Genomic DNA, 42815 nt, shown 5'->3' with positions numbered 1-42815 from the left:
ACACCTCAGGAGTTTGGAGAGCTATTAATTCAATCCAAAACAGCAACATACATATTGGCTTTTATATATCTAAAGTAACGCTTCTCAAAAAACAATAATCTGACAATAAAAAATCTCTATAAACTATTGCAATCACAGTTTAAATATGATATAAACAATTAATAACTAGTAATTTTCAATAGAAAATTAACAAAAAAAGCCCTCAAAAGATAGCTTTTTTTGTTAAAATTAACAAATCGATTACAAGATAGACTGCCTAACCCTCACCAACTTCTCCAACAAACCTTCCAGCAAATCTAACTTTAACATATTAGCAGCGTCAGATTTTGCATTTGATAAATCGGGGTGAGTTTCAATAAACAAACCATCCGCACCAACAGCAATGGCAGCTTTCGCTATGGTTTCTATTAAGGCAGGTTTACCGCCAGTTACACCAGAAGCTTGGTTAGGCTGTTGTAATGAATGGGTACAATCCATAATTACTGGAACGTTGAAAGCTCTCATTTCTGGTATTCCTCTAAAATCAACTATCAAATCTTGGTATCCAAACGTGTTTCCTCTATCTGTTAATAAAACATTTGGGTTGCCGTTTTCAGTAATTTTATCAACTGCATATTTCATTGAGCCAGCAGAAAGAAACTGACCTTTTTTAACATTTACCACTTTGCCGGTTTTAGCGGCTGCCATTAATAAATCTGTTTGCCGACAAAGAAACGCCGGTATTTGTAAAACATCAACATAAGCTGCTGCCATTGCAGCCTCTTGGCTTTCGTGAATATCTGTCACTGTTGGAATACCAAACTCCTTACCTATCTTTTCCAAAATTTTTAAAGCTTTTTCATCTCCAATTCCTGTAAAAGAATCTAATCGAGAGCGATTTGCTTTACGGTACGAACCTTTAAAGATGTAAGGAATATTAAGCTTATCTGTAATTTTTACAATTTTTTCTGCAATTCTAAATGCTATTTCTTCGCCTTCTATGGCGCATGGACCAGCCATTAAAAAGAAATTATTTGAATCGGTATTTTTTAATTTTGGAATGTTCAACATTTTAATGAGTGAAGTTTTGAATTTTTAATGTTCAAATTAATTTTGAGGGATAGAATGAGTGAAGGATAGATTTTACTAAGCCTTCACTATTAAATATTATTTAAATTTTGAATTACTATTTCGTTTATCAATCAGCTTTAAGATTAGAATATTAAATAGGTCTTTTTACTTATGACTTTTTACTTAAAACTAATTCCCTAATTCAGACATAAACTTAATCCTCATTAATTGAATTTCCTCTCGGTTATAATCATCTGTACCTAATTCTTCTAAAGCTTTATCAATAGAATCCACATCGGCGGTTCTGAAATAATCAAAAACTTCGTCTTGACGGTCATCATCAATTACTTCATCAATAAAATAATTAAGGTTCAATTTTGTTCCAGAACCAACAATAGATTCTACTTCTTTTAAAATATCTTCGTAAGAGATTCCTTTAGATGCAGCAATATCTTCTAATGATATTTGACGGTCAATATTTTGAATGATTGACACTTTTAAAGCCGATTTATTTGCAGTTGTTTTTACCACAAAATCTATTGGCCTATCAATATCGTTTTCTTCTACATATTTCTTAATTACTTCTATAAAGGCAGCGCCAAATTTAGCTGCTTTACCATTTCCAACACCAGAAATGTTTTTCAGCTCTTCCATAGAAATTGGGTAATGTGTACACATTTCATCCAAAGAGGGGTCTTGAAAAACTACAAACGGAGGAAGATTTTTCTGTTTAGCAAGTTTCTTCCTTAAGTCTTTAAGAATTTTTAAAAGTTCTGCATCAACTGCGCCTCCACCTTGTTGATGGTTATCATCATTATCTTCTCTTATAGCTTCCATTTCTCGGTTCATAATAAAACGAAGCGCATAAGGACTTTCAATAAAAGCTTCTCCTGATTTTGATAGCCTTAATAAGCCAAAATTATCAACATCTTTTATGATAAAATTATCTAACAAGGCTTGTCTTAAAACAGATTTCCAAAGTAATATACCTTCTTCTTTGCCTTTACCAAAATATTTTGTTTGGTGGTGTTTGTATGATTGTATCTGAGCAGTTTCTAAACCCAACAGCACATTAATAATATAATGATCGTCAAATTTTTCACCAAACTCTTTAATCATATTTAAAACAACTGCTAAGGGTTCTTCGGCATTAAAATGTTCTTTTTTCGCTCGGCAATTATCGCAATTATTATTACAGCCTACTTCATTAAAGTTTTCTCCAAAATAATGTAATATTTGTTTTCTTCTACAAACTGCGGATTCTGAATAATCAATAACTTCTTTAAGTATTTGTGTGCCTATTTCTCTTTCAGAAACTGGCTTGTCTTTCATAAATTTAGCTAGCTTGTCAACATCTTTTTCAGAGTAAAAAGCTATGCAAATTCCTTCTCCACTATCACGACCAGCTCTACCAGTTTCTTGGTAATAGCCTTCCATACTTTTTGGAATATCGTGATGTATCACATAACGCACATCGGGTTTATCTATACCCATACCAAATGCAATAGTTGCTACAATCACATCAACATCTTCCATCAAAAACTTATCTTGCGTATCGGCTCTAACTTTTGGATCTAAACCGGCATGATAAGGCAATGACTTTATACCGTTAATTTCCAGAGCATTACTTACCTCTTCAACCTTTTTTCGGCTTAAGCAATAAATAATACCAGATTTGCCCATGTGGCTTTTGATGTATTTAACAATCTCTTTTATAACATCGTTTTTAGGGCGTACATCATAAAATAAATTAGGACGGTTAAAAGAAGATTTAAACAAATTCGCATTTGTCATCTGTAAATTCTTCTGAATATCATACTGAACTTTGGGAGTAGCAGTAGCTGTTAAAGCAATCAATGAAATATCATCACCAATGTTATTAATAACCTGACGTATTTTACGATATTCCGGTCTAAAATCATGTCCCCACTCAGAAATACAATGAGCTTCATCAATAGCTACAAAAGATATTTTCAATAGCTTTAAGAAATCAATGTTATCTTGCTTAGTTAAAGATTCTGGTGCAACGTAAAGCAATTTAGTTTCTCCAGCTAAAACATCTTGTTTAACCTTTGCAATTTCTGTTTTATTTAAAGATGAATTCAGAAAATGAGCAATACTATCTCTACCACCAAAAGCTCTTAACTGATCTACTTGGTTTTTCATTAAAGCAATTAACGGAGAAATCACTAAAGCGGTTCCCTCACTCATTAAAGCTGGCAATTGGTAACAAATAGATTTACCTCCACCTGTTGGCATTATAACAAACGTGTCGTTTTTTTCTAAAATACTATTAATAATGGCCTCTTGGTCACCTTTAAAGTTGTTAAAGCCGAAAAACGTTTGTAAGTTGTCTATTAAAGATTTTTTAATCTGCATTTTTATTGTCATAAAAAACAGCTCATGCTGATTTTAGACTTGAAAATAACATATTTTTGTGATATAACTATATTTAATTATAAAATTTACAAATTTGAAGTCATCTCAAGAAATTTTAGAGATTGCAAACCGCACCATTTCCTTAGAAGCAGAAGCCATCAAACAGCTTCAATTACAGCTATCTAAGGACTTTGCTTTACTTGTTAAAGAAATCATTAATCTTAAAGGAAGGCTTATTATAACAGGTGTTGGTAAAAGTGCAATTATTGCTCAAAAATTAGTTGCTACTTTTAATTCTACAGGTACGCCTTCTGTTTTTATGCATGCAGCAGATGCTGTACATGGCGATTTAGGAATAATACAAAAAGATGATTTGGTATTGTGCCTTTCAAAAAGTGGAAATACTGCCGAAATAAAAGTTTTGATTCCTTTGCTGAAACAAGGTGATAATCTTTTAGCCTGTATTGTTGGTGAAAAGGAATCGTATTTGGCAAAACAGTCTGATTTTGTTTTAGATGCTACTGTTGCCATTGAAGCTTGTCCAAACAATTTAGCACCCACTACTAGTACTACAGCACAATTGGTTTTAGGTGATGCCTTAGCCGTTTGTTTATTAGAGTGCAGAGCGTTTTCTAAAGAAGATTTTGCAAAATACCATCCTGGAGGAGCTTTAGGTAAAAAGCTTTATTTAAAGGTTTCTGATTTATGTTCTCTTAATGAAAAACCAGAAATTTCAATTGATGCTTCAATTAAAGATGCCATACTAGAAATTACTAAAAAAAGATTAGGCGTTGTAGCTATAGTAGAAAATAATGAACTTAGAGGCGTAATAACAGATGGCGACTTAAGAAGAATGATGGAGAAATACGAGTCATTTGAAAAGCTTAAAGCTGTTGATATAATGAATCACAACCCTAAAACCATTGATTTTAATGAAATGGCAATTCATGCGCTAAATCAAATGAAGCAGTTTAATATCACAAGTTTAATAGTAACAAAACAAAACAATTACGAAGGAGTAGTACATTTACACGATTTACTTAAAGAAGGAATTATATAATTAACAACCTCATGAATAAAAACAATTATGCCTTAATAATGGCAGGTGGTATTGGAAGCAGATTTTGGCCTGTAAGCAGAACCACATATCCTAAACAGTTTTTAGACGTTTTAGGAACAGGAAAAAGTTTGATTCAAAACACTTTTGAACGTTTTAAAAAGATTTTACCAGTTGAAAACATATATATTTTAACAAACGAAAATTATTTTGACCTCGTAAAAGAACAATTACCAGAATTAACTGATAACCAAATTATTGGCGAACCTATTATGCGTAATACCGCACCTTGTATTGCTTATGGTTGCTATAAAATTAATCAGATTGATAAAGATGCTCAAATTGTGGTTGCCCCATCAGATCATTTAATTTTAGAAACAGAAAACTTTATAAATTCAATTAACCAAGCCTTACTTGCTAGTAAAGCTCATAATTGTTTAATTACTTTAGGAATAAAACCTTCTAGACCAGATACCGGCTATGGCTACATACAATATGCTAACGAAACCATTGAAGAAAATTTACACAAAGTAAAAACTTTTACAGAAAAACCAAATTTAGAAATTGCCGAAACATTTTTAGCGAGTGGTGATTTCTTATGGAACTCTGGAATTTTTATTTGGAGCGTTGGTGCTATTATTGAAGCATTAGACAATCATTTGCCTGATATGAGTGAAATATTTAGAGACGGTAAAAATCAATATAATAGCCCTGCTGAAAAAGATTTTATACAGTCTGCTTTTCAACGTTGCCCAAGTATTTCTATTGATTATGGTATAATGGAGAAAGCTGATAACGTTTTTGTAATGCCTTCTGAATTTGGGTGGTCAGATTTAGGTACTTGGACTTCTGTTTATGAATTAGCTGATAAAGATTATGTTGGCAATGCGGTCATCAATTCAGAAAAAGTGATGATGTATAATTCATCGAATTGCATGGTAAACGTACCTTCTGATAAATTGGTGATTTTGCAAGATTTACATGATTTTATAATTGTAGAATCTAATAATACTTTGATGATTTGCCCACGTGATAAAGAGCAACATGTTAAGCAGGTTGTTGCAGATGTTAAACAAAAATTTGGGAATAGGTATATTTAGATTATGCTTAAAGCTGAATGCTTAAAGCTGATATACAAAATATAATTTCCTGTTTGAAGATTAATTAAATGCTTTAGCTTTTTAAAAGCTAAGGCTTTTTTTATGATTTATTTGGTAAATGTTTTTCTCCCGCAGATTTCGCTGATTTACGCAGATATTTTTATATTTTTTATGTACACAGCTCAGTGTTCTTTGCGTCCTCTGTGATAAAATCATCATCAATGAAAATAAAAACACAATGAATTTACATTAGCTGTTTGTTTTTTTATAACCACAGAGAACACAGAGGTAACGGAGATAGATGGCTATCTAAAAATATAATTTATAAAATTTACAAAAGAAATCTCCTATCTCTAAACTAAACTTCTAAAAGAATTTTTGTAGTAAATTCCACATCTTTGCAAAACATGGCAAAAAATGGCAAAGCTTCTTTAGGTTTTATATTCATCACTTTATTAATTGATGTAACTGGTTTAGGAATCATCATTCCGGTTTTACCTACTTTAATTTCCGAATTAATTAACGGTAACTTAAGTGACGCTGCTAGTTACGGTGGCTGGCTTACTTTTGCTTATGCCTTTATGCAATTTATCTGTGCCCCTATTTTAGGTAATTTAAGTGATAAATTTGGAAGAAGACCAGTTTTACTTTTCTCTCTATTTGGATTTGGTATAGATTATCTTTTTTTGGCCTTTGCACCTACAATATGGTGGTTGTTTGTTGGGCGAATTATAGCAGGTGTTACAGGTGCGAGTTTCACCACTGCATCAGCCTATATTGCAGACATTAGCACTCCAGAAAAGAGAGCTCAAAACTTTGGTTTAATTGGTGCTGCCTTTGGTGTAGGTTTTATTTTAGGACCAGTAATGGGCGGCTTATTAGGCCAATTTGGTTCTCGAATTCCGTTTTTTGCAGCCGCAGGTTTAAGTCTTTTAAACACACTTTATGGTTATTTTGTATTGCCAGAATCTTTACCTTTAGAAAAAAGACGGCCTTTTGTTTTAAAAAGAGCCAATCCTTTTGGTTCTTTAATGCAATTAAAAAAGTACCCCGCTGTATCTGGTTTAATAATCACCTTAATATTAATGTATACAGCTAATAATGGCTTGCAAAGTACGTGGGCGTATTATGGGATGGAAAAATTTAGTTGGAATGAGGCTTGGGTAGGCTATTCGTTAGGATTTATAGGTTTAATGATTGGTGTTGTACAAGTTGTAATAATACGCTGGGCAATCCCTAAATTTGGACAAGAAAAGAGTTTATACATTGGTTTATCTTTTTATAGTTTAGGTTTATTGCTTTTTGCTTTTGCACCTAACGGTTTATTAATGTTTGTTTTTATAGTTCCTTATTCTTTAGGCGGTATTGCCGGTCCAGCTTTACAAAGTATCATAAGTGGTTATGCACCATCAAATGAGCAAGGAGAATTACAAGGAGCATTAACAAGTTTAATGAGCGCCACAACTATTTTTGCACCACCACTAATGACTATGTTATTTGCTTACTTTACCAGTCAAAATGCACCGTTTCAGTTTCCTGGAGCCCCGTTTTTATTAAGCTCAATATTGATTTTAATTAGTGTGTTTTTAGCACAAAGAAGTTTAAAAGCCCATTCGTCTGTTAATTAAATAGATTAATGTAAAATACTATCTTTGCAGCAATGAGCATGAGTACCCATCATCAGTTTCAGAAATTTTTATTAGGGTTAATAGATTCTTTTTATCCATTATTTAGAAAATTGATCCCTTTGCAGACCTATAGATATGCTGCTTGTGGTGGTGGAAATGCAGTTTTAAACTTTTTGATATTTGCAGTTACAGAGAACTTTGTTGTAAAAAAACAAGTGGTTCATATATTCCCAAATATTGCCATAAGCTCTCACATATTTTCTTTTTTATTAGCTTTTAGTATTACATTTCCTATTGGTTTTTATCTGAATACTTTTGTGGTTTTTGATGGTTCTTACTTACAAAAAAGAGTGCAATTATTCAGGTATTTTTTAATTGTAGGTGTTTGCATCTTTTTAAACTACATTTTTATGAAGTTATTTGTAGATGGTTTAGATTGGTATCCAACGCCATCTTACATTTTTACATTTGTGTTGGTTACTTTGTTTAGTTACTTTTCTCAAAGAAATTTCTCGTTTAAAAAGAAACTCTAACCTCTTCTAAAAGGTTTTAACAATTCTTCTAATCCATTAATTTTAATTTCGTAAATAGTTGCTAATTGCTGGCCTAATTTACCCGGAGGCCAACCTTTGGATGCAAACCATTCTAAGTAAGAAACTGGTAAATCGCACAATAGCCTATCCTTATATTTACCAAAAGGCATTCTAACCTTCACTAAATCCAATAATATTTGAGTATCCATTTATAATTTTATAATAAAAATTGCATAAAGCAAAATGCCGAAGGCTAATAGCTTTTAATCTTTTTTCAAGATGAAAAATTCACTAATTCAAATCTTCACCAAAAGTTAATAAATTACCATCGGGGTCTAAAAGTGAAAATTCTTTTTGTTTCCAAGGTTTATTTTGTAAAGCACCATTTGGATGAATTGGAATATCATTAGCTAACAAAAAATCATAAAAAACTTCAATATCCTTAACTCTAATATAAACTTGCCCATAATTTTCTAAAGGAATAAGGTCTTTAAATTCAAAGAAATGAATTTCAATCTCATCTTTAGTAATCATCAAATAACCTTCATAATCACCAATAACCACAAAACCTAGTTTTTTATAATAGGTAATTATGCTGTTTTTGTTACGCATTGGTAGTTTAGGGCAAACATATTTCAGCATATTTTTCTTTTTGATAAAATTAAGCTTTTGAAATATAGTATTTTACAAATCACTCCAAAAGCTTTCCACAATCTATCGTTCAAACATAATTTTCCCTATATTGAAACTTCAAAAAAATTAGAGCTTTCTAAGCCTGAAATACAGTAATAAAATCAATTTAGCTAATGCAAACTTATAATGATGTACACCAGCAATTTGCTTCTTTCTTTAAAAGCGAAAACTTAAAGCCATTTGCTTATTTAGTTTCAAAAAAATTAAGTGAAGGGCATATTTGTTTGATTTTAGATGCTATTGATTTTGAAAATGAAGAAATTCCGCCTTATTATAAACCTTTAAAGGTTGCTATCAAATATTTAGCAGATGATGGTTTTGTAAGCTCTTCGATAGAAATTAAGAAGCCATTTATTTTATATCAAAACAGGCTTTACTTACAACGCTACTTTCATTACGAAACTCAAATTTTGGAACGTATTAAAGCTTTCACTCATTCAGAAAAAACAGAAGAAGAACAGCGGATTTTATCACTAACAAAACAAAAAGAATTTATAAGTACACTATTTGAAAGTAGATCAGGAATTGTAAACTGGCAATTGGCAGCAGCAGTTAATAGTTATATTAATAATTTCAGCATTATTACTGGTGGCCCTGGCACAGGCAAAACAACTACCGTTGCTAAAATATTAGCTATACTTTTTACACAAAACCCTAACTTAAAGGTAGGTTTAGCAGCCCCAACAGGTAAAGCCGCAGCAAGAATGGCGGAGTCTTTAAAAAACATTTCGTTTGAACTTGATGAAAATATTAAATCTAAATTTCAAGAAATACAACCCAGTACTTTACATCGTTTATTAGGTTACATTCCCGATTCGCCATATTTCAAACACAATCAACAAAACCCATTATTGTTTGATATTTTAATTGTTGATGAATCATCAATGATTGATGTGGCGCTTTTTGCCAAACTTTTAAATGCTGTTGGACAAAACACTAAACTCATTTTATTGGGAGATAAAGACCAGTTGGCATCTGTTGAAGCAGGAAGTTTATTCGGAGATTTATGTATGGCTCAATCACAATTAAACGTTTTTAGCAGCAAACGTTTATCCTTAATTAATTCTTTCATTAATGAGGAAAGCTCCAAAATTCCATCTAATGAGTTAAAAGAAAGCGAACATCCGCTATTTCAACACATTGTAGAATTGCAACATAGCCATAGGTTTAATAGCGAAGAAGGTATTGGTAAATTTAGTACCGCAATTATCAATAATAACATTAATGAAATTCAACTATTTATTGACCAGCAAGTTGATCATAGAATTTTGATAGATACTGAATATAATGAGGTGATTTTTAAAAACTCGGTAAGTAATTACCAGCATTATATTTTAGAACCGGATGTTAAATTGGCCTTAAAAAAACTGAACCAAATTAGAGTTTTATGTGCCATTAGAGAAGGAGAACAAGGTTTATATAACAGTAACAGACGAGTTGAACAGTTTTTATCAGAAAAAGGTTTAATAAAATTAGATAAAGAGTTTTATGAAAATCGACCAATAATGATGACCAGCAACAATTACGATTTAGGTTTATTTAACGGTGATATTGGTTTAATTAGGTATGACGAAAACGGGGTACTGAAAGCTTATTTTGAAAATACAGAAGGAGAAATAAAGCCATTTTTGCCAGGATTATTATCAAAAGTTGAAACAGTTTTTGCAATGACTATTCATAAAAGTCAAGGTTCTGAATTTGACGAAGTACTTATTTTATTGCCCCAAACAGAAGGAATTAATATTTTAACCCGAGAGCTGTTATACACAGGAATTACCAGAGCAAAAAACAAAGTGATTTTGCAAGGTAGCAATGCTGCAATTTTAGAAGCTGCAAACGCACAAGTACAAAGAGCTTCGGGTATTAGTAACCGTTTTTTAAATTCAAATTTAGTTTAGAAATGGCTTTACAATTAAAGGTTTCAAATTCTTTAAATATTTTGGCAAAATATTTTTGCGAAGACTTAAAATCACAAAAAATATCGGTTTTTCAGCCTTATTATTTGGTGACCCAAACCGACGGGATGAATAATTGGCTAAAAATGCAACTGGCAGACAATTTAGGTATTGCCGCCAATTATCGCTTTTTAAAACCTAATGATTTAATTAACCAAATTTATGCGGTTTTAGGTGGAGATTTCATGCAGCCATTATCGGCAGAAAATCAAAGCTGGTTACTGTTTAAAATTTTGGCTGAAAAAGATTTTATAAAACGCTTTAAACATATTGCTGATTACTATACAGAAGATAATCCGGATAAGGATTTAAAAAGAATGGCACTGGCCGAAAAAATTGCCGATTTGTTTGATCAATACCAAATTTACCGACCAGAAATGATTAGGGATTGGAATACGTCAACGCTTCAGGATTTGCAAAAAGACGATTGGCAAATGTATTTATGGATAAAGGCAAAAGAAATATCGGGAGATAAAATGCCTGATAAAACTTTTGTAGGTAATTATATTATTGATGAATTAAAAAATCCAGTATCGCAAAAAAGACTACAAAACAATATGCCTGCTGTATTTTTGTTTGGCTTATCGGTGACTACCGATTTTCACATGCAAATTTTTCATGAAGTAGGTAAAGTAATAGACATTTCTTATTACTTATTAAACCCTGCTCCAGGTTTATATTGGTTTGAAGATTTAAGCGAAAAACAAGCTTTTAGGCTACAAAGAAAGGGATTGTTAGACCATAGCGACAGCAATTTAGGAAACAACTTATTAACCAGTTGGGGAAAAGTAATTCAGCATACTTTTGCCATGCTTTTTAAAAGCGATGAACTGATCAATAATTATGAAGAAGTTGCTATAAGAGAGCCCAAAACTGATACGCTTTTGCATCAAATTCAAAGTGATATTTTCTATAATTTAAGTGATGCCGAGCGAGAAAACATCAGTATTGAAAATATAAAAGATGGCTCGCTAAGCATCCATTCATCTTACACACCTGCCCGTGAGGTTGAGGCTTTGTATAATTTCTTAGTTGGGCTTGTTGATCAAAAAAAAGAAGCGCTTTCTCCCAGAGATATTGTGGTAATGGTGAGCGATATTGACAGTTATGCACCATACATTAAAGCCGTTTTCAGAAACGCACCTTACCAGTTTTATTTTAGCATTGCCGATGAAAGTTATAGCTCTAACGACACTATTGCGGCAGCTTTAATTGCTTTAATGGAAATGAATAGCCAAAACTTTAAAGCCGAAGATGTTTTACAGCTTTTAGATTTTGGTTACATCAGAAAAAGGTTTGGCATTACAGATATTGCTTTAATTAGAAAAGTAGTTGACACGGCAAATATTAGGTTTGGGATTGATGGCGAAATAGCAGACGACAGTGTTTATGTGAGCTGGAATTATGGCTTAGAGAAAATTATTTACGGCATTTGCATGAGTGGCGATGAAGAGTATTTTACAGATGAACATAGCCTTTATCCGGTTGATATGGTGGAAGGAACTGCTGCACAAGAGCTGATAAAATTTGCTCATTTTGTACAAGTTTTAATTGCTTCAATTACATATAGAGATAGAAACCGAAACATTAGCGATTGGGTTAAATACGTAGAAAAACTATTGATTGATTTGGTTTTTGATCCCGGAGAAAATGCCGATGAAGATTATGCGGTTTTATTAAAACAACTGGAGAAATACAACGCTATTAATGCCTTATTAACTGATGATTTAAGCTACCAATTGTTTAGCCATAGTTTCCTAAATTCGGTACAAAGTAGTGTACGCACAGGCTCTTTTGCTGGCGGCGGTATTACTTTTTGCTCATTAATTCCTATGCGAAGCATCCCTTTTAAAGTGGTGGCTTTGTTAGGTTTACATTTCGATAAATTTCCGAGGAAAGAAAATCAGGTTAATTTTAATTTGATGAATAAAAATCCCCGAAAGGGCGATAGAAATGTAAAAGAGAACGATAAACACTTGTTTTTAGAAACACTTTTATCTGCTCAGGATTATTTATACATCAGTTATATTGGGCAAAGTGCAAAAGACAATAGCAGCATCCCTCCTTCTGCCTTGGTTGATGAATTGATTGATTACCTGCAAACAAAATATACAGTTAATGATGAGCTTGCTAAAGAAATTATTGTTAAACATGCTTTACATAGTTTTAGTTTAAAAAACCAGCAAAGTGGCAAAATCAATTATTTAGCTGTTAAGGATAGTGCAAAGCACCGTTTTTTCTTAACCCAACAAAAAGAAGTATTAACTTTTAACCAAATAGCTGTTAAAGATTTTATCAACTTTTTCAAAAACCCTTTTAAAGCTTATTTTAATAAAGTACTCCGCATTTATTACAATAACGACGATACTTTGTTAACCGATACCGAACTTTTTGACATTAACCATTTACAAAGTTGGAGATTAAAGCAAAATTTACTGCATTTAAAACCAACAAAACAAGTTTTATTGAAAGATAGATTGCTAAAAACTGGCGGTTTACCTTTAAAAAATATGGCTAACGTAGTTTTTGAGCAAACCGAAGAAGTAGTAGCCAATATTAGATATTTGTATGATGGCTGTATTGAAAATGAAGAAGAAAAAACGTTAGCTATTGATTTAGATATTGACGAATCGAGAGTAAAGTTTAGCGGTAAAATTGATGGCATTTATGGAAACAAAATGGTAGCCATCGCTTGGTCAAAATCTGAAACTAAATATTTATTAGAGGCCTATTTAAAATATCTTTTGTTGCAAGCAAACGGCTATACTTTAGAGCTACATTACATTAGCGCACACAAAGAATTAATTTACAAAGCTGTCAACATCAATCAGGCGGAAGCCAAAACCAAATTAGTAGAACTGATAGAATTGTATATTAAAGGGCATGAAGAAATTATGGTTTTTTATCCAGATTTAAAGATTAATCCTGCCGATATTGAAAAGTTAAACTACTATAAATTTAAAAAAGCAGTTGATGATAAGCTAAACAATTACAACTTCCCCACTAACGATTTTTATGCTTTAAGTAAATACAAAGACGGTTTTTTTGATGAGGAATATATCAAAGACGATCCTGAGCCTATTGTTTTAAAAAAATACAAAGAAAATTTCGACAAATTAATTAGTCCATTAGCACAAATTTTTCCTAATTATTTTCAATAAAATGGCTAAAAAAATACCACAACCTTTTGTAGCTACCACAGTTAATTTAAGCGGTAGTAACTTAATTGAAGCCAGTGCCGGCACCGGAAAAACCTACTCTATTGCAATTTTGGTTTTGCGTTTATTGTTAGAACAAGGTTTGCACATTAAAGAAATTTTAATGGTTACGTTTACCAAAGCCGCTGTTGCCGAGCTGGAAGAACGTATCCGCTTATTTGTGCGATTAGCTTATAAAGTTGCTCAAGGCGAAGAAATTAAAGACGCCACAATTACCAATTTAGTAAATAAAGAAATTATTAAAAATCCTGAAGAAGTAAAAAGACTTTTAAAAGAGGCAGTTTTATTTTTAGATGAAACATCGGTTTTAACCATACATAGTTTTTGCCAACAAACTTTAAACGAATTTGCTTTTGAAACTCAGCAACTTTTTGGGGTAGATTTAATGCAAGACAGTGCTACTATTTTAGAAGATGAAACCAATAAATTTTGGCGAAAATACATCACAGGTATTCCTACCGATTTTTTAAGTTTACTTATTGATTTTGGTTTTAGAAAAGAAGGCGTAAAAAAAACGGTAAATAACCATTTAGCTGGCAAAAGGTATTTTGCTTACCAAACAGGCAAAAACTACAATTTAAGTTTATCAGATTTTGACTTAGCTAAAGCTGAAATAACACTTTGTCAAGAAAAACTAACAACAGAAACTACTGCTTTAAAGCAATATATAATAGCAAATAATGTAAATATTACAGCTGCTTGCGAAGGCAATACAACCGCCCGTAAAAACATTTTACCTATTGTAAATGACGTTGATTTATTTTTAGAAACTATTATTGATAAAAGAAAAAGTGCTTACATCAATAATTTATTTGATGATATTTTAACCAGGTACGATGCACTTGAAGAAATCAAAAATGAACTGGCAGAAATTATAGCTGTTATTGTGCGCAAACTAAATTGCCACGCTATACAAGAAATTAGCGAAGGTGTTAATTACTACAAAAATCGCTACAATCAAATTACTTATGATGATTTGATTAGCAACTTGCACCATGCTTTGGTAAACAGAAATAGTGCTGTTTTAAAGACCTGCTTGCAGCAAAAATATAAAGCTGTATTTGTTGATGAGTTTCAGGATACGGACCGTTTACAATACGAAATTTTTGAAGCTGCATTTTCAGAAAACACCACTCTGTTTTACATTGGCGACCCTAAACAATCTATTTATGCTTGGCGTAAGGCCGATATTTTCACTTATTTTAAGGCAAAAGAAGCGGTAAATAATCTTTACGGAATGAATCAGAATTTCAGATCTTCCGAAAGGTTAATTGAAGCTATGAATGTGTTTTTTAAACCTAAAGAGGACTTTGAAACTTTCCATTTTGCACAAGCTGAAAATAGTATTGATTATATCTCGGTAGAATCGCCAACAAGCAACAATAAAGGAAATATAATTTATAAGCAAAACCTAATACCACCAATTCAAATTATAGAATGCACTAAAAAAGATTTTATTCAGGATAGTTTAAGTGCACAAATTATAGAATTACTAAACAATAAAGACTACCAAATATACGCTGATGGTGCTTACAGAAATATACTACCTAAAGACATAGGCATACTTATTAGAACAAAAAAGCAAGGTGTTGAAATTAAAAACAGCTTAACAAAATACGGTATTCCTGCTATTACTATTGATGATGGAAAGGTTTTACAAAGCGAAGAAGCGGCTTACGTTTTATATATTCTAGAAGCCATTAATGAGATTAGCACAGCTAACATCAATAAAGCTTTATTATCCCCTTTTACAGGTTTTCAGGAAGAAAATATTTTAGCTTTAGATAGCGAATTAACCGTTGAACTTTTTAGAAAATATAAGGCCACTTGGGAGAAAGATGGTGTTTATGCTGCTTTAAAAGAATGGATTAAGGATTTTTCTGTAGAAAATCATCTTTTAAAAAACAGCTTAAGAGACGGAGAAAGACTCATCACTAATTTGTATCAGTTAATTGAGCTTTTACATAAAACTCAAAGCCGCAAAAGTTTAAACGCCTTAGAATTAATAAGCTGGTTAAAACGTGGTTTGGAAGGCATGGCTACCGAAGGCGACGAATTTGAACAACGAATTGAAAATGATGAAGAAGCTATAAAAATTGTAACCATACACAAAAGTAAAGGCTTAGAATATAAAATTGTTTTTGCGCCAAATTTAGATTTATTGGCAGAAAGCAAACATTTAGATTGTAGTTTTAGAGACCCAGAAACCGGAGATTATATCTCGGCAGAAAAGCCTGAACTTACTGCAGAGCAAAACTTAGAAGTTACCAAACAAGCTGAACAAGAAAACCGCAGATTAATTTATGTAGCTATTACCAGAGCTGTTTCGCAATGTTTTGTATATAGAAATACGTTTTATAAAAACTCATCTTTAACTTATTTTACTGATGTTTTAAAAGAGTTAAAATCGCCTTTAATCAATTTCAATAATCAAATAGAGGCTTTAAATCCAGCTGAAAACTATTATAAAACTAATGGTATAAAAGAAGTTTTAACAGATTTAAAAGCAGTAGATTTTAAATTATCTGAAGAGAACTGGCGCAGAATGAGTTATTCTATGTTGCGGGCAGAGCATCCAATTAGCATAAAACCTAAAAGCAAAGAACAACTTAACGATTATGATAATTTCATTTTTAACCAGTTAAAAAAAGGAGCCAAAACTGGAAATATGCTCCACTTTATATTGGAGAATATCCATTTCCACGATAAAAGTAAATGGTTTGATGTTGTAAATAAAGCAATTGATCTTTTTGTGCCACAGCAACAAGATGTTTATGCGCCAATGCTAATGGAGTTATTACACCACGTTTTAAATACAACCATCAAAATTGATGAAGATGAATTTAAACTTTCGGAAGTAAATTCTTTTAAATGTATTCATGAGTTTGAGTTTGATTTTACAGTAAATAATTTTATCCCTGGCGATTTAAATAAACTGAGCAACGAGGAACTGCATATTGACGTTAAAGCCTTCCCCATTTTAGAAGGTATTATGAATGGTAAAATTGATTTATTTTTTGAGCATAAGGGCAAATTTTATGTTTTAGATTGGAAATCGAACTATTTGGGAGATGCCGTTGTAAACTACGAAAAGCCAGAATTACAAAAAGCAATGAGCGAAAATAATTACCATTTGCAATATTTAATTTATTCTTTAGCTGTTAAAAAATATTTAGAAAGTAGGTTGACAAACTTCAATTATAAATACCAATTTGGAGGAGTAATTTATTTGTTTCTACGTGGAATGAGAACCAATTCGGATACAGGCATATTTACTTATAAACCGCAAATAAGTACCATTGCAAATTTGGATGTGAGGTTAACAGCTGTTTAGGATCCATATTTTAGAAAACAAAAACGCCAAGTTAAATAGCGCTTATTTTTGGCCACAAAACAAATATGAAAAACAATATGGCAAACCTATAAACTTTCATTTATTAAAATCTTCAGCTAATTTTATGAATATAATTTTCAGATTAAAATAGCTGAAATCTTGATAAATGTAAAACCATCATCATAAAGCTAAATTATGCTAAAAAACAAAAGCATCGGCAAACAAAATTGAAAATTAGCTGTACTTTTGAATATGAATATACCTGAGATTTTAAACAGGGCTCAAAATTTCGAGTTTTTAACTTTAGAAGAAGGTTTACACCTTTACCGTTATGCAACAACTCCAGAGTTAATGTATGTTGCTAACGAATTAAGAAAAATACAAGTGCCACATGGTAAAGTAACTTGGCAGATAGACAGAAATGTAAATACTACCAATGTTTGTATTGCTAACTGTAAATTCTGTAATTTTTTTAGAAGGCCAGGACACGAAGAAAGTTACATTACAGATATTGAAACTTACAAGCAAAAAATTGAAGAAACCGTACAACTAGGTGGCGATCAGCTATTGTTGCAAGGCGGGCATCATCCAGATTTAGGTCTAAAATTTTATTCCGATTTATTTAAGCAATTAAAAGAACTATATCCAGAAGTAAGGCTTCATGCTTTAGGTCCGCCAGAAATTGCCCATGTTGCCAAATTAGAGGGAATTAGCCATTACGAGGTTTTAAAAGAATTGCAACAAGCAGGTTTAGATTCTTTACCTGGAGCTGGTGCCGAGATTTTGAACGACAGAGTACGTAGGTTAATTTCTAAAGGAAAATGCGGCGGACAAGAGTGGCTTGATGTAATGAGAGCTGCACATCAACTAAATATTGCAACATCTGCAACCATGATGTTTGGGCATATTGAAACCATTGAAGAACGTTTTGAACATCTAATTTGGTTACGTGAAGTGCAAAGCGAAAAACCAGAAGGTAATTATGGCTTTTTGGCATTTATTCCTTGGCCTTTTCAGGATGATGGCACTTTATTGAAAAAAATAAGAGGCATCACAAATAATGTAACTGGCGATGAATATATAAGAATGATTGCACTAAGTCGTATCATGTTGCCAAACATCAAAAACATACAAGCATCTTGGTTAACCGTTGGTAAACCCGTTGCTCAAATTTGCTTGCAAGCTGGCGCAAATGATTTTGGTTCTATTATGATTGAAGAAAATGTGGTGAGTGCTGCCGGTGCTCCTCATAGGTTTACTTCAAACGGAATTCAAGAATCTATAAAAGCAGCAGGCTTTGAACCCCAATTACGTAATCAGCTTTATCAGTGGAGAAACGATGTTAAAGAGTTAAAGCAACAGGTTATTGATTATTAAGATTAAAAAACAATGCTCACTCAATACATTGAAGCTCTAATTTTCGCATCTGATACCAGCTTAAGATTGGAGGAAATAAATATTTGCTTACAAACTGCTTTGGAAAAAGATTTTGAAGATGCGGAATTATTACAGCACATTGAACAAATCAAAGAAAAATACATTCAGCAACAATCTGCTTTAGAGTTGGTAGAAATTTCTGGAGGTTACCAATTCTTAACTCGTAAAGAAATGCAACCTATAATTACACAGCTTCACCTCCAAAAATCTAAGAAGAAGTTGAGCCAGTCTGCATTAGAAACATTATCAATAATAGCTTACAGACAACCCATAACAAAGTTAGAAATTGAACAAATACGCGGCGTAAACTGTGATTATACGATTCAAAAACTGTTGGATAAAGATTTAATTAGTATTTCTGGCAAGGCAGATGGCCCCGGAAGACCTCTTTTATACAACCTAAGTCAGTATTTTTTAGATTATTTTGGAATTAATTCTATTACGGATTTACCTCAATTAAAGGACATTGAGGAACAAAATCAATCGGAGATTGGAGAAAAAGCAGAATAATTTGAAATCAATTTTTTGAATCTAAAATTTCCTTATATTTTTGCCTTAGAAACACACCAAAAAAAAATTATTTTTTTTATAACAATTTTAAAATTTAGTACCTTTAAAAGAGTAAATTAAAATCACACACAATGGGAAAGCTAAACAAACCGACAAAAAAGCCAGTTGACAAACAAGCTGAAGATGAAGACGAAGATGACATTGTTGCGCCTAAGTCTAAAAAGTACGAAGATGATGATGACACCTTCGATGGCCCCTTAGATGATATTGCCGGGTTTGATGATTTAGGATTTGATGACGACGATGATTTTTAAATCATCTTAAATATATTTATTTTAGAAGCATCCGCCAAATGGGCGGATGCTTTTTTTTTACTGTAGCAATTATAAGTTTTATGAATATTACTGAGGTAAATAACCCCAAAACACAAAAAGATTTTTTAGATGTTGCCAGAATTATCTATGCAAACGATCAAAATTGGGTTTGCCCTTTAGATAAAGACATTAACGCTATTTTTGACCCAACTAAAAACAGTTTACATAAACAAGGGAAAGCTAAAAGATGGATTTTAAGAGACCGCAACAATAAACTAATTGGCCGAATTGCAGCTTTTGTAAACGGAAAAAAAGCCCACACTTTTGAACAACCTACTGGCGGAATTGGGTTTGTAGAATGTATTGATGATAAAGCTGCATTTATTTTGCTATTTGATACCGCAAAAGAATGGTTAAAAGAACAAGGTATGGATGCCATGGAGGGCCCAATAAACTTTGGAGAAAATGATATTTTTTGGGGATTACTAATTGAAGGTTACACACAGCCTTCTTATGGTATGAATTATAATTTCCCGTATTACCACCAACACTTTATAGATTATGGTTTTGTAACAGAGTATGAACAAATGACCAATCATTTAGATTTATATAAACCATTTCCAGAACGTTTTACTAAAATTGCAAACTGGGTTAGTAATAAAGAAGGTTATACTTTTGAGTATTTAAATCCTAAAAATTTTGATAAATATGCTGCTGATTTTTTAGAAATTTATAATGATGGATGGCAAAACTTCGATAATTTTGCTCCTATAAAACTTGAAACAGTTAAAGAAAGCTTTGAGCAGATGAAGCAAATTATGGACCCTAAACTAATATGGTTTGCCTATATTAATGGCGAACCTGCTTCTTTTGTGGTTATTTTACCCGATGCTAACATTATGATAAAACCTTTAAATGGTAAGTTAGATTTAATAGGCAAGCTGAAATTTTTGTACAAAAAACTAAGAGGCGTAAACAGAATGAGAGCGGTAGTAATGGGAACTAAACAAAAATTCCAAAAACATGGGTTAGAGTCTGCTATTTTTATAAAGTTAAAAAACTACGTAATCCCCAAAAACCAATACGATGAATTAGAACTGTCTTGGGTAGGTAGTTTTAACGATAAAATGTTAGCAATACATACTGCAACCGGTTCTGTTTTTGGTAAAAGACATGCAACAATGCTCTGCAAATTTTAAAAATTATTAATCTTATCTAAAACGAAAAGTTAAGGCTTTCTCAAAAATAAAATGTACGGTCTGATAATCGCTTAAACAAAAAGGTTCTCCAGCACTTGTCCAAATAAATAGATAAAAAAAGAGGCTGTTCTCGCTTTTTGAGACAGCCTCTTTCATATATTCAACTGTTACTGTAAGCTTATTTTAGGACAAGACAATATTATATTAAATATGCTTTTTATAGCTCTACGTTAAAATCGTTTATTTATCAGTTGTAGTATCTACTTTTTTGCCGTTAATTAAAACATTCTTAAATACCATATTTTTTGTGTGGTTTGCTTTTACCGGAACTTCAACCCCTTCAATAGTGCAGTTAATTAACATTAAATTTTCTACCGGAGACTCTTCATAAGCATCAACTAAAACACCATATTTCCCTCCCTTTTTAACGTTCATGTTTTCAACTACTACATTTCTTATTGTAGGCATAAAGTCTCCAGGGGCTTCATAAAACATATTGCACCTAACAGCGGCTTCTTTATAAGTACCTACTTCTATATTTCTTAAGTAAACATTTTCAATGATTCCACCTCTTAAAGAACTGGTTTTAATTCTTAATACCCTGTCTAGCTCTGGACTATCCATTTTTAAATTTTGGGCAAAAATATTTTTAGCACCTCCAGAGATCTCGCTACCAATAACAACACCACCATGCCCATCTTTCATTTCGCAGTTCTCAATAATGTGGTTCTCTGCTGGTTTAGCAATTCTTCTACCGTCTTCGTTTCTTCCAGATTTAATAGCAATGCAGTCATCTCCAGTGTCAAAGTAGCAATCTTTAATCAATACATTTTTGCAAGATTCAGGATCGCAACCGTCATTATTTGGACCATGAGTGATGATTTTAACATTTGCTATTGTTACATTTTCGCAAAGCACTGGATTTAAATTCCACATTGGTGCATTAATAATTTTAACATCAGAAATTAAAACATTGTTGCAAAGATAAGGCTGAATAAATGCCGGACGTAAATAATGTCCTTCGCCATAAATTCTTTTACGAGGATCAATCTGTTGTTTATTTTGTTCAAACAACAACTTATTATCTGCTCTCTGGTCATTCATTCCTTCTTTCCAGCCGTACTCTTCTTTTGCTTTCCAAGGCCACCAATATTCATTGTTTGCATTTCCGTCTAAAATACCGTTTCCGGTTATGGCTATATTTTCTTGCTCATAAGCGTAAATAAGCGGCGAGTAATTCATCAATTCCATCCCCTCCCACCTCGTAAAAACTAAAGGTAAAAAGTCTTTGGTATCGCGGCTAAATTTGATTTTCGCATCATCTTCTAAATGTAAATTAACATTGCTTTTTAAATGGATTGCACCAGTTAAAAAAGTTCCCTTTGGCACAATTACTCTACCACCACCATTTTCATGGCAAGCTTTTATTGCTTTTGCAAAGGCTTCGGTAACTAATACAGTGCTATCAGTTCCGGCACCGTAATCAGTAATTTTAAAATCTTTCTTCTTAAACTCTGGTGCTTTAATTAATTTACGTATAGAGTCTGCTGTTACCCATGCCCTTTCGGTATAGCTAATTTGCTTTTTTTGGGCACAGGAGTAAAACCCTAATATGGCAAATATGCCAAAGCTTGCAAGTAATTTGTTCATATTAAAACTTTATTAAACTTTCGTTTGGTTAAAATTGAAATCTTTGTATTTAATCAAAAACCTTTTTTTTAATATATAAAATATGGTTTTAGCTAATGGGAATATATTAATCTACAATGATACCCCACGTTTCCAAGGAATAAAATCGTCTTGACCATTACGCATTGCACTCACTTCAATTTCGCCACTTGCAACCTTAATTACGTAATCTAAAATACGTTCGCCTGCTTGGTAAATGGTTTCTTCGCCGTCAATAATTGTTCCCGTGTTTACATCCATAATATCGCTCATTCGGTTAAATAAAATGGTATTGCTAGCAATTTTCACCACCGGAACTATTGGATTACCTGTTGGTGTACCTAAACCTGTAGTAAATAAAACTACGTTTGCACCAGATCCAACTTCGGCTGTGGTTGATTCTACATCGTTACCCGGAGTACACAATAAATTTAAACCCGGTTTGGTTACTTTTTCAGGATAATCTAAAATTGCTTGAACAGGAGAAGTACCTCCTTTTTTTGCCGCTCCTGCAGATTTTATCGCATCGGTAATTAAACCATCTTTAATGTTTCCTGGAGATGGATTCATATCAAACCCAGAACCTGCTGCTTCGGCCCTTGCTGCATAAGTTTTCATTAGTGATGAAAAACGCTTTGCTTCGTCAACCGTAACGCACCTATCACTAATATTTTGTTCTACTCCGCATAATTCTGGAAACTCGGCTAAAATAACTTTTCCGCCTAAAGCAACCAATAAATCTGAAGTGTAGCCAATTGCTGGGTTAGCAGAAATTCCAGAAAAACCATCAGAACCACCACACTCTAATCCGATAGTAATATGGCTAAGCGGTGCAGGTTTTCTTGTATGCTTATTCGCTTCTACCAAACCTGCAAAAGTTTGCTTTATAGCCAATGGCAACAAGTCTGATTCTTTACCAACTTGTTGTTGATCTAAAACATATAAAGGTTTAGAAAAATTTGGATCTCTTTTAGCAATTTCTGTTTGCAAAGTGTTTACCTCTGCATTTTGACAGCCCAAACTTAATACCGTTGCACCAGCAACATTTGGATGAGTGATGTAACCTGCCAACAATGCACAAAGTGTTTCAGAATCTTGTCTGATACCGCCACAACCGCCCTGATGAGTTAAAAACTTAATGCCATCAACATTTGGGAAAAGCTTTTTCGATTTTTCTCCATCGCTTTCCGTAAATAAATCAACTTTTAAAATATCTTCAGCATCAGCACCAGTTTTATATAAATCAATAAGCTTTAAAGCCTGATTTTGGTATGCTTTTTTTCTGCCATAACCTAATGGGCTAACTAATGCGTCTTGTAATACTTCTAAATTTCTATTCTCGCAAAAAACCATCGGAATAACTAACCAATAATTTCCAGTTCCTACACTCCCATCTGGGCGATAATAACCGTTGAAAGTAACATTCTCCCATTTGCTAACATCTGGTTTATCCCAAGAGGTTTTACGCTCGTCTCCAATTTCAAAACTATTGGCAGCATGTTTTACATTTTCTGTTGTGATACGATTACCGGCTTTTAAAGCTGTTTGCGCCTTGCCTACTAAAACGCCATACATAAAAATTTCTTCACTTAGATTTAAGTCAGTTGTCAAAAATTTATGTTTTGCTTTAACGTCATCTAAAAGCGTTACTTTCTCCTCATTGTAAATGATGATTTCACCTTTAAAAAGGTCTGTTAAAGCAACTAATAAATTGTCATTTGGATGAACTTTTAATACTCTTTGCATAATTTTAAGATACTAACGAACTTTTGTTTTTTGTAATAATTTCTTTTATAACTTGAGGGCTATCCATAGATTTTAGATGCTTCTCCACACATTGGCTAAATTCAGGAATTTCTGTAAGTGATTTCCCCCAAAGAGAAACATCGCCTAAAACGGCAACCACAATATTGTCAGCATTGTTTTTCCAAAGTTGAGCTAAATGGCTTGCTTTGGTATCGTTAATATGATATTGTTGGCCATTAGCTTCGCCAAAAAATTTATTATCTGTATCTGATACGGGCTTCATAAACCTAATGTAAGCTGCAAAGCCCATAGCAATAAGTTCTGGCACTTTGTTAAATTGTTGGACGTAATTTAACAACACAGGTAGCACCCTCATTTTAAGCTTTGAACTGTAATTTGCAGTAATACTTAACCATTGGTGGTTGATGTAAGGATTTTTAAAACGATCTAACACGTTTGTTGCAAATTCTGTAGTTTGTTCTTCCGTAACTTGGTACGGAATGGCCGGAGCAATTTCATTACGCATTAAATTTGCAACATAAGCTTCAATAGCTTCATCATCCATTGCAGATTTAACCGTATCGCAACCTGCTAAAAATGCTAAACCGCAACTTAAAGTATGCGTACCGTTTAGTAAACGTAATTTTAACTCGCGGTGAAGGTCAATATCAGGAGTAATTACAACTCCTTTATCTGCCTTTGCAAAAGAAAGTTTTTCTTTAGTTTTTTCGTTTCCTTGAATTGCCCATAAGCGGTAAACTTCAGACATTACTAACAGGTCGTCTTTATAACCTAATTCGCTTTCAATATCCTCAAGTTCTTCTTTTGCAGGTTTACCGGGCACAATACAATCTACTAATGAATTACAAATTTCGTTATGATTTTTAAGCCAATTGATAAAATCGTCTGATAAATTATTTTGTTTTGCTAACTCAAAAAGCACTTCGGTTAATTTGGTTCCATTATCTACAATTAGCTCTGTAGGTACAATTACCAAACCTTTATCTGCAGCGCCATTAAAAGCTAAAAATCTATGATGAAGAACAGCCAAAAGCTTGCCTGGAAAAGAAAGTGGTGGTGTTGAAGTAATATTGTCTTCTGTTAAAACAATACCAACTTCTGTTGTATTGCTAATTACAATTTCTAAATCTTTATTTACAGCTAAATCTAAAATTTGTTGCCATTGTGTACTTGCAGTTAGTACTCTGCTTATAGCAGATGATATAATGTTTTTAGCAACTGCATTTCCGTTTTCTATCCCGTTTATACTTAATGTGTATAAACCATCTTGGTCGTCAAAATCTTTAGTTGTGCCATAATCTGTTGATTTTACTACCACAACTCTACCATTAAAAACACCTTGGCGGTTGGCTTTATCTATAAAAAAATCGGGTAAACCCCTCAACAAAACTCCAGTACCAAACTGTAATACTTTTTCTGGTAGGTTAAATAATGAAGATTGCGGAATTTCTACATTGTCCGCATTAATACTACTAAGGTTTTTTATGTTTAAAATCATTGTCTTATTATTTAGCTTGTTTTAAAAGCCAAGCAACCAACTGTTGGGCCGCTTGTAAATTTTCAAATTTGTTAGGCAGTTTTCTTCCGTCCGTATATTCGTTGTATAACCAAGGGTCGCCAACGGCAAACACAGTACCTTTTCCCAATTTTGATGTAGCCATTACAACATCTCCATTATGGTTAACTACTGCTTTTGCTGGTTCTTTTAAACCTAAAGTGCTAATCTCTTTTAAGTAGGTAGTTGCACCTAATGGAAAAACTTGGTTACCTGCATCAATTTTAATTAAGCCCATATCAAACTGGCTTCCTGTGACTGGGTTTTTCAATTCGTTCTTAAACTCGATGCCAAATTGGCGAGCAAGATCATTGAAATGAGGAAGTTCTGCATTGCTTGAATCGTTTGCCATCAGCAATAAAACCCCTCCTTTTTTTACCCATTCCACAATATTTTGAATTGCTGGAGCTTGCATATAATGCGGAAATTCTGTTTCCTTTTTAGTATCAGGATCAACAATGATATAAACACTTGCATTAGCTAAATTGGTTTCAGTTGGAGACTCTTTTATAGTCTCCGTTTTTGCTCCTGTATAACGAAAGTGTTCTCCTAACAATCCGAAACCATTATTATCCCACTCGTTCCATACGTAATGAAAACTTTGGTTGTTCCCGTTAATATCTTTCCTAAATTCGTTGTTGAAAAAGTTGTCTAACATTACAGTTTTGCCAGCGCCAACCTGTGATATATTTCTTAGCTCCATTTCATTGGCCGCCATTATAAATGCACCAGCACCTTTTGGGTCGTCTTGTACAACTTTTTCACTTAAATAATATTCATAACTACCGTCTCGGTAAGGTTTTCCGCCCAAACCCGCAACGCTAACCGTTCCGTTTAAGTGTAAAAAGCCTTTATCATCAGTTTCTAAAAATTGATTTTTAATACCTGCATAACCTTTTTCTGCAACTTTTTCAAATGAGGCATCTACATAGCCCATTCTAACTGCTTTCGCGAGGGTATAAACAAACATACTTGACGCTGAAGCTTCCAAATAATTTCCTTTGCCATCCGGCTTATCCAAAATTTGATACCATAATCCGTTTTTTTTGTCCTGAGACATTTGTATTGAAATAGCTAAGCGATTTAAAACAGCTAAAAGTTCTGTTCTTTTAGGATGATCTTTTGGAAAGTTATCTAAAACATCAACTAATGCCATCCCATACCAACCCATAGCTCTTCCCCAAAAATTTGGAGAATTGCCTGTAGTTTTGTTAGCCCAGGCTTGTTCTTTAGATTCATCCCAACCATGGTAAATTAAACCTGTATTGGTATCTCTTGCTTGTTTTTCAATATCTACGAATTGATTTACAACGTCATCAAAAACCTCCGGTTCGTTAAATTCTACAGCCCATTCTGTATAAAAAGGCATGCCCATATAAAGTCCATCTAACCAAACTTGCCAAGGATAAATCTTTTTATGCCAAAAACTTCCGCCATTGGTACGTGGTTGTTCTTGCAGTTGCTTTCTTAATTGCGCCGCCGCAGTATAATATTTCTTCTTACCTGTTACTTTATATAAGAGCATCAAATTAACCCCATTTCGTACATTGTCTATATTATAATCTGCAAACTTGTAAGTTTTAATATTGCCTTGTTCATCAATAAAACTGTCCATGCAGTCTTGTATATATTTAAAATATTCGCCTTTCCCTGTACGTTTCCAAACTTGACTAATTCCTGTTAAATAAACCCCAGTTTCGTAAGTCCATTTTAACGGACGACTTTCATTTAATACTGGATAGGCATATTTATCTATAATAGTCTTTGAAAGCTCCTCTGATAGACTTTTTTTATCATCTACTTTCTTATTTTTAATTGATGCACAAGAGCCCATCATTATTAAAACAGGAACTATTAAAAAACAGATTTTTTTAAATTTTGTCATTTTTTTATTTGATGTTTGAGTACAATTCCGACTGCTACAGCACCGAATCTGCTTTGTTAAATTTTCTTTTTAATAATTTGACTGCGGTAATTTTAGGTTTACAAACAGGTTTTGGATTAATGTTCAATACCGTGTTTAAAGCAATTTTAACGATTATTGTTATCAAATAAAACGGAATAGAGGTATTTATTTATGCAACCGTTACCGGCAACGATTGCATAGTTTTGTTTTATTGTTTTTAAAAAATATTAGTGAGCAATAGTAAAATAATACTAGACTGTAAATTGAGCGTCTATTAGCTTTATTAAAAAAATGACAACTGATTATTAAGGTTGCCAATCGGAAAAAATATTTTTTAATGTATATTTTTTTGCTTCCTTTTTTGAAAGTTGATGTGTCCATTTTACACGATTTGAAGGATTTGCACCAATACCTTTGCTATTGTATTCTGCATAAAAAGCGGTTTTTTCTTTATCAGAAAACATGGAATCTCCTTTCCAAGGATCCCAACCTTGTGCAACAATGTGTTTTCCTAAATCACAATTTATAAAAACTGTTTTGGCATAAGGACGCCAAGGCCGTCCTAAGTAAACTTTATCAACGCCATCGGCAGTTATTAAACTACAATTAAAAAACACATAACCATATTTTTGATTTGCAGAAGTTGAAGCAGCTGTTACATAAGAGTTGGATAAACTTTTTATGGTGCAATTTTGAAAAACGGCTGTAGCTTCTCCAAAAATAAAATCTGTAGTACCTGTTATATAGCAGTTTTCAAAATAATTTTTCCCATCTTTTGCAGTGTAAAGTGTGTCTTGGTTTCCCAAAATATTGCAGTTTTTGATGCTTACTTTATCGCCTTCAACCATTAAAGCTACCGCCTGCCCCACTTTGCCAGCCGTATTTTGAATAGTTAAGTTTGCCACACTACAATTATTAGCTTGTATTAAAACTGTATAAGAAGTATAGGTGCTGTATTTTGTGTTGCCAGTAAAATCTTTTGTTGGGAAATCTTTGCCAGAAAAGTCATCATTAGTAATGATTGTTTTCTCTTTACTTTCTCCAACTAAAGCAATGTTTTTTTTCCACGAAGGAATTACCAGTTTTTCATTATAAACACCGTTTTTAATATTTATCGTAACTGTTTTTTGCGAATGATCTCTTACTTTATTAACTGCTTCTTGTATAGTTTTAAAATCGCCACTTCCATCTTTAGCCACTGTATAACTAAAAATTTGTGCCTGTGCTTTACTTATTGATGGCAGCAAAACCAACCATATATAAAATATTGCATGTTTGATCATCGCTTTTTTCATTGATGTTTAGTTAGTTTTTAGGTATCTTAATATTTGGCAAACTACCATCTGCTTTACGTGGTTTTGAAAGTTCTTTCAAATCTAAACTTACAAAATCTCCCATTTTAAATTCTTTAGCCAATTGCCAGCTATTGTTTTCTATAACTTTCTCATCAGCTTCTAAAGACCCAACTTTCCCAAATACCACCGTATTTTTAATTGTCAATTTTGAAACCTGATTTTTGCTGCCAAAATTTAAATTCTTTTCTGCGTTTAGAAAGGAAGTACAGTTTAATAACTCAACTGAACCTCTATTACTATTATGGGCAAAACCATTTTTTGTGTTTAGGGTTGAAAGACAGTTAATATATGTAGCATTATGCTTTAAAAGCTTATCATCACTGCCTCCAGTTTTAAATCCGTTTCCGTCTCCTTGGCCCTTTGTACCATCTTTTAGTAAACCATTACCAAAAGCCCAACAATCTTCATAGGTGGTGTTCACATTATCTGTTCTTTTCAAATAACCATCCCACCCGTCATCAAGGTTTTGCCAAGCTCTGCATCCTTTAAACTTGTTGCCAGAACCTGCGTCAATTTTACAAGCAAAGCCATCAGCATCTTCTATTTTAGAATCAGCATTAAAATAAGAATCACAGTTTAATATGAGGTTATTTGCTGCTCCGGCTATTAATTGTAAACCGGTATCTAAACATTCTGAAAAAGTGCAAAATTCAATAATGTTGTTATTCCCTCCGGTAATTAATATTCCATTATCACCTGCTTTTGAAATATCAATCCCTTTAATATGCCAATAACTTGTTCTTAATATGATCCCTTGGTTAGCGTCTCCTTCTGCCAATGCGCTAAAATCAAATTTAGGTCTTTGCGTATCGCTTGGGTCTGCTTTAAAAGTAATTATTGAATCTACTTTACCATTAATTTTAATATTTATTCTTTCATTAAAAGCATAGTTACCACCCTTTACTAAAATAACATCGCCAGGTTTGACATTTTTTACTGCGGTTAAAACCTCTTCTGGGGTAGAAACTTTTATCTCATGAGCTTTGTTATTAGCAAACAAAGCCGATGATTTTATTTGTGTTGTATCTTTTGTTTTATAATTGGATGCAGAGCAAGAAGCGATACCCAATATTAAAAAAATCGCTCCTGAAATAACATTATTTAAATTTATCATGCTACTATTTTTAAATTAGTTATAAACCAGTATTATACCGGAATAAAGTGTTTAGGTTTATTCAATTATCTTCTGATAATTAATTGGCTAAAATTGTTTTTACTACAATTTAATGATTACAATTTTAGCAAAAACAAGAAGGAATAAGAAGTAATTTGATGTTTATATTTGTGCAATCGTTGCCGGTAAACTGCAATTTAAGCATTAAAAAAAGCGCTGCACCCGATGGCGCAACGCAAATATTTTGAAGAATTAATTTTTATACATAATCAATAATTACAACTATAAAAAGCAATCAATAATTCACATAAATAAGCCTACAAATGAGCTTTTATGTTAGTTAAATTATTGTTTAATAAATTTCACTGATGTTATTAAGCCTTCGTTTTCAAAAACCATAAAATATACCCCAGTTTTTAGTGCAACTACGTTTACTAAAGAATTAAAAGTTCCTTCAGCTACAGTTTGTTTGATAAAAACTCTTCCTTCCGTTCCAACAATTTTAATGAAAGCATTCTTATCAGCACTTTGGTGTAACACATTTAAAATCTCATTGGTTGGGTTTGGGTATGCTTTTAAAACTGCTTTGCTAGTAAAAGAAGCAACTACAATTTTACTATTACTAAATTTTCCGTCGTTATCGTTTTGTCTCAGCTGATAATAATTATTACCCATAATTGGGCTTCTATCCATCAACAAATAATTTTGAATTCCGCTTTTGTTTTCTGCTGGCACTGTTGCTATTTTAACAAAATCACCATCATCTCCCTTTCTTAAAATTTCGAAATCTTTAGTATTTATTTCATTAGTGGTTGTCCAAGTAAGTTTTACCGATGGATCATATTGATTTTCAACTTTAGCATCAAAAGCTAAAAAGGTAAGTGGTAATGTAGTACTTGTTTTCGCTTTCGGAAAAAAGTCAACCACATCTGCACCTGCTAAAAGCGGAACAATTTTACGTGTTACCGATGCCGACATTGGTGTGTAAGCATAATAGGTTGATGGGGTAAATACTGAAGAAGGATTAAATTCATCGAATTTTACAGAACGACCAGAAGGGTTTAGCATTGCAGAATTTAACTGTGCGGTAATTAACGGCAAACCGCTATCATCATACTCATTGCCAACTTGTTTTAAACCTGTTGCGGGATAATTACCTGTTTTAGAGGTGAATTTGTCATCCGAATTATTTCCAAACACCGCTTTAAAGTCTGTTTCGGCTCTATCTGCATACATTCCCCAAACTGTATTTAAAAAGAAGTTATTCTCTGCATAAACCGATGCGCTATTGGCAGCCGCAATACCGTAAAGCATTACATTTTCTTGCAAATTATTTAAAACATGCACTTCACCAAACCTCACTCTTGGGTTGCGAGAATTGGTATGATAAAAATGATTGGCGTAATAAGTTATTTTTAACCTACCAGCATCAATAACACCTTGGGCAGGATTATCTGAATGCCCTACCAATCCTGTTTTCCAACTGTTACGATATTTTGTCCAAGAAATAGTCACATAACTAGCTCCATCTTTTACATCAATTCCTCCGTCTGGGTGTTCACTATCTGCAGGTAAAGTTGTAGGATGTCCAACTGTACAATGATCTACCCAAACATGATGTGTTTCTGGTTCTCCAATGTTTATCCCGTCATCGTAATAGTCTTGTATAGTAATATTTCGGATGATAAGATTTGAAGAACGTTTTACATTTATCCCAAAGTTTAATATTACATTTTTGCGGCCAATTATTGTTAAATTTTCTTGCTCTTGTATCGTAAGCATTTCATTTGCCCAAACAGATTCTACACCACCTGTACCTGTATAAATTCCGGCTTCTAAAACTATTGTTAAGGGGTTGTTGCTGTACGTTTTATATTTTATTCTGTTTTGCAAAATGGTGCAAAGCTTAGCAAATTCTGCTGGTCCGTTAATGTAAACCGTATCTTTAGTTCTGCCTGAAATTATGGCACCACCGCCAGTTGTTGGTCCAGTAAATCCATCAGCGGTCATAGAAGCAAAACCTATTACTTCATTAAAGTTCACAACAGGAAATCCAGTTACATCAATTTTATTGACGTTAACCGTCCAATTTTTAGTGGTATTATCAGGTGCAGTTACTGTATAAACTACGGGATTATTAAAATTTTGAGCGGTATTTATTCCGGGAGAAATAACTGCATTATCTGATAAGTAGATATAATAAGGGGTTAAAGACCCTAGGTTAACGCTGTCAGGAATATTTACGGTAATGGTTCCGGCATTCTTATTTATAATGGAAGCTCCAAATTGTGAATTACGTAGTTTAAAATCAGTAATTTCTTTTAGGGTAGAACTCACTTCAGAAACTATAACTGTCCAAACTTTAGTTGTTCCGTTCTCTGCTGTAACTGTATATGTTACGGGGCTATTACTTGCGAAATTTCTAGTAGCAGTAGCTAAAGGACTGATGCCAGCAAAACTTGATACAGCAATACTTGCAGGAGCAACATTTGTTAAATTTGTACCTGCTAAAACATTTACCGCAACAGTATTATTAGTTGCGTTTATTACCTCGTTGCCAACTTGGTTATTCATTTTAAAAGAAGTAATCTTATTTGCGGAACTTAAACCACTTGAGACCAATACTAAATCGTGAACTTGGGTATTGCCACTGGTTGCTTCAATAATGATACTAATTGATTCATTTGAAACTAAATCTGGATAAATTGTGGTGAGATTAAAAGATTGTGCCGCTAAAACAGATACAGTTGGCAACAAGGTTGTATATGTAGCAGCATTGCCTTTCTTATACTTTATGGTAACAGTTCTTGTAGATGTTGAAGTTGACTTCATATTCACCACTAAAGAACTACAACTTGATACATCTAATTGTATTTTTTGAACAGGATTAATTTGTATCATCCCTTTACTACATACTCCATCCGCTGCTTTTGTGGCGTTAGGAGTACCATCACTTGTTAAAAAGTTAATAGGTGATGTATTATCAAACTTAGTGTTGATTAATGTTGTTTGAGCTTGAAGATTAAGAAACGAACATACAAAAACAACAAACAGGGCAAAGAACTTTAAACTTTTCATTTTAATTGGTTAGGAATTATTATTACCTTTTAGAGGGAGAAAATCACTTTTTATTTATTTATTAATTCTAAAACGAGAATGAAATAATTTACAGGAAAAAATTGGTTCTATCTTTTTAATTGGCTATACAATAATAGGCTGTTTTAGGCTGATAAATAAGGTGTTAAGGGAATAAAAATGTGCAATCGTTGTCGGGAACGATGCCGTAACATTTATTGTTTATCTGCGAATTTTTTTACGCTTTTCTAAACAAGAAAGGCCCAGAAATTTCTTTCCGAGCCTTGTCAAAATATAACCAATTTTTATTTTTTAACGAATTTGATTGAAGAGCTATCGGTTTGATTATCAAAAATCAATAAATATGCTCCGGATGTTAACTGAGAAACATTAATACTACTTGAAGTAGAACTCACTCCTGCAGCACTTTGTAAAACTGTTCTTCCATCTGCTGTTAATATTTTAAAGCTTGCACTTGCGTTAGCAGCAGCATGTTTAACATTTAAAGTTTCTTCAACAGGATTTGGATAAACAGATAAACCAACAGCAGCTTTGTTTGTTACAGCAACTATTTTACTGATTGTTGAAGCCCCGTCATTATCATACTGAACTATTCTGTAATAAGAATTTCCAGGATTTGAAGTGTTATCTGTAAAAGAATAGTGGTGTACACCTGCAACGTTTTTGCTTGGCAAATTGCCAATAGTTGTAAAATCGCTACTATCTGTTCTTTTTTGAATCTCAAAGTTTTTAGTATTTACCTCATTAGTAGTGCTCCAGTTTAAATCTACTGTTTTACCAAAAGCATCAGGTTTAGCTGTGAAAGAAAGAAAATCAAGTGGTAAGGTAGCGGACGAAATACTAATAGTATTTACTCTTGTATTTCCATCAAATGTAATTCCTATGTTAACTCCTGTTGTAGCGTTTTGAGCTACATTTAATCCTGTAATTGTAATATTACCACAGTCTAAGGTTCCACCATTACCAGCTATAGTGGTAACTATTGTGACATCCGCTGTAACATTAACTCCATTTACGGTTACCGCTGTTACTGTTCTTGAAGAGGTGCCACCAGAAGAATTTCCGGAAATTACGATATTACCAACAGAACCTGATTTATAGTTCAAATTGAAGGACGCTAGCTGAACTCTTCGAACCGCAGGAGCACAAATATTAGATGATGAAGTGGTAGTTGAAGCCGGATAGGTAATGACATCTCCTCCCGAAGATGTTGTATAGGTAAAACTAGTTGCCGCATCAGTGATATCACCGGCTTGTCTATACAACTGAACAGTTTGAGCACTTAACTCGTTGTTGAACGATAGCAATAATAAAACTACTGCTGTTAAATAAAGTAATTTTTTTTTCATAATAATTTTTTTACGATTTTATCTCTCATAATGTATAGTTGAGATTTTAAAATCAGGTTTATATTAAAAATTGGTTATTCAATATTAGCAACATAATATGTTATAAAAGGGATTTTAAGACAATAAAAATGTGCAATCGTTGGCGGGAACGATGCCGTAAATTGTATAATAAAAAAGCAGGACATCATAAGGTATCCTGCTATATGAATTCACTAAAAAAACAGGAAGTCTTAAGAGTAAGACTTCCTGTTGTGGTTTATTTTAAATTCTTTATTTTTTGATGAATTTTAAAGTAGATTGCTGCCCAGCACTATCATAAACTACCAAATAAGTTCCTGTACTTAAGTTAGAAATATCTAAACTTGTAGAGGTAGATCCTTCTGTCACGGCTTGAGTTACTAAATTCTTACCTTCTAAACTTAGAACTTTAACAGACCCTTTGGTTGCTAATGCATGAGCTATATTTAATACTCCATCAGTTGGATTTGGAAAAACACTTAAGCTTATGCCAGTTTTTATATTTACTGTTACAATATCACTATAATCAAATTCACCATCATTATCTACTTGTTTTAAACGGTAATAAGCATTTCCTTTGGTTGCATTATTATCTGTAAAGTTGTAATTATGAATGCCCGTTGTATTATTACTTGGTGTTTTGCCTATTGCTGTAAACGCTGTAAGGTCGGTTCTTTTTTCGATGATAAACTCCTGAGTATTTACCTCATTGGTAGTTCTCCAATTTAAGTTTACAGATTTACCTAGAGCATCTGCTTTGGCTGTAAAAGACAGAAAGTCTAAAGGCAGTGGAACATCAGTTGGGAGTGCTGCATCGCTTGTCTTACCTGACAATGTAATATCTCCTCTAATTTGGATCCCTCTGCTACCAGATGAACTAGGCTCAGTTCCTCTCATGTATGGATAAAGACGAACATAAAATTTTTTACCAGGTTCTACATTTATTTGCAAGTTTGTAAATGTTATTGTCACAGCAGCTAAAGTTGTTGAACCACCATCAGTGGTATTATTCCTCTTTGCAGGTGAAGGACTTGCTTCAGTTAAGCTTACTGCTTGAGCCTCACCTGTAGTTTCACCTGTTTTAACCCAGTATGTACCGCTTTTATAAAAATCTCTAAAAGTAATACCGTCCACAGAGTATTTAGCTATCATCCTTACATCTCCTGTTCCAAAACCAATCACTGGTATAGAAATCCCGCTAATTTGCAACCACTTTCCGGCCGCTGTTGCTTGCATATTATACTCCATGTAACTAGCAGCACTGTGCTTTCCATTATTGTCAGGGGCAGTATCTTCCCAATAAAGTGTTGGGTTAGCAGTATTAGCTGGGTTAGGCATAGCAATTCTCTGCCAATTAGAATTATCACCTGATGGTGTTACCGCACCCCCTGCATTCTGGGTACTATTACTAAAAATACGTAATCCCCCTGCTAACACCATTTCGGCGGCTACATCTGGAGATACAAAAGTTGTAGGATTTACTGTACCGGCTGCATTAGTTCCACCTAATCCCCATACTGCGAATACATCTGTTTGTGCAGAAACTGTAGTTGCAGAAATTAATGAAATACCCACTGTTAGGAAGTAAAGTAATTTTTTCTTCATGATAAAAGAGTTTAAAAGTTTATAACTATTTAATTTATATTGGTTTAACAAAAATGCTCAATTAACTAGTATGGTTTCCGTAAATTATTATCCATTTTTTATAGGATATTATCTTAATGCTTGATTTTGATACACAAAACCCCAAAGCCAAGAAAAAAAGAAATGTAAACTTATTGATGTTTAATGTTGAATACCTTCATACTTTACATTATAATTTATAATAGAAAAGGATGGATATTCTTAGTACAGAAAAAAAATTAAGCAAAAAAAGATGTTTCAAAATGATGCTCATTGAGAAAATTATGCTGAAAATATAAGTGAGGTTTTTGAAGATAATAAAGAAACAAAACACAATTTATTTAAGCCTTCCAATCAGATAAAATATCATCCTTGGTGTAATCTATATCTGAATTTGATAATTGACGAGGCACCTTTCTGTTTCGCCTGTTTAATGAAGTAAACCAGGTTCTTTCGGTAGTCTTTTGGTGCATTTTACCTGTCTTTATATTTTTCTCCCTTTGCTTCATCATTATGCCCAAACTGAATAAAAACATAATCGCCTTTAGATAAATTTTGATAAAGAGCATGCCACAAACCTTCTGCAATAAAGGTGCGATTGCTACTTCCATTCTTCGCTCAATTTTCTACAACAAAATTGCTTGTGAAATATTTTTTTTTTTTAAGGGCCATTCCCCAACCTGTTTTTGGGTACTTTTTTTTTATTGTGTTGGCGATTGTAGAATCTCCCACCAACCAAATTTCATGTTATTTATTCCTAATGTTTTAAGGCCGTTAATATCATGGCAAATCCCATAAAAAACAATCGTTTCATGATTAATTTTTCTTTTTAGGCGCTACGATGTAATTGCTTAAAGGTAATTGTAATACATTAATTTCTTTAAGAACCAATTCAGCAATCATTCTAGCTCCCAACTCATTAAAATGTGTATCGTCTCTTTTCCCCTCCGGATAATTTGGATTTTGATTGGGTGCTAAATGGTTATATAAAAATTTCGATTTTTCTAAACCCAAATCTTGCAACAACTCCATACTTTTGGATGACAAATCTATCAACGGCACATTTAATTTCCTTGCTAAATCTCTTACCAATTGAGCATAGACTTTATGGGTATCAATCACTTTTCCGTTTTCATCAAAAGCCCTACGAGCCACTGGCGTAATTAATACAGGGTAAGCTTCATTACTTCGAGTTTCTTTTACGTATTTGGTAAGAAAATTTACATATTCAGTCGGATTGGTGTATGTTTTTTTAGTTTCCACTTCGTCATTATGCCCAAACTGTATCAGTACATAATCTCCAGATTTTAAAGAATCTACAATAGGTTGCCATCTATTCTCTTTATCAAAGCTACTGCTACTCCTTCCATTCATCGCTTTATTGTCAACTTTTACCTCGCTGTTGAAAAACCAAGCAAAAGGCACTCCCCAACCCATTTCAGGATATGTATTAACTGCTTTTATTGATAATGTTGAATCTCCAATTAAATAAACCGTAATTTTTTCTTTGGTTTTAAAACTGAAAAGGGTGAAAATTGTGACACAAAAAACAAATACAGCTTTCATCATTTTTAATAAACAAGTTGATTGATATAGACCTCGATATTGGTGTAGTTTTTATCAAGTGCAAATAAACCTGAATCGTCTTTATTAAGATCTAACTTCATTTTTAGTTCCCATTCATCCGGCATACCATCTTTATCGGTATCTAATGGTGCTATTGTTGATTTTAAAGCGGGCCAAGCGCTTTTAGAAACTTCATAAGACGTACCATGCTTAAAACCACCTTGTACATCAATGATTTTACCTGTTCTATCAATCACATCCTTTATCAAACGTTGGTCTAAAGTATCTCTTAAAGGGCGTATTGCTCCCGCAAACTTCAATACATTTTTGTACGCTTCACTTGGTTTTTCTGTTGGTATATCAACTACAGTAAAAGGGATTTCAACCAATACATCTTTTTTATCTGCTTCGGTAAATCCCTTATCCAAATGCACTCCTAAAGTGTTATTTTTAGTTACCTCTTCAAAATCTACCACTTCATTATTCGTAACATAAAACTTTCCAGTACCTGTTCCTTTTAGGTAAGAAGGATTTACAATTCTTCCTTTTACATTTTTATTGGTAGATGGACCAGAACGGTAATAGTTAGCTACTAAATTATACTTTCCTCCTTCGCCACCATAAATATTATTATGTCCCCAGTTATAAATTACGTTGTTTCTAAAATCCACTAATTCTTCTGAAGCACCCAATCTTGCTCCATTGAATCTAGGGTTTCGGCTATTTGAATGTACAAATAAATTATGATGGGCGGAGAAATGCTTACCACCCCAAATGCCTCCATAACCGTGGTTTTCAAAATCCTTGTCTCCAGTTTCAAAATGATAGCTATAATTTAAAGGTTCGCTCATGATATTCCATTGAAGTGTGGTACTATCTCCTTTATAAACAGAACAAACTTCATCTGTACTCCAGCTCATACTACAGTGGTCAATAATGATATTTTTTCTTCCGCTTGCACTAAATGCGTCGTCAGATCCTGCACCATTAACCATTCCTTGATTCTGATAACGGTCTCCCATTCTAAAACGTAAAAACCTAATGATGACATTATCTCCTGATAAAGAGACAGGATAATCTGCTAAACAAATCCCATCACCCGGTGCAGTTTGCCCAGCAATTGTTACATTGCCTTTAATATTTAGCTTTGATTTAAGGTGGATTGTGCCAGAAACTGCGAAAACAATTACCCGAGGGCTATTACTTGCTACTGCTTTTCTTAAACTTCCTTCGCCTTCATCGTTTAAATTGGTTACAATATAAATTTCACCTCCTCTGCCTCCAGTAGTATATTTCCCAAAACCTTCGGCACCCGGAAAAGCAATAGGTTTAATTTTTTTCACCTGATTATTGGCTTTTTGCGATGCGCAAGAAATTAAGAAGCCTGAAATTAATACAAAGGAAAACACTTTAAAAAGCTTCATGCTATTTGTATTGATTTTCGGTTATTGTTGCAACAATGCTATTTAAATACACTTCGATATTATCATAACCAGTACTTAAATCTTTTCCGTTTGCGTTTGCCACTGTTGGATTTAATTTTCTTTCAATCTCCCAAGCATCAGGCATTCCATCGCCATCCGAATCTAAAAGCGGAGTGGTTTGTACTAATGTAGGCCAACCCCCAACATCACCTTGTTTATCAATTATACCTCTAAGTCCTGATACCGAACCGTTAAAAGTTGCCGTTCCATCCCTTACTTCTCCGGTGATTCTGGTGTCAATTGCATCACGCTTAAAGCTTGAGCCTACATACTCCAACACTTTAGTATAGGCCTGCTCTGCGGTATGAATAGGAATAGCTAAGGCCTCAAAAGGTGTGGCTTTTTGTGTCATCAACATGGTGACTCCTGAATCATAACCCACTCCACCAGTCCAATTGTCTGCTGTTATAGCAGCATTACCAAACACATAATTTCCAGTAATATAAAAAGTGCCATATCCAACTCCATATAAGCTAGGGTTTGGTGCGCTAGTAGCATTATCTTTAGAAATTCTCATTATAAGGTTTCTTCTATTGGTTGGAGTTGCAGGGCCATATTTGTAATAATTATTTACAATATTATATTGTCCATTTTCTCCACCATAAGTACTATTACCTGTCCAATTGTAAATTACATTATTTCTATAGTCAACCTTATCTATACCGTACTTACCAATACCTGTTCCGCTTCCATTGCTGTACCTTAATCCGCCATCAAATCTTGGAGTTCTGTTGGTATGATGAGCTATTAAATTATGATGAAATGTAGCAGGACTTCCACCCCATATTCCGCCATAACCATGCGCACCTTTAGCATGACCAGAGTTATTCATGCTCTCGGAGATGATACACCATTGCATGGTAAAGTTTTTAGTATGGTAAAAGGAAGCGACTTCATCTATAGACCAGCTCATGGAGCAATGATCCAAAACAATATTTTCTATTTCCCGACCCCATATCGCATCACTTTCTATGGTGGCAACATTTGTATCACCTAGCCTAAATCTTAAGTAACGTATAATAACATTGCTAGCGGTAACATTGGTTTCATAATCCTGTAAACAGATACCATCTCCGGGAGCTGTTTGCCCCGCAATGGTTATATCGCCATTTCTAATTTGCAAACGGCTTCTTAACTTTATGTTACCAGAGACTTCGAAAACAACAATTCTAGCACCAGATGCCTCTACAGCTGCCCTTAAACTTCCTGAACCACTATCATTTAGATTAGTTACTTTAATTACTCTTCCGCCTCGCCCACCGGTGGTGTTTTTACCCGCACCTTCTGCACCGGTAAAAGCATAGGCTGTTTCGGTTACTTTTATTGGGCCTTGGGTTACTGGAGGTACAATAACAGGAGGTACAACAGGTGTAGGCGAATCAGTTACTTTTGACTTTTTACAGCCAAAAACAATTATTACAACTAGCAGTAATATTAAAATTCTTTTCATTTTTAAATTTTTAAATTTCTTCTTACAAAAGAAAGCGGCTGTTTTTCTAAAAACAGCCGCCTTTATTATATAAATTTATCTCCACCTAGCATCGCCTATTCCGTTGTTTTTTAAATCCAAGTTACTAATAGTAAAATTACTCGCACTAACATTTGAAAATCCTGGATTTAAAGAGGTAAATACTCCGGTATCATTTTTAGATCCCGCAATTGCACTCGCTGTAAAATTTGGTGAATTAAAATAATTATTATTAGCAACTGTTGTTAAAGTGGTTGAGGTTTGGTTAGTGTAGTAACCTGCCGAATTAGCAATTATATTTTTGGTAAAAATAATTTGATGAGATGCTAAACGAATATATAAATACCTTTTAGTGTTATCAGTAATTACATTATTAAAAGTGTTTGTTCTAATCGTAATTATACTAGTCTCTTGAGGAAAATTAGTTGAACCTCCAGCGTCCATTCTAAACAAGTCTCTATTTGTAACACAGTTATAAACTGTATTATTTTCAAAAAGAAAAGTTTTTGCCAAACCCTGTCTAAAATCTATAAAATCTCCGCCAACAGAAGTAATACTATGTATTAAATTATTCTTAAAAGTTACAGATTGAATTAAGGTTTTATTATTAACATACATTAATCCTTTGATATAATTTTTTATCTCACAATTCTCAACAGTTAACCCACCGTATGCATTATCTAATGCTTCGTCGAAAATTATTGCTTGATTATCATTTAATGCACCCGTACCATTTAAAATCATATCTTTTAAAGACAAACCAGAATTAGCTCTAATTCTAATAACTCCTCCGTTAATAATAGGTTTATCAGTAGATTTTGCACCTTGTATAGATATTGTTTTACTAACCAAAATATCTCCATTTATATTATAAGTACCTGGCAATAATGCAAAAGTTTCTCCTCCAGTTGCAGCAGCAATAATACTAACCAAATTATCTGTCGGAGATACTGAAATTGCACCTTTTAAATCAAGCAGAGTTGTAAAAGTTATTGTTCCACGCGTCTTAGTTCCATTTAAAAGTGCGGCTGTATATAATGTTTCTCCCGTAAGTCCGGTTATTGTTGCTTGTCCAGCAGTTATCTCTGCAGCAGTAATAGGGCGTACAATATTACCTGGCGCTAAAGTAATTGAGGTTGCAGTTTGACCAGGTGTCCAATTTAAAACTACAGAAGTAGCTTGAATGGTTGATTGAGTTACAGGTAGAAAAATCTGCTCGGCAGCAGTAGTAAAGGTTACAGCTACATATTTAGAATCTTCAATATCTAAACCTACTGCTTTTACTCTAACAGAGTATGCAGTTGCTCCAGCTAAATCATTAACTGTATATGGAACTTCAGCAAATTTTATTCCTTCTACAGTTTTTACAGCTGTACTAGAAAAATCTAAAGTGCCATTCTCAAAAATCTCCACAGTATAACTATCTGCATTTTTAACTGCTTTCCAAGTTAAACGCACTCCGGTTTTATTTACCACAATTGCTGTTAAACCGGTTGGCGAAAAAGCTTGGTTAACACCTAAAACTGTTGATTCTTGAAATTCATCTTTACAACTCGCCAAGGAAAATATCCCAGCTAAGAAGAATATGGGTATAATTATATTTTTAGTTTTCATCTTGTTTTTTATTGAAAATTAAAAGTTTTTGTTGTCTAACGTTAAATTAGAATTATCTATAAAAAATTGCCAAATTGGCCATACTGGTTGGCTATTAGGATCATTAATAAAAAGAGCATTCCAATAAGTTACAACATCTGAACTTGAAGATAATGTCCAAGTTTTATTCGATGTATATCCTCCTAAAACTCCAGCGGCATCGGTGTCACCAAAGTTTAACCCATAAATTTGGACAGTTTCTCCATCAGCTGCTGTTCTGTAATAAATTTTAGCTGGAAGATTTGCATATTTTCCTTGTCTGGCATCTAATTGCTGTAATTTAGTTTTTGCTTCATTTAATTTAGTGCTTAATAAATTCCAACGAATTAAGTCTGCTTTTCTTAACATTTCTCCACAAAATTCTAATGCTCTTTCATCTACAATTGCTGAAGAAAATGATGCTTTTGACGCAGAAGCTGTAGCCATAAAAGCGTCAACTTTTGCGCTATTGTTGGGATATGCCCTGGTGCGTATCATTTTTAAATACGGTGCTGCTGCAGCTGGCCCATCAAGTTCATTAATCGCTTCTGCTGCCATTAGAATAACATCTGCATAACGCATATACATCCAATTTAAGCCATCGTCATTTGTAGAAGTTACAAATCTTTTAAGCCACTCGTAACGGTATTTTCCGAAATAAAATTTTCCTACTACAGGTACTTGCACACCATTTGTCCATTCGTAAGGCACTGCAGTAACATCTCTACGTACATCCTCTTTTTCATATTCAAAAAACATTACTGGATTTACACCATCAGTACCTCCTCTGTTTTGACCAGTGTATTT

General features: G+C 33.3%; 30 protein-coding genes (1 of these 30 only partly in view). 11 read left to right on the top strand and 19 right to left on the bottom strand.

What is annotated here, in order from left to right; translation table 11 throughout:
- Positions 1–240: 240 nt before the first annotated feature.
- Complete coding sequence (gene kdsA, locus ACFSSE_RS13655; protein ID WP_379040300.1) at positions 241–1050, bottom strand: 3-deoxy-8-phosphooctulonate synthase; 810 nt, start codon at positions 1048–1050, stop codon at positions 241–243.
- Between the two features lie 189 nt (positions 1051–1239).
- The gene (gene recQ, locus ACFSSE_RS13650) at positions 1240–3429 is read right to left on the bottom strand and encodes a DNA helicase RecQ (RefSeq protein WP_379040301.1); all 2190 of its coding nucleotides are present in this window, start codon (positions 3427–3429) and stop codon (positions 1240–1242) included.
- A 94-nt stretch (positions 3430–3523) separates the two neighbouring features.
- On the opposite strand from recQ, the gene ACFSSE_RS13645 reads away from it, so the two are divergent.
- From ACFSSE_RS13645 to ACFSSE_RS13630, 4 genes are all read left to right on the top strand, one after another.
- Positions 3524–4489, top strand: coding sequence for a KpsF/GutQ family sugar-phosphate isomerase (locus ACFSSE_RS13645; RefSeq protein WP_379040302.1), 966 nt, complete (start codon positions 3524–3526; stop codon positions 4487–4489).
- Between the two features lie 11 nt (positions 4490–4500).
- Positions 4501–5586 carry a mannose-1-phosphate guanylyltransferase gene (locus ACFSSE_RS13640; RefSeq protein WP_379040303.1) on the top strand — a complete coding sequence of 362 codons (1086 nt, stop codon included), beginning with the start codon at positions 4501–4503 and terminating at the stop codon, positions 5584–5586.
- 407 nt (positions 5587–5993) lie between these two features.
- Positions 5994–7214, top strand: a complete 1221-nt coding sequence (locus tag ACFSSE_RS13635; protein WP_379040304.1) for a TCR/Tet family MFS transporter — start codon at positions 5994–5996, stop codon at positions 7212–7214.
- Between the two features lie 38 nt (positions 7215–7252).
- Entirely contained in the window at positions 7253–7747 is a 495-nt protein-coding gene (locus ACFSSE_RS13630; protein WP_379100982.1) for a GtrA family protein, read from the top strand.
- On the opposite strand, the gene ACFSSE_RS13625 is transcribed toward ACFSSE_RS13630, so the two are convergent.
- Together ACFSSE_RS13625 and ACFSSE_RS13620 are read right to left on the bottom strand one after the other, a co-directional pair.
- Positions 7744–7956 carry a DUF3820 family protein gene (locus ACFSSE_RS13625; RefSeq protein WP_379040306.1) on the bottom strand — a complete coding sequence of 71 codons (213 nt, stop codon included), beginning with the start codon at positions 7954–7956 and terminating at the stop codon, positions 7744–7746. The two genes, ACFSSE_RS13630 and ACFSSE_RS13625, sit on opposite strands and share 4 nt — an antisense overlap.
- A gap of 82 nt (positions 7957–8038) precedes the next feature.
- Positions 8039–8389 carry a bleomycin resistance protein gene (locus ACFSSE_RS13620; RefSeq protein ID WP_379040307.1) on the bottom strand — a complete coding sequence of 117 codons (351 nt, stop codon included), beginning with the start codon at positions 8387–8389 and terminating at the stop codon, positions 8039–8041.
- A 164-nt stretch (positions 8390–8553) separates the two neighbouring features.
- Between ACFSSE_RS13620 and recD the strand changes: the two genes are divergently transcribed.
- From recD to ACFSSE_RS13585, 7 genes are all read left to right on the top strand, one after another.
- Complete coding sequence (gene recD / locus ACFSSE_RS13615; protein WP_379040309.1) at positions 8554–10338, top strand: exodeoxyribonuclease V subunit alpha; 1785 nt, start codon at positions 8554–8556, stop codon at positions 10336–10338.
- A 2-nt stretch (positions 10339–10340) separates the two neighbouring features.
- On the top strand, positions 10341–13556 hold the full coding sequence (gene recC, locus ACFSSE_RS13610; protein ID WP_379040311.1) for an exodeoxyribonuclease V subunit gamma: 3216 nt from the start codon (positions 10341–10343) through the stop codon (positions 13554–13556).
- A 1-nt stretch (position 13557) separates the two neighbouring features.
- Positions 13558–16947, top strand: a complete 3390-nt coding sequence (locus ACFSSE_RS13605; protein WP_379040312.1) for a UvrD-helicase domain-containing protein — start codon at positions 13558–13560, stop codon at positions 16945–16947.
- A gap of 252 nt (positions 16948–17199) precedes the next feature.
- Positions 17200–18324: a CofH family radical SAM protein gene (locus ACFSSE_RS13600; RefSeq protein ID WP_379040313.1), complete on the top strand. Its 1125-nt coding sequence runs from the start codon at positions 17200–17202 to the stop codon at positions 18322–18324.
- A gap of 12 nt (positions 18325–18336) precedes the next feature.
- The gene (gene scpB, locus ACFSSE_RS13595) at positions 18337–18894 is read left to right on the top strand and encodes an SMC-Scp complex subunit ScpB (protein WP_379040314.1); all 558 of its coding nucleotides are present in this window, start codon (positions 18337–18339) and stop codon (positions 18892–18894) included.
- A 131-nt stretch (positions 18895–19025) separates the two neighbouring features.
- Entirely contained in the window at positions 19026–19208 is a 183-nt protein-coding gene (locus tag ACFSSE_RS13590; RefSeq protein ID WP_379040315.1) for a hypothetical protein, read from the top strand.
- 80 nt (positions 19209–19288) lie between these two features.
- On the top strand, positions 19289–20407 hold the full coding sequence (locus ACFSSE_RS13585) for a GNAT family N-acetyltransferase (protein ID WP_379040316.1): 1119 nt from the start codon (positions 19289–19291) through the stop codon (positions 20405–20407).
- 240 nt (positions 20408–20647) lie between these two features.
- Here ACFSSE_RS13585 and ACFSSE_RS13580 read toward each other — a convergent pair whose 3' ends face one another.
- From ACFSSE_RS13580 to ACFSSE_RS13510, 15 genes are all read right to left on the bottom strand, one after another.
- Positions 20648–22057, bottom strand: a complete 1410-nt coding sequence (locus tag ACFSSE_RS13580) for a glycoside hydrolase family 28 protein (protein WP_379040318.1) — start codon at positions 22055–22057, stop codon at positions 20648–20650.
- A gap of 111 nt (positions 22058–22168) precedes the next feature.
- The gene (locus ACFSSE_RS13575; RefSeq protein WP_379040319.1) at positions 22169–23821 is read right to left on the bottom strand and encodes a UxaA family hydrolase; all 1653 of its coding nucleotides are present in this window, start codon (positions 23819–23821) and stop codon (positions 22169–22171) included.
- A gap of 4 nt (positions 23822–23825) precedes the next feature.
- The gene (locus ACFSSE_RS13570) at positions 23826–25340 is read right to left on the bottom strand and encodes a tagaturonate reductase (RefSeq protein ID WP_379040320.1); all 1515 of its coding nucleotides are present in this window, start codon (positions 25338–25340) and stop codon (positions 23826–23828) included.
- Between the two features lie 7 nt (positions 25341–25347).
- A complete protein-coding gene (locus tag ACFSSE_RS13565) occupies positions 25348–27282 on the bottom strand; it encodes a glycoside hydrolase family 88 protein (protein WP_379040322.1) in 1935 nt (644 codons plus the stop codon).
- A 326-nt stretch (positions 27283–27608) separates the two neighbouring features.
- Complete coding sequence (locus ACFSSE_RS13560; protein WP_379040323.1) at positions 27609–28598, bottom strand: pectinesterase family protein; 990 nt, start codon at positions 28596–28598, stop codon at positions 27609–27611.
- Between the two features lie 10 nt (positions 28599–28608).
- A complete protein-coding gene (locus tag ACFSSE_RS13555; protein ID WP_379040325.1) occupies positions 28609–29772 on the bottom strand; it encodes a right-handed parallel beta-helix repeat-containing protein in 1164 nt (387 codons plus the stop codon).
- A gap of 345 nt (positions 29773–30117) precedes the next feature.
- Positions 30118–32850 (bottom strand): pectate lyase family protein, encoded by a 2733-nt coding sequence (locus ACFSSE_RS13550; RefSeq protein WP_379040326.1) that lies wholly within the window; start codon positions 32848–32850, stop codon positions 30118–30120.
- 302 nt (positions 32851–33152) lie between these two features.
- The gene (locus ACFSSE_RS13545; protein ID WP_379040327.1) at positions 33153–34217 is read right to left on the bottom strand and encodes a T9SS type A sorting domain-containing protein; all 1065 of its coding nucleotides are present in this window, start codon (positions 34215–34217) and stop codon (positions 33153–33155) included.
- 270 nt (positions 34218–34487) lie between these two features.
- Positions 34488–35840 carry a T9SS type A sorting domain-containing protein gene (locus ACFSSE_RS13540; RefSeq protein WP_379040329.1) on the bottom strand — a complete coding sequence of 451 codons (1353 nt, stop codon included), beginning with the start codon at positions 35838–35840 and terminating at the stop codon, positions 34488–34490.
- Positions 35841–36199: 359 nt separating this feature from the next.
- Positions 36200–36469, bottom strand: a complete 270-nt coding sequence (locus tag ACFSSE_RS13535) for a hypothetical protein (RefSeq protein ID WP_379040330.1) — start codon at positions 36467–36469, stop codon at positions 36200–36202.
- Positions 36470–36674: 205 nt separating this feature from the next.
- Positions 36675–37427: a rhamnogalacturonan acetylesterase gene (locus ACFSSE_RS13530; protein WP_379040331.1), complete on the bottom strand. Its 753-nt coding sequence runs from the start codon at positions 37425–37427 to the stop codon at positions 36675–36677.
- A gap of 2 nt (positions 37428–37429) precedes the next feature.
- A complete protein-coding gene (locus tag ACFSSE_RS13525) occupies positions 37430–38848 on the bottom strand; it encodes a pectate lyase family protein (RefSeq protein ID WP_379040332.1) in 1419 nt (472 codons plus the stop codon).
- A gap of 1 nt (position 38849) precedes the next feature.
- Positions 38850–40358 (bottom strand): pectate lyase family protein, encoded by a 1509-nt coding sequence (locus ACFSSE_RS13520; RefSeq protein WP_379040333.1) that lies wholly within the window; start codon positions 40356–40358, stop codon positions 38850–38852.
- A 75-nt stretch (positions 40359–40433) separates the two neighbouring features.
- Positions 40434–41990, bottom strand: coding sequence for a DUF4957 domain-containing protein (locus tag ACFSSE_RS13515; protein WP_379040334.1), 1557 nt, complete (start codon positions 41988–41990; stop codon positions 40434–40436).
- Between the two features lie 18 nt (positions 41991–42008).
- A protein-coding gene (locus tag ACFSSE_RS13510) for a RagB/SusD family nutrient uptake outer membrane protein (protein WP_379040335.1) crosses the window boundary here: on the bottom strand, positions 42009–42815 show its 3' end. 963 nt of this gene lie beyond the right edge of the window; 807 of the gene's 1770 nt are visible here — the last part of the coding sequence; the start codon falls outside the window, past its right edge — the gene reads right to left on this strand; it ends in the stop codon at positions 42009–42011.

The sequence above is a fragment of the Pedobacter alpinus genome, from assembly GCF_042684645.1.
GTDB lineage: Bacteria > Bacteroidota > Bacteroidia > Sphingobacteriales > Sphingobacteriaceae > Pseudopedobacter > Pseudopedobacter alpinus.
Note: the sequence above shows the minus strand (reverse complement) of the source record. Positions and strands in the feature narration are given on the sequence as shown.

What these genes read in the sequence shown, in the direction of transcription:
- kdsA (WP_379040300.1), bottom strand. Translation starts at nt 1,050, where the DNA reads ATGTTGAACATTCCAAAATTAAAAAATACCGATTCAAATAATTTCTTT.
- recQ (WP_379040301.1), bottom strand. Translation starts at nt 3,429, where the DNA reads ATGCAGATTAAAAAATCTTTAATAGACAACTTACAAACGTTTTTCGGC.
- ACFSSE_RS13640 (WP_379040303.1), top strand. Translation starts at nt 4,501, where the DNA reads ATGAATAAAAACAATTATGCCTTAATAATGGCAGGTGGTATTGGAAGC.
- ACFSSE_RS13635 (WP_379040304.1), top strand. Translation starts at nt 5,994, where the DNA reads ATGGCAAAAAATGGCAAAGCTTCTTTAGGTTTTATATTCATCACTTTA.
- ACFSSE_RS13630 (WP_379100982.1), top strand. Translation starts at nt 7,253, where the DNA reads ATGAGTACCCATCATCAGTTTCAGAAATTTTTATTAGGGTTAATAGAT.
- ACFSSE_RS13625 (WP_379040306.1), bottom strand. Translation starts at nt 7,956, where the DNA reads ATGGATACTCAAATATTATTGGATTTAGTGAAGGTTAGAATGCCTTTT.
- ACFSSE_RS13620 (WP_379040307.1), bottom strand. Translation starts at nt 8,389, where the DNA reads ATGCTGAAATATGTTTGCCCTAAACTACCAATGCGTAACAAAAACAGC.
- recD (WP_379040309.1), top strand. Translation starts at nt 8,554, where the DNA reads ATGCAAACTTATAATGATGTACACCAGCAATTTGCTTCTTTCTTTAAA.
- recC (WP_379040311.1), top strand. Translation starts at nt 10,341, where the DNA reads ATGGCTTTACAATTAAAGGTTTCAAATTCTTTAAATATTTTGGCAAAA.
- ACFSSE_RS13605 (WP_379040312.1), top strand. Translation starts at nt 13,558, where the DNA reads ATGGCTAAAAAAATACCACAACCTTTTGTAGCTACCACAGTTAATTTA.
- ACFSSE_RS13600 (WP_379040313.1), top strand. Translation starts at nt 17,200, where the DNA reads ATGAATATACCTGAGATTTTAAACAGGGCTCAAAATTTCGAGTTTTTA.
- scpB (WP_379040314.1), top strand. Translation starts at nt 18,337, where the DNA reads ATGCTCACTCAATACATTGAAGCTCTAATTTTCGCATCTGATACCAGC.
- ACFSSE_RS13590 (WP_379040315.1), top strand. Translation starts at nt 19,026, where the DNA reads ATGGGAAAGCTAAACAAACCGACAAAAAAGCCAGTTGACAAACAAGCT.
- ACFSSE_RS13585 (WP_379040316.1), top strand. Translation starts at nt 19,289, where the DNA reads ATGAATATTACTGAGGTAAATAACCCCAAAACACAAAAAGATTTTTTA.
- ACFSSE_RS13580 (WP_379040318.1), bottom strand. Translation starts at nt 22,057, where the DNA reads ATGAACAAATTACTTGCAAGCTTTGGCATATTTGCCATATTAGGGTTT.
- ACFSSE_RS13575 (WP_379040319.1), bottom strand. Translation starts at nt 23,821, where the DNA reads ATGCAAAGAGTATTAAAAGTTCATCCAAATGACAATTTATTAGTTGCT.
- ACFSSE_RS13570 (WP_379040320.1), bottom strand. Translation starts at nt 25,340, where the DNA reads ATGATTTTAAACATAAAAAACCTTAGTAGTATTAATGCGGACAATGTA.
- ACFSSE_RS13565 (WP_379040322.1), bottom strand. Translation starts at nt 27,282, where the DNA reads ATGACAAAATTTAAAAAAATCTGTTTTTTAATAGTTCCTGTTTTAATA.
- ACFSSE_RS13560 (WP_379040323.1), bottom strand. Translation starts at nt 28,598, where the DNA reads ATGAAAAAAGCGATGATCAAACATGCAATATTTTATATATGGTTGGTT.
- ACFSSE_RS13555 (WP_379040325.1), bottom strand. Translation starts at nt 29,772, where the DNA reads ATGATAAATTTAAATAATGTTATTTCAGGAGCGATTTTTTTAATATTG.
- ACFSSE_RS13550 (WP_379040326.1), bottom strand. Translation starts at nt 32,850, where the DNA reads ATGAAAAGTTTAAAGTTCTTTGCCCTGTTTGTTGTTTTTGTATGTTCG.
- ACFSSE_RS13545 (WP_379040327.1), bottom strand. Translation starts at nt 34,217, where the DNA reads ATGAAAAAAAAATTACTTTATTTAACAGCAGTAGTTTTATTATTGCTA.
- ACFSSE_RS13540 (WP_379040329.1), bottom strand. Translation starts at nt 35,840, where the DNA reads ATGAAGAAAAAATTACTTTACTTCCTAACAGTGGGTATTTCATTAATT.
- ACFSSE_RS13535 (WP_379040330.1), bottom strand. Translation starts at nt 36,469, where the DNA reads ATGGAAGTAGCAATCGCACCTTTATTGCAGAAGGTTTGTGGCATGCTC.
- ACFSSE_RS13530 (WP_379040331.1), bottom strand. Translation starts at nt 37,427, where the DNA reads ATGATGAAAGCTGTATTTGTTTTTTGTGTCACAATTTTCACCCTTTTC.
- ACFSSE_RS13525 (WP_379040332.1), bottom strand. Translation starts at nt 38,848, where the DNA reads ATGAAGCTTTTTAAAGTGTTTTCCTTTGTATTAATTTCAGGCTTCTTA.
- ACFSSE_RS13520 (WP_379040333.1), bottom strand. Translation starts at nt 40,358, where the DNA reads ATGAAAAGAATTTTAATATTACTGCTAGTTGTAATAATTGTTTTTGGC.
- ACFSSE_RS13515 (WP_379040334.1), bottom strand. Translation starts at nt 41,990, where the DNA reads ATGAAAACTAAAAATATAATTATACCCATATTCTTCTTAGCTGGGATA.